This window comes from Rhizobium sp. P2_G2 (assembly GCF_056403555.1).
The window spans coordinates 57,672-113,837 of the sequence record NZ_JBFUFF010000005.1; the positions used below are offsets into that span (position 1 = coordinate 57,672).

The window sequence follows — 56,166 nt, forward strand, 5'->3', positions numbered from 1 at the left end:
CCCTTGTATTGAAGGTTCTGTATGCGGCTCGAATCCGGATTGATCAGCTTGCCGTCATGATCATATTTCGGCGGCTGCGACAGGTCGATCTGATAGGTGACACCGTCGATCACGTCATAATTATAGGACGGGAAATCGAGGTTGATCAGCGCTACATCCTTGGAGCCCGGCTTGACCTGGTTGAAGATGCCGGCCGACATTTCCAGCCAGTTCTTGACCTCGGCGCCGGTGATCAGCACGCCGCGCAGCGTATTGGGATAGAGATAGAGGTCGGAGGCATTCTTGATGGCGATATTACCGGCCGGCACGTTGGTATAGTATTCAGCGCCGCCGCGGCCACCGCATTTGAACGGCGCCGCTGCCGAGAGCATCGGCAGGTCCTTGTACTGCGACGACTTCAGGATGTCCTTGAGATACCAGAGCTGCGCCTCGCTGACGATCTGCACCGACGGGTCATCGGCGACCAGGGCGAAATAGGAATAAAGCGGTGCCGAGGTCTTGCCGACCGGCTTGCGGATATAGGCAAGCGTCGCCTCATGTTCGGTCTTGATCGCATCGATGATGCGCTTGTCGTCGCCGACATCGACGACCACCTTCTTGCCGTCGCGATGATAGATCGGCCGCGCTTCGGCGGTGAAATCGACAATCTTCCAGCTCTTGCCGTCCTTTTCGAGCAGCAGGTCGATCAGGCCCATATGCGAGCCCCAGAAGCCGGCCATGACCGCCGGCTTGCCCATCAGCATGCCTTTCTTCGGATCAGCGCCGGCAATGCCATCCCAAGTTTTGGGGCCGGGGAAGACCAGATGCTGGTGGCCGGTGAACACCGCATCGATGCCCTCGACACCAGCGAGGTAGAGCGAGGCATTTTCCATGCGTTCGTCCGGCTTGGCGCCATCGATGCCCGAATGGGAGAGCGCGACGATGAGATCGGCGCCGTCTTCCTTCATGACCGGGACCCAGGCTTTGGCAGCTTCGACGATGTCGCGCGTCTGGGCCTTGCCCTCAAGGTTCTTCGAATCCCAGATCATGATCTGCGGCGGCACGAAGCCGATAAAACCGATCCTGACCTTGCCTTCGACGCCGGCGCCATCCTTGATCGTCTTTTCGACGATCCGGTAGGGTTTCAGGTAGAGGTCATCCTTGCGCGGGTCGCTCGCCAGTTGACCCTTGGTGAGGTTGGCGCAGACGTAAGGGAAGTTGGCGCCCTGCATGACCTTGAACATGAAGTCGAGGCCATAGTTGAATTCGTGGTTGCCGAGCGTGCCGCATTCATAGCCGAGCACGTTCATCGCCTTGATGACGGGATGCAGGTCGCCATCCTTCATGCCGCGCTGATAGGCGATATAGTCCCCCAGCGGATTGCCCTGCAGGAAGTCGCCATTGTCGATCAGCATGGAATTACCGGCCTCGGCGCGGATCTTGTCGATGATCGTCGCCGTGCGGGCAAGGCCGGATTTGTCGTCCGGCGCGTCGGCGTAGTAATCATAGGGATAGACGGCGACGTGGATGTCGGTCGTTTCCATGATTCGAAGATGTGCTTGGTTGGCGGCGGCACGGGCGGCGAAGGGATGCAGCATGACGAGCGCCGAAGTGGCTGCGATGCCGGTGAGCAGGGAGCGGCGGGTAGAGGGAAGGTCCAGGATCGATTGCATTGTCATCTCCTCGTCTTGAATGCGGAAGGAAATCCTGACTACGCGCCGAAGATGACAGAAATGTTGTGGCTCGCAATGACTGGATGTGCATGCGTCAAGATGCGCCGGGGCGCAAGCGTGTGGTGTTCTTTCTCATAATATTTGGGGTAGGGCCTTTCGAGGTCCCATTCCGCTTCGCGTCATGAGGCGCCTCACGGTGAGGGGAGATTGGGCGCTCGCGGTGCCGCAAGCGCACTTGCAGCAAGGGGTAGATTGCGGCACCTGCGCTGCCACATATGGGCCCTCACCCTGGGGTGCTTTTTCGGCATAGCCGGAAAGCCTCGAAGGGGCCCGCCAAGACTGCTGACCATCACGCCCTTGATCCGCCACCCCTAAACATGCAAAAGGGCACCATCCTTTTCAGGGAGCTCCCATGCAGCCACGCCCGCTCGACCATCTCGTCCTGCCTGTCACCGATATCCGCACCGCTCGCGCGCGCCTGACGCGCCTCGGATTTACCGTCGCAGCGGACGCCCGCCATCCGTTCGGCACCGAAAATGCCTGCGTCTTCTTCAAGGACAAGTCCTATCTGGAGCCGCTCGGCGTCGCCAGCGAAGAGGAGTGCGCTGCCGCGATCAAGGCCGGCAACCAGTTCGTCGCCCGCAACGCGGCCTTCCGCTTCCGCAATGGTCCGGAAGGCCTGTCGGGAATCGTCATGGGATCCGACGATGGCGATGGTGACGACGCAGCCTTCCGCGCTGCCGGCATCTCGGCCGGTGAACAGTTGCAATTCTCGCGGCAGATGAAGTTTCCAGACGGCAATGAGATCACAGCGACTTTCAAGCTCTCCTTTGCCGCCGATCTCAGGGCGCCGGAATTCCATGCCTTCACCTGCCAGCGCATCAATGTGCCGCCGGCAGATCGCTCAGCGCTCGAAGCGCATGCCAATGGCGTGACTGGCATCAAGTCGGTGATCCTGACGGAACATGAGCCCGTCGAGTTCGCGCCGTTCCTCGAAGAGGTGATCGGCCAGCCGGCGATGGAGCGTAGCCGGGGCGGTATCGATATTGCTTCGCGCAATGCCGAAATCCAGGTGCTGGACAGGGCTGGCGCACGCGACTATCTGCGCATCGACATGCTGGCGGAGCGCGGCCTTCGCGGCCGGGCGATCGTCTTCTCCGTCGAGAGCCTGGCACAGACGGAGGCGCTGCTGATTGCCAATGGTGTCACCACGATGAGACATAACGGCATGCTGCTCGTGCCCGCCGAACCGGGGCAGGGCATTCTGATGGGTTTCTGGGAGTAAGATGATGACAAATACCAATGCAACCGTCGTGGTCGGCGAAGGCCGGCACAAGGTGACCTTTACCAATACCGGTAGCCTGTCGCTGATTGCCGGCCCCTGCCAGATGGAAAGCCGCGAACACGCCTTCATGATCGCCGGCACGCTTTCCGAACTGTGCCACAAACTCGGCATCGGCCTGGTCTACAAATCCTCTTTCGACAAAGCCAATCGCACTTCGCTCTCCGGCAAGCGCGGCATCGGCCTCGAAAAATCGCTGGAAGTCTTCGCCGACCTGAAGAAGGAATTCGGCTTTCCGGTGCTGACCGACATTCATACCGAGGAGCAATGCGCCGAGGTGGCCCCGGTGATCGATATCCTGCAGATCCCCGCCTTCCTGTCGCGCCAGACCGATCTCCTGATCGCCGCCGCCAAGACCGGCCGCGTCGTCAACGTCAAGAAGGGGCAGTTCCTCGCACCTTGGGACATGAAGAACGTGCTCGCCAAGCTCAACGAGAGCGGCAATCCGAATGTGCTGCTCTGCGAGCGCGGCGCGTCCTTCGGCTACAACACGCTTGTCTCCGACATGCGCTCTCTACCGATCATGGCGGCTATGGGCGCGCCGGTGATTTTTGACGCGACACATTCGGTGCAGCAGCCGGGCGGGCAGGGCGCGTCTACCGGTGGTGACCGCGCGATGGTGCCGGTGCTGGCGCGTGCGGCGGTGGCCGTGGGCGTCGCCGGCGTATTCATGGAAACGCACGAGGATCCGGACAACGCGCCATCGGATGGTCCCAACATGGTCTATCTCAAGGATATGCCGATGCTGCTCGAGAAGCTGATCTCTTTCGACCGCATCGCCAAGGCGGCCTGAGCAGAGATTATTTCGCCGGCGAAGAATTATGCAAGGCCGCGGGACCGGGTCGCTGGTCACGCGGCCTTGTTCTGTCTCTGCCCGGTGACGTGATCGAGATGGAAACGGCCAATCACAGCCTCGAGCGCCTGCGTTTCACCGCCAAGCGCGCGGCAGGCGGTCGTCGTCTCGGCGGCCATGGCCGTATTCTGCTGCGTCGCTTGGTCGAGCGTATTGACCGATAGATTGATCTCGCCGATCGCGGAGGCCTGATCGCTGGATGCCGCGACGATCTCGCCGATCAGCCCCGTCACCTTGCCGACCTGTGCTTCGATGTCCGTGAGCGCGCTGCCGGTGCGGTTGACCAGCGACACGCCGTTGGCCACTTGCGCTGATGACGCCGAGATCAATGTCTTGATCTCCTTGGCAGCTTTGGCGGAGCGCGAGGCAAGTTCCCGGACTTCCTGCGCCACAACGGCAAAACCCTTGCCGGCTTCGCCGGCGCGCGCCGCCTCGACACCGGCGTTCAGCGCCAGGAGGTTGGTCTGGAAGGCGATCTCATCGATGACGTTGATGATCTGGCCGATCTCGCTCGACGAGCTTTCGATCTTCTCCATGGCGGAGATCGCCTCGCGTACGACGATGGCCGAATGCTCGGCACCGGCGCGTGCCTCGGCCATCATATCATTGGCCCGCCGGGCGCGGTCGGATGCGTTCTTCGCCGTGGTGTTCATCTGGTCGAGGGCGGCGGCTGTCTCTTCGATCGTCGCCGCCTGCTGCTCGGTCCGGCGGGCGAGGTTTTCATTGGCTTCGGTAATGCTGGCCGAGGCCAGTCGTACGCGGCCACTTGTCGCGGCGATCTCATCCAGCGAGTGCGACAGCGCTTCGAGGCTGGCGTTGAATTCGGCCCTGAGGGTTTCGTAATTGGCTGCGAACGCCTGTTCGATGCGGTAGCCGAGATTGCCGCGCGACAATTGGTCAAGCCCGCCGCGCAAAGCGTGGATCACCGCCTCGCGCATGCGCTCTTCCGCAGCCTTCTCGGCCGTAGTGCGGCGCTCGCGTTCGCTCTCGGCATCCTTGGCCGCCTCGTCGCGGTGGCGCGCCTCCTGCCGTTCACGCGCGGTATCGCGGAACACCGCGACCGCCTTGGACATCGCGCCGATTTCGTCGGAACGGTCCGCGTAGGGTACCTCGGCGGTGAAATCACCGGCGGCCAGTTCGCCCATATAGGCCGTCATCGCCGCGACCGGCACGATCACGCGGCGGCGCAACAGGTAGAGTCCCGCAAGCAGCAGCGCGAACGAGCCCAAGCCTGCCGCGCCGGCATAGATCGTCCAGGTGACGATTTCGGAGCCCGCGTTTTTCTCCTCGCCTTCGAGGAAAGCGTTGGAATTCTCGACCAGCTTTTCGACCGCATCCTGATGCGTATGGAAGGCGACGCGCAATTGCTCTATCGCATCGTGCGCCTTGTCCTCATCCTTGGCTTTCAGTGCAGGGATGATCTTGCTGTCCATCACTTTCCAGAAGACATCGCCCTTGGCGACCACATCATGTTCGAGCTCGTCCTTCAGCTATTGTGGCAGCCGTGTGCTTTGCCAGTAGGCGCGGCGATCGTCATATTGGCTCTTCAGATTGGCAATCTTGGCAAGATTGGCTTCGGTGAGTTCCGGGAATTTCGCGGCCTCGAAGGACAGCATGTAGGATTCGACCACAAACAGCGGCGGCGGCAGTATATCGGCAATCAAGTCCTTGCCGTAAACTACCTGCTCATAGACCGGCCCATTGACCTTCAGCCGTTCCAGCGCACTCTGCTGCAAGCCGATAGACACGAAAAGTCCGGCTGAAACGGCAATGCCAAACACGACAAGACTACGGGCGATGGTGAATGCCATGCTGACCTCCTCAGGGCAAACAAATCGATCTGAACCCTGGCGAACGTGGCCAGACCAAAATCAATTAAGTAATTGTGTGATAATTCACCACGATATAGTTAATACTTGCTTGCACGGTCTGTTTTCTCGCGCACAGCGACACTCAAATCGTTTTAAGTCGCGGCTGAACTTTTGAATCCGCGAAATTCCGCCCCACCATTGAAATTTCGCACAGACGGGCTAATGAGTGCGGGAACCGCCAGAATCCGCCAACAGCAAGGGATAGGATCATGACCGCAATCGTTGATATTTTGGGCCGGGAAATTCTCGACAGCCGTGGCAACCCGACCGTCGAGGTCGATGTGCTGCTCGAAGACGGCAGCCTCGGCCGCGCCGCAGTCCCGTCGGGCGCCTCGACCGGCGCGCATGAGGCGGTCGAACTGCGCGACGGCGGCAAGCGCTATCTCGGCAAGGGTGTCGAAAAGGCGGTCGATGCCGTCAATGGCGAGCTCTTCGACGCTATTACCGGCATGGATGCCGAGGACCAGATCGATATCGACCGCGCCATGATCGAGCTCGACGGCACGCCCAACAAAAGCCGCCTCGGCGCCAATGCCATTCTCGGCATTTCGCTGGCTGTCGCCAAGGCCGCCGCGATCTCCTCCGGCCTGCCGCTTTATCGCTATGTCGGCGGCGCCAGCGCCCGCACGCTGCCGGTGCCGATGATGAACATCATCAATGGCGGCGCGCATGCCGACAATCCGATCGACTTCCAGGAATTCATGATCCTGCCGGTTGGCGCCGAGACGCTACGCGACGCCGTGCGCATGGGTTCGGAAGTCTTCCACACGCTGAAGAAGGAGCTGCATGCCGGCGGCCACAATACCAATGTCGGCGACGAAGGCGGTTTTGCTCCCAACCTCAATTCCCCGCCGGAAGCGCTGGACTTCATCATGAAGTCGATCGAGAAGGCCGGCTATCGTCCGGGCGAAGACATCTATCTCGGCCTCGACTGCGCCTCCACTGAATATTTCAAGGACGGCAAATACAATATGGAAGGCGAGGGCAAGGTGCGCGATTCCGCCGAGATGGCGCAATATCTCGCTGACCTCGTCGGCCGCTACCCGATCATTTCTGTCGAAGACGGCATGGCCGAGGATGATTGGGAGGGCTGGAAGATGCTGACCGACCTCTGCGGCAAAAAGTGCCAGCTCGTCGGCGACGACCTGTTCGTCACCAATACCAAGCGCCTCAAGGACGGCATCAAGCAGGGTGTCGCCAATTCGATCCTCGTCAAGGTCAACCAGATCGGTTCGCTGACCGAGACGCTCGAAGCCGTCGAGATGGCACACAAGGCGGCCTATACCGCTGTCATGTCGCATCGTTCGGGCGAAACCGAGGACTCGACCATCGCCGACCTCGCCGTCGCCACCAACTGCGGCCAGATCAAGACCGGCTCGCTGTCGCGCTCCGACCGCACTGCCAAGTACAACCAGTTGATCCGAATCGAGCAGGAACTCGGCTCGGCCGCTTATTACGCCGGCCGTTCGATCATCAAGGGCTGATCATTTCGCATACGCGAAACGGCCTGCGGGTGGAACGCCACCCGCAGGCCGTTTGCTTGAGTCGGAGAAGGTCAACTCCCGTCGTCGGGGTATTTGCTGAGTCTCTGTAAAATATCGGATTCGCTGACGAATTTCGTGCCGATGCAAACAGAGTCAATGTTCGGTTAAACATTTCGATTCATATTGGTCATCAAGAACGTATTGCGTCTCTCCAAGGCCTGACATGTGGACCAAGCAACATAAAAAGCGTTATTTCGGCCGCCTTATCACCCCTCTTCTCGCCGTCTGCTTCTGCAGCTATTTCGGCTATCATTCCATTCATGGCGACCTCGGCCTGAACGCTACCAAGCAGTTCGAACAGCGCCGTATCGAGCGCGAAGCCGAGCTGACTGAGCTGGTCAAGACGCGCGAAGCGCTGGAACGCCAGGTCCATCTGATGAGCGACGGCTCGCTCGAAAAGGACATGCTGGACGAGAAGGCGCGCTATTACCTCAACGTTTCACGCAGCGACGAAATCGTCATTTTCAAATGAGGCGTGATCGGCGTTTTGCGTTGCAAAACGGTACATGTTGCGTCGCAAAATAGAATTAACCTGAATTTAGTTTATTACAGAATTATGTAGCGGAATCAATAGCATGGAATGAATAGTAGCTGTGCAATTATGGCATTGCTACCTCTCGCGGAATTGCCTATTCTCCCGTCAGATCGAGACCGCCGCTAGGGAGGATTTGAATGGCCACGCGCAAGACTGCGACGCTTCCTGCTCGTAAACCCGCCGTCAAGGCACAGAAGAGTGAGAGCAAGGCGCCCGCTATTGCCGAGTTCGACCGCGACGCCGAATTGAAGGCCTATCGCGAAATGCTGCTCATCCGCCGCTTCGAGGAAAAGGCCGGCCAGCTTTACGGCATGGGCTTTATCGGCGGCTTCTGTCACCTCTATATCGGTCAGGAGGCCGTGGTTGTCGGCATGCAGATGGCGCTCAAGGACGGCGACCAGATGATCACCGGCTATCGCGATCACGGCCACATGCTCTCCATGGGAATGAGCGCGCGCGGCGTCATGGCTGAGCTGACCGGACGCCGGGGCGGCCTGTCCAAGGGCAAGGGCGGCTCGATGCATATGTTCTCCAAGGAGAAGAATTTTTACGGCGGCCATGGCATCGTCGGCGCCCAGGTGTCGCTCGGCACGGGCATTGCCTTCGCCAACCGCTATCGTGACAATGGCAGTGTCTGCTGCGCCTTCTACGGTGACGGCGCCGCCAACCAGGGCCAGGTCTACGAGAGCTTCAACATGGCCGAGCTCTGGAAGCTGCCGGTCGTCTACGTGGTCGAGAACAATCGCTACGCCATGGGCACCGCGGTATCGCGCGCTTCGGCGCAGACCGATTTCTCCCAGCGTGGCGCCTCCTTCAACATCCCCGGTATCCAGGTGGATGGCATGGATGTCCGCGCCGTGCAGGCGGCGACCGCCGAGGCTGCGGATTATGCACGCTCCGGCAAGGGGCCGATGATCCTTGAAATGATGACCTACCGCTATCGCGGCCACTCCATGTCCGACCCGGCCAAGTACCGCTCGAAGGACGAAGTGCAGAAGATGCGCTCCGAGCACGACCCGATCGAACAGGTGCGTGCACGCCTCCTGGAAAAGAAGTGGGCCTCCGAGGACGACCTGAAGGCGATCGACAAGGATGTGCGCGACGTGGTCGCCGATGCAGCCGATTTCGCCCAGGCCGACAAGGAGCCGGATGTCTCCGAACTCTGGACGGATATTCTGCTCGAGGCATGATGACGGATATTCTGCTCGAGGCATGATGCATGACAGCCGCGGAGCCGGTGGGTTGGATCGTTTTTGCTGTCCTCCTGCTTGCGCTCTTCGGCTGGTTTTTCTGGCATACGGCAACATTGATGCTGCATTATGCCAGGAGGATAGTTGAGTATCTGGATACGCGTTCGGAGCGGCTGCGGCGTCAGCTGGAATTCGAATCGATCCACGGAAGACCGCCATTCTGGTACCGCCTCGCACAGAGGCTAGTTATTCTGATGGTCATCGCAGGTGCTGCCGCGCTGATCTGGACCAAATTCAGGGGCTGACGCTCCGAAGACACGGGTGAGGAAAAATGCCGATCGATATTCTCATGCCAGCGCTGTCGCCCACCATGGAAGAAGGCACGCTTTCGAAATGGGTGAAGAAAGAGGGCGACACGGTGAAATCCGGCGATGTCATTGCCGAGATTGAAACCGACAAGGCGACCATGGAGGTCGAGGCGGTCGACGAAGGTACGATCGGCAAGCTCCTGGTTGCCGCCGGCACTGAGAACGTCAAGGTCAATACGCCGATCGCCGTGCTCCTGCAGGAAGGCGAGAGCGCTTCGGATGCCAAGCCGCCCGCTGCTCCGGCGGTTGCCCCGGCCCCGAAGGTCGAGGAAGCCGAACAGCCGACCAAACCGGTTTCGGCCGCGCCGAAGGCTGAAGTTGCCGCCGATCCTGCGATCCCGGCAGGCACCGAAATGGTCCATATCACGGTCCGCGAAGCACTGCGCGACGCCATGGCCGAGGAAATGCGCCGCGACCCCAACGTCTTCGTCATGGGCGAGGAAGTCGCCGAATATCAGGGCGCCTATAAGATCACACAGGGCCTGCTGCAGGAATTCGGCGCCAAGCGTGTCGTCGATACCCCGATCACCGAGCATGGCTTTGCCGGCATAGGCGTTGGCGCTGCCATGGCCGGGCTTCGCCCGATCGTCGAATTCATGACCTTCAACTTCGCCATGCAGGCGATCGACCAGATCATCAATTCSGCTGCCAAGACGCTTTACATGTCCGGCGGCCAGATGGGCGCGCCGATGGTGTTCCGCGGCCCCAATGGTGCCGCCGCCCGCGTTGCCGCCCAGCACAGCCAGGATTACGGCGCCTGGTACAGTCAGATCCCAGGCCTCAAGGTCATCCAGCCCTATACGGCGGCCGACGCCAAGGGCCTGCTCAAGGCCGCGATCCGCGATCCCAATCCGGTGATCTTCCTTGAAAACGAAATCCTCTACGGCCAGTCCTTCGACGTGCCGAAGCTCGATGATTTCGTCCTGCCGATCGGCAAGGCGCGCATCCATCGTTCCGGCAAGGACGTAACCATGGTTTCCTGGGGTATCGGCATGACCTATGCGGTCAAGGCGATCGCCGAACTCGAAAAGCTGGGCATCGATGTCGAACTCATCGACCTGCGTACCCTCAGGCCCATGGACCTGCCAGCAGTGATCGAAAGCGTCAAGAAGACCGGCCGCCTGGTGACGGTGGAAGAGGGTTACCCGCAGAGCTCGGTGGGCGACTTCATCGCCAACCGCGTCAGCCGCGAGGCTTTCGATTATCTCGATGCGCCGGTCATCACAATTGCCGGCAAGGACGTGCCGATGCCCTATGCATCCAATCTCGAAAAGCTGGCTCTGCCGAATGTCGGCGAAGTCATCGATGCCGTCAAAGCCGTCTGCTACAAGTGAGGACGACGGCCCATGGCCACAATGGATGAAGTCAGGCGGATAACCTGGTCGATCTATTGGAAGCTGATGCTGATTTCGCTGATCGGCGGTTTCGCTGCCGGTGCTGTCGTCGGATTCATCATCGGCTTCACAGCTGCCATCGTCAGTGGCTCGACTGCGCTAGCGACTGCTCCGTGGCCGACCATCATTCGGGTTTCCTCGGGTTTGGTTGGCCTCGGTGTCAGCTTTCTCGCGTTGAATTATCTAATCGCCAATTCCATCGGAAAACAGATTGGCAGCAAGAAGCTGGTGCTCGTCGACGCTTTTGCTGCGGGGGAGAAGTAAGATGCCCATCAACATTACCATGCCCGCCCTTTCGCCGACCATGGAAGAGGGCAATCTCTCCAAATGGCTGGTCAAGGAAGGCGATACGATCAAGTCCGGCGACGTGATCGCCGAGATCGAGACCGACAAGGCGACGATGGAAGTCGAAGCCGTCGATGAGGGCACGGTCGCCAAGATCGTCATTCCTGCCGGCACGGAAAACGTCAAGGTCAACAGCGTGATCGCCATCCTGGCGGCCGAAGGCGAGGATGCCAAGGCTGCCGCGAGTGCGGCACCCTCTGCTGCTCCAGCGCCGAAGGCCGAAGCCGCACCTGCTCCTGCGGCGGCGCCGGCCCCGGCTCCCGCCGCTTCGGCGCCCGCGCCGCAGCCGGCCGCAGCATCCCACGGCGACCGCGCCTTCTCTTCGCCACTCGCCCGTCGTCTCGCCAAAGAGGCCGGCCTCGATATCTCGCTGGTGTCCGGTTCCGGTCCGCATGGCCGCGTGGTGAAATCCGATATCGAAAAGGCCGTCGCCTCAGGCACCGGCAAGGCTGCACCGGCCGGTACAGCCGCTGCGGCCCCGGCGCCTGCCGCCGCAGCGCCGGTGGCAGCCAAGGGACCTTCGGAGGATGCCGTGCTCAAACTTTTCGAGCCGGGTTCCTACGAGCTTGTGCCGCATGACGGCATGCGCAAGACCATTGCCCGGCGGCTCACCGAGTCCAAGCAGACGATTCCACATTTCTATGTTTCGGTGGATTGCGAACTCGATGCGCTCTTGGCGCTCCGTGCTGAGCTGAACCACGCCGCGCCGAAGAAGGACGACAGGCCGGCCTACAAGCTCTCGGTCAACGACATGGTGATCAAGGCCATGGCGCTTGCCCTGCGTGATGTACCGGAAGCCAATGTCTCCTGGACCGACAGCAACATGGTCAAGCACAAGCATTCCGACGTCGGTGTTGCCGTCTCCATCCCAGGTGGCCTGATCACCCCGATCATCCGCCATGCCGAGCTCAAGAGCCTGTCAGCCATCTCCAACGAGATGAAGGACCTCGGCAAGCGTGCCAAGGACCGCAAGCTGAAGCCCGAGGAGTATCAGGGTGGCACGACCTCGGTGTCGAATATGGGCATGATGGGCGTGTCGAACTTTGCCGCCGTCGTCAATCCGCCTCATGCGACCATTCTCGCGGTCGGTGCCGGCCAGGAGCGGGTGATCGTCAAGAACAAAGAGATGGTGATCGCCCAGGTAATGACCGTGACGCTCTCGACCGATCATCGCGCCGTCGATGGTGCGCTGGGGGCCGAATTGCTGCAGGCGTTCAAGCGCTACATCGAAAACCCGATGGGGATGCTGGTTTAAGTCTGGAGCCGCCCGCATGTCGGACTACTTCCAGTCCTATGTTTTCGGGGAGCTGGTTGYTGGACATAGTCACGGCGATTTCCAGCGCGTGCCGGCCTTTCTCCTCTCTGAGCAGATCATGGGAGAAAAGACAGCGAACAACACTCTGGAAGGTGATGGCCATGTTCCAGGATTGCGGGCGGCAACCATACTAACCGAAGACAATGGCTATTGGCGGCTCCTCGACGTCAAAGGCGTGCGGGTCGAACAAGGCAGAATCATCGAGTTCTCGTCAGAACTAGAACATGGCCGGTGCCCGCATTGCCATGTCGAGATCGAGGCAGGGACCGAAGCCTTCCAGCCGATCGACGATGCCCTGTCTGCATTTAACGACGGCCATGGCGACGATGTCGAATGCCCAAATTGCCGGGCACGTAGCAAGCTCTCGCAATGGGATTTCGGCAACGGTCTGGCTGTCGGATACGCGATGGTGAAGTTCTGGAATTGGCCAGACATCATTGAGGGCCTCAACGCCAGGTTTGAGGCATTGGCAGCGATGAAATGCAAGAAGATCTGGGGAAAGCTCTGATGAAAACCATTCTCTGTTACGGCGATAGCCTCACCTGGGGCGTGGATGCGGAAAATGAACAGCGCCATGCTTATGAGAACCGCTGGACCTCTACGCTGCAGAAAGGTCTCGGCCACGGCGTCCGCGTCATCCCCGAAGGCTTGAACGGTCGAACGACAGTCTATGACGACTACATGGCGGAATGCGATCGCAACGGCGCGCGTGTCCTGCCGACGCTCCTGCACACGCACGGTCCTCTCGATCTGATAATAATCCTGCTCGGCACCAACGATCTGAAACCTGTATATGCCAACAACGCCGTGATCGTCGGCGCCGGCATCAGGCGGCTGGTCGAGATCGTCCGCCATCACGCCTGGCCGATGGGATTGGAGACTGAGCCGGAAATCCTGCTCGTGTCGCCGCCGCCCTTCTGCGAAACCGATCACGCGCTGCTTGGCCCGATGTTTGCCAGTCGGATTGATGAGAGCCGCAATCTGGCGTCCGTCTATCGCGATGTCGCCGACGAACTGGGCTGTGGTTTCTTCGATGCTGGTTCGGTGGCGAGGACCACACCGATCGACGGCATTCATCTCGATGCCGAGAATACCGCGGCGATCGGGCGCGGCCTCGAGCCGATCGTCCGCATGATGCTGGGAATGTAAGGCCTTTCGGCCGGTCGGCGCTCGTCGCCGATAGATTAGTCTAAGGAGTGGAAGCGCCCCATGTCTGATACGAAAGCTGCGAATGCATATGACGTCATCATCATCGGTTCGGGTCCGGGCGGCTATGTGGCCGCAATCCGCGCCGCTCAACTCGGCCTCAAGACGGCTGTGGTCGAGCGCGAGCACCTCGCCGGCATCTGCTCCAACTGGGGCTGCATCCCGACCAAGGCGCTGCTTCGCACGGCCGAAATCTATCACTATGCCGAACATCCCGGCGACTATGGCATCAAGATCGAAGGCAAGGTCACGCCTGACATCAAGGCGATCGTCGCCCGCTCGCGCGGCATTGCCCAGCGGATGAATTCCGGCGTCGGCTTCCTGATGAAGAAGAACAAGATCGACGTCATCTGGGGTGAAGCCAAGCTCACCAAGGCTTCGACAGGGGCTCAGCCCGGCGAGATCGTCGTCTCCAAGACCGCCAGGAAGCCGGTCGAGCCGATGGGGCCGATCCCGAAGAACACGCTGCCCGAAGGCACCTATACCGCCAAGCACATCATCGTTGCCACCGGTGCCCGGCCGCGCGCTCTGCCAGGCATCGAGCCGGACGGCAAGCTGATCTGGACCTATTTCGAGGCAATGAAGCCCGACGAGATCCCGAAGTCGCTGCTGGTCATGGGTTCGGGCGCCATCGGCATCGAGTTCGCCTCCTTCTATCGCACGCTCGGCGTCGACGTCACGGTCGTCGAGATCATGAGCCAGGTCATGCCGGTCGAAGATGCGGAAATCTCGGGCCTGGCGAAGAAGCAGTTCGACAAGCAGGGCATGAAGATCCTGCTCGAAGCCAAGGTCGCCAAGGTCGAGAAGGGGGCCAATTCGGTCACTGCCACGGTCGAGACGAAGGACGGCAAGACCCAGACCATCACCGCGGACCGGATGATCTCCGCCGTCGGCGTCCAGGCCAATGTCGAAAATATCGGCCTTGAAGCGCTGGGCGTGAAGACCGACCGCGGCTTCATCGCCATCGACGGCTACGGCAAGACCAATGTGCCGGGCATCTATGCCATTGGTGACGTCGCCGGCCCGCCGCTGCTCGCCCACAAGGCCGAGCACGAGGCGGTGATCTGCGTCGAAAAGATCGCCGGCCTGCCGAACGTGCATCCGATGGACCGCAACAAGATCCCGGGCTGCACCTATTGCCAGCCGCAGGTCGCCTCGGTCGGCCTCACCGAAGCCAGGGCCAAGGCCGAGGGCCGCGACATCCGCGTCGGCCGCTTCCCCTTCGTCGGCAACGGCAAGGCAATCGCGCTCGGCGAGGATCAGGGCCTGGTCAAGACCATCTTCGACAAGAAGACCGGCGAACTGATCGGCGCGCATCTGGTCGGTGCGGAAGTCACCGAACTGATCCAGGGTTTTGTCGTGGCGATGAACCTCGAAACCACCGAGGAAGAATTGATGCACACGATCTTCCCGCATCCGACGATTTCGGAGACGCTGAAGGAAAGCGTGCTCGATGCCTATGGCCGGGCGCTCAATATCTGAGCACCCGGAATACAGAAATTTCATGAGCGCCGCTGCTCCCTTTCATGCTATGGAAAAGCGGCGTCTGTCAGTGGAGGACTATGCGATGCATCCAAATGGAGTGGGCTTTATTGCGGCAATCATCATCGGCGGTTTTGCCGGCTGGTTCGCCGAAATGTTCATGAAGTCGAATACCGGCATCATCATGAACATCATTCTCGGCATCGTCGGTGCTGCGCTCCTGAACTTCATCCTCGCCAACCTCTTCCATGTTGACTACACCGGCTGGCTCGCCTATCTGGTCATCGGTTTCATTGGCGCCTGCATCCTCATCGCGCTTGGACGAATGATCCGGCGCTGACCCACCTTTCGCAGAGTCTTGAGCGTGTGTATTGCCGCCTTGAGCGGCAGTACCTCGCTATGCCTTGGCTGGAAAGCATGCTCGCGAATGATTAGATATCAAGCCTTGCAGGGTCTGCAATGCAGCGATGAGATGTGTTCGGGACTCTTGGCTTTGAACGCTCAAACTTCTGATTTATAAGCAGATACATCTGCAAACAGGCACGGTCTCGATGGTCACCATTCTCGATACGGTCAATTCCGAAAAGCGCCTCCGGCATCCGGAAAAGGCGCATCGGCCGGATACGGAAGTGCTGCGCAAGCCGGATTGGATCCGCGTCAAGGCGCCGGTGTCGAAGGGCTACCAGGAAACCCGCGCGCTGGTCCGCGATCATAATCTCGTCACCGTCTGCGAAGAGGCTGGCTGCCCCAATATCGGCGAATGCTGGGAGAAGAAGCACGCCACTTTCATGATCATGGGCGAGATCTGCACCCGCGCCTGTGCCTTCTGCAATGTCGCCACCGGCCGGCCGGTAGCGCTCGATCAGGAAGAGCCTTCCAACGTCGGCAAAGCGGTGAAGAAGATGGGGCTCAGCCACGTCGTCATCACCTCCGTCGACCGCGACGATCTCGAGGACGGCGGCGCCGAGCATTTCGAAAAGGTGATCTTCGCCATCCGCGAAACTTCACCTGAAACGACGATCGAGATTCTGACGCCGGATTTCCTGCGCAAGCCCGGTGCGCTCGAACGTGTTGTCGCCGCCAAGCCTGATGTCTTCAACCACAATCTCGAAACCGTGCCGTCGAACTATCTGACTGTCCGGCCCGGCGCCCGCTATTTCCACTCGATCCGCCTTTTGCAGCGGGTCAAGGAACTCGATCCGTCGATGTTCACCAAGTCCGGCATCATGGTCGGCCTGGGCGAGGAACGCAACGAAGTGCTGCAATTGATGGACGACCTGCGCGTCGCCGATGTCGATTTTCTCACCATCGGCCAATACTTGCAGCCGACCCGCAAGCACCATCAGGTGATGAGCTTCGTCACCCCCGACGAGTTCAAGTCCTACGAGACTGTCGCCTATACCAAGGGTTTCCTGATGGTGTCGTCGAGCCCACTCACCCGCTCTTCCCACCACGCCGGCGACGATTTCGCCCGGTTGAGGGCGGCGCGGGCGAAGGTGCTGGCTGGCCGCCACGGGGTCTGATCTGGCTTTTCCGGAATCGGGTTGCCTTTTTCCTGTTTTCCTCGAAACTGCGTACCAGGGATAGGGGGAGGTTGGGATGGATGTCCGGTCATTGTTCCTGAAGGCTGCGGAGCAGGCGGCGGCTTTCCGGGAGCGCGCTTCTACTGACAGACGGCATGGCCCGTCGCAGACATATTCCGAAGCGCTGGCAAGCTTTTCCGAACCATTGCCGCAAGGATCGACCGACGCGGATTCGGTGATTGACGATCTTGTTGTCCGGGCTGATCCCGGCCTTCATCTGATGGCTGGGCCAAGGTTCCTCGGTTGGGTCATCGGCGGATCGCATCCTGTCGGCGTTGCAGCCGACATGCTCGTCTCCGCCTGGGGACAGAATGCCGGCAACCATGTTGCCACGCCCGCTGCTGCTGCGGCGGAAACCGCGGCGTCCGCATGGCTGCTTGAACTGCTCGCATTGCCACGGCAAAGTTCTGTCGGTTTTGTCACCGGCGCCACGCTTGCCAACTTCAGCTGCTTGGCGGCCGCGCGCAGCGCGGTGCTGCGCGCGGTCGGTTGGGACCCGGATGTACAGGGCCTGTTCGGTGCGCCGCCGATTTCAGTTCTGATTGGCGACGATGCGCATACGACTGTGTTCTCCGGACTGCAATTTCTCGGGCTGGGCCACGATCGTGTTGTCAGGATTGCGACGGACGAGCAGGGACGGATGATCAATAGCGCCTTCGAAGAGGCGATAGCGCGGGTCGACGGTCCGGTGATCGTGATTCTCCAAGCAGGGCAAATAAATACCGGTGCGTTCGACGACTTCGCGACGGTTATTCCGGCCGCCAAGGCCAAGGGCGCCTGGGTGCATGTCGATGGTGCCTTCGGACTTTGGGCTCAGGTGTCGCCAGTGCTGCGTCACTTGACCGATGGAGTCGAGAACGCCGACAGTTGGGCGACGGATGGTCACAAATGGCTGCAGACGCCTTATGACTGCGGCTATGCGATCGTTCGCGATGAGCTATCGCATCGCCGCGCCATGACGATCGCGGCGAGCTATTTGCCGAGCGCCGTCGACGGGGAGCGAGATCCATCCCACTATGTCCCGGAGCTCTCGCGTCGTGCACGCGGATTTGCGACCTGGGCCGTTATCAAACATCTTGGTCGACAGGGCATCGTCGATATCATCGAACGCGACTGCAATTCGGCAGCGTTGATCGCAGAGGCGCTGGCCCACGAATCTGGCGTCACCATCCTCAACAAAGTTGTGCTCAATCAGGTGATCGCCCGCTTCGGCGCCCATCTTCCTGCGGAGGAAGCGGACTTACTGACCGCGCGCGTCATCGCCGGCATCCAGGAAGACGGTGAGATCTTCGTCGGAGGTGCGAAATGGCGCGGTCAGCAGGTCATGCGCATATCGGTGACCAACTATCAGACCGATGAAGACCAAGCCCGCAGGGTGGTCTCAGCCATCCTGCGTGCCTATCACCAGGCCCGCGGCGACAACCTGGGAGAGGAGCGCTGAAATAATGCCCGGTCACGTCGGATGCGGGGGCTTGTATCAACGCGGTGAGTTCAATATTTCAACGCCATGCCACAGTTCGAAACCACCCGCATCGCCCGCCATTCCGCAGATCAGATGTTTGCGCTTGTCGCCGACGTCGAAAAATATCCGCAATTCCTGCCGCTCTGCGAGGCTCTTAATGTGCAAAGCCGCAAAGAGCGAGAGGGCAAGACGCTGCTGATCGCTGACATGAGCATCGGCTACAAGGCGATCAAGGAGACCTTCACCACCCAGGTTCTGCTCAAACCGGATGAGAAGGTCATCGAGGTCAAATATATCGACGGGCCGTTCAAATTTCTCAACAATACCTGGCGTTTCGTCGACCACGGCGATGGCCGTGCGGAAGTCCATTTCTTTATCGAGTATGAATTCAAGAGCCGTATTCTCGGTGCGATGATGGGCGCGATGTTCGACCGCGCCTTCCGCATGTTCACCGATGCCTTCGAGAAACGCGCCGATCAGATATACGGCCCGAACGCTGCACCGGTCGCGCCGTAGATCACTCCGAACGTCGGCGGGGCATGGGATAAACGTTTCCATGTCCAGCGCTGGTCGGCTCGTCGAAGCGGAGCGACATCACGTCGACCGCTTCGCCCACGCCCTTCAGGCTGAATCGCCCGAGACTCTCGACCTCGTTCGCGCAGTCGGCCTTCTCGACAAACGCCTTTGACAGCAGCACTGGACGATTGACATCCTTGGTCAGGCTCTCGAGCCTGGACGCAATATTGACGGCCGGGCCGATGACGGTGAAATCGAGCCGTGCCTTGGAGCCGATATTGCCGTACATCACATCGCCGAAATGCACGCCGACACCGTAGCCGAGCTGCGGACGGCCTTCCCCGGCACTTTTTTCATTCAGCGCCGCCATCGCCGCCCGGCCTTCGCGGATGGCGGCGAGCAAATCGCTGAAAGCGCTCGGCTTGGAAAGCGGGAAGATGGCCAAAAGGCCGTCGCCCATGAATTTCAGGATTTCGCCGCCATGTTCCTCGATCGGTCCTGAAAGGGCATCGAAATAAGCGTTCAGGAGATCGATGACGAAGTCACGCGGCCAGAGCGAGGAAAGCGTCGTGAAGTCGCGAAGATCACAGATCATGATCGCTGCACTGATCGTGGCGCCGCTGCCGCGGGTCGTGGCGCCGGCGAGGATCTCTTCGCTGGCATGCGGCCCGACATAAGTCCGGAGCAATGTCCGGGCCATGATGTTCTTGACGCGGATCTCGGTGACCAGCGCGATCACCGGAAGAAGGTCTTTCAGAAAGGTAACATGCTCATCCGAGAATCCGCCCGGGYGCGCCGTCGAAAAGGTGACAACATGGCGCTTGCCGAGCGTGTGCTCGAGGGGCAGAGCCATGTATTCGGTCAGTCCATCCTGCCTTAGGTCGGCATACAGCGTCGGCTCGGATGAGGGATCGGCCGGCACTTGCGTCAGGTCGGTGCGCAGTTCCGGCGCGCCTTCAAAAATCACTTTGATCGGGCTTTTCTGGAAAAGCTGCGAAACCTCGACCTCATAGCCGTAGAATTCGAATTCGGCCTCGGTCAGACCGGTGCGCCAGAGCAGGCGCGCGCCACGCCATTGGGGATGGTTGGTCTGGAAATGAAACGAGACGCGTACAACGGGTACGCCGGCTGCCACCAGCCGCTCGCTCATTTCGACCAGGATGTTGTCGACGAACCGCTGATTGCGCGTCTCGTTGACCAGCCAATCGAGGATTTTCCGTCGCCGCGCCGGCCAGACGCCGTCTTCGATATCGCGTTCGGTTTCGGAAGCTTGTGCCGTCATCGCCATACACTACCCCTCAATCAGTCCGATGAGTCACCGACGGGTGATCACGCCATGGGCCGATCAACTTTCCACATGGACAACACATAGGATTTCAATTGCCGGTGAGACAGGTGTGCCCGCAAAAAATAAAACCCTGAAGCCCACACGCGGTGATCGCCGGCCAAGCTCGCAGATGTCCGTCAGCCTTCCCTGGCGAGCTCGATGATCATTTCAAGCGCGATCTCCACCGAAGCCATCCGCACCTCGTGGCGGCCGATATCGCCGAAATTCATCTCGCGATGGATCATCTTGCCCTTATAGTGGCGCCCGCCGAAATGCACGAGGCCGACCGGCTTGCCGGTCGTGCCGCCCAACGGACCGGCTATGCCGGTCGTCGAGACAGAAATGCCGGCTTCCGAGCGGGCGAGCGCGCCATGCGCCATCTCAAGCGATACATCCTTCGAGACGGCGCCATATTGCCTGAGCGTGATCGGCATCACGCCGAGCATTTCGATCTTTGCCTGGTCGGAATAGGTGACGAAACCACGCTCCAGCACCTGCGAGGCGCCGGATATCGCCGTGATCGCGCCGGCCACCAGTCCGCCGGTGCAGGATTCCGCCGTCGCGACCATGACATTCTTGTCCGTGCACATCGTCACGACCTGCTGGGCGAGTTCAAGGATGATCTTGTCATTCATGGCTTTCTCCCGAATACCACTGTGGCGGTCGCAATGGCCGCGATACCTTCACCGCGACCGACGAAGCCGATCTTCTCATTTGTCGTCGCTTTGACGGAGCAGCGATCCAGATCGATTCCGAGGATGTCGGCGAGGGCTTGTCGCATGGCTTGCCTGTGCGGGCCTATCCTCGGGGCCTCGGCGATGATGGAAATATCCGCGTTCATGATGACGCCGCCGTGATCCCGGACGATCGCTGCCGCATGTTCGAGGAAAATGCGCGACGGAGCGCCCTTCCATTGCGGATCGGACGGCGGAAAATGGTCGCCGATATCGCCGGCGCCGCACGTGGCCAGCAATGCGTCGGTCAGGGCATGCAACGCGCAATCGGCGTCCGAATGGCCCCTGAGCCTTTGGTTATGAGCGATGAACACGCCGCTCAACGTGACGCCGTCGCCCGGTTCGAGTTGATGGACATCATAGCCGTTGCCGGTCCGCACATCGGGAAGGTTCGTCTGCATCAGTCTCTGGTCCGCCAGTTCGATATCGCTGGCAAGTGTCAGCTTGACATTTTCACGGTCGCCCTCGGCGAGTTTTACCGCAAGCCCCGCCCATTCGGCGATAGCCGCGTCGTCGGTGAAATCGCTTATCCCCGACCGGGCGGCTGCGCGATGTGCTTCGAGAATCGGCTCGAACAGGAAACTCTGCGGCGTCTGCGCCGCATAGAGCCGAGCCCGCGAGACGGTTTCCGCGACGTGACCGTCCGGCGAGCCACGCTTCAATGTATCGGCAACGGCCGTGGCGGGCAGCACCGCGCGTTCGCCGGCATCGAGCGCAGCGGCGATGCGATCGAGCAGGTCGGAGCCGACGAATGGGCGTACAGCATCCTGGATCATGACGTGCGAAACAGACAGCTCGGCCATCGCTTCGAGGCCCGCCAGCACGGAACCTTGTCGTGTCGGGGCGCCATGGACCGTGCGGATCGTGTGAGAGACGTCAAGCATCGCGATCGCCTTGGCGAACAAGGCCTCGTCATCTGGATGGATTACCACGACGATCGCCCCGGAGCGCGGCCATGCGAGGAAACGCTCCAGCGTATGGGCGATCACCGGCTTGCCGCCGATCGAGCGGTATTGCTTGGGTCCTTCCGCGCTCGCGCCGGCACGCTCGCCGCGGCCCGCGGCGACGATGAGAATGCCTATCTTATTTGTATTGTCGTGGTTCATGCTGTCCGAAATTTGCCTGCTGGAATTTGCCGCAATCGGTTTATAGAGAGCGCTTCGACTTTGCCAGTCTGCTCATTTGTCAAGACAGCTAGTTTTTTAGGCTTGCACGCGAATCCGCTTGGCAAGTGAAATGGAAATGTCTAAAAATAATGCATTGGAAAATGGTGCCCGAAAGATAAGCATTTGAGTTTGGACGTTTTGACATCACCGCTCAGCGTCGGACCGGTAGAGTTCCGCAACCGGGTGGCGCTCGCGCCGATGTCCGGCGTCACCGACCTGCCGTTCCGCCAGCTCGCCTTTGAATTCGGCGCGGGCTTCGTGGTGACGGAAATGGTCGCCAGCCGCGAACTGGTCGGCAATTCAGCCGAATCGTGGTCGCGACTGCAAAATTCCGGCATCCACCCGCACATCGTCCAGCTTGCTGGCCGCGACCCCTACTACATGGCCGAAGGGGCGCGAATCGCGGAAGCCAACGGCGCCGATGTCATCGATATCAACATGGGGTGCCCGGCCAAGAAAGTGATCGGTGGATTGTCTGGTTCGGCGCTGATGCGTGAGCCGCAGCTGGCGCTGTCGCTGATCGAGGCGACCGTGAAGGCGGTGAAAGTACCGGTCACTGTCAAGATGCGGCTCGGTTGGGACGAACAGTCGATCAACGCGCCGGAGCTGGCCCATGCCGCTGAAGAGCTCGGCGCGCAGATGATCACCGTCCACGGCCGCACCCGCATGCAATTCTACGAGGGCAGGGCGGATTGGGACCGGATAGCGGAAGTCTGCGCTCGGATAAAGCTGCCGCTGATCGCCAATGGCGATGTCGAAACTGCTGATGATATCGCCACGATCCTCCGGAAATCCGGTGCCGATGGGGTGATGATCGGCCGCGGCTCGCAGGGTCGTCCATGGCATGCAGGCGTCTTGGCAGGCATGCGCACAGCGCCCGGCCGTGCTGAGATCGCGAACATTTTCGAACGGCATTATCGTATGACTCTGGACTTTTATGGCGCACCGCCCGGCCTTCGCCACGCGCGAAAACACGTCAACTGGACGCTGGAGCGCTTCGCACCTGCGCTATCAGCAGAACGGCGCAGTGCCGTGCTGACGTCGCATGATCCGGAAATGGTCATCGGCGCGATGCGCGACATCCTGCTCGATCCGGCCTCCGAAATATCAGTCAGAGAGGCCGCATGAACGGCGATCCTTCCAAGCGCAAGACCAAGAAGACCAGCGGCAGCGATCTTGCCCTCGGCGTTCTGAATGCCATCCAGAATGCTGTGATCATGGTCGACGAGGACGGCTACATTGCCTTTGCCAATTGGGAAGCGGAAGCCTTCTTCGGCGCCTCCGAAGCCTATCTGTCGCGCCACACGATCTATGCCTATATCCCGTTCGGCAGCCCGTTGTTGACGCTGATCGACCAGGTGCGCGAACGCAAGGCGCCGGTCAACGAATACCGGGTCGACCTGAGTTCTCCCCGGCTTGGAGCCGATAAACTGGTCGACATCTATGTCGCCCCGGTGTTGACCGATCCCGGCGCGGTGGTGATCGTCTTCCAGGAACGGTCGATGGCGGACAAGATCGACCGGCAGCTGACGCACCGCGCTGCGGCCCGCTCGGTGACGGGGTTGGCCTCGATGCTGGCGCATGAGATCAAAAATCCGCTTTCCGGCATCCGAGGTGCCGCGCAACTGCTCGAAACCTCTGTCAACGACGAGGACCGGGCGCTGACGCAGCTGATCTGCGAGGAGACCGACCGGATCGTGTCGCTTGTCGATCGCATGGAAGTCTTCTCCGACGAACGGCCGGTGGACCGCGCGCCCTGCAACATCCATTCGATTCTCGACCACGTGAAAGCGATCGCCAAAGCCGGCTTTGCCCGCAATATCAAGATCACCGAGAATTATGACCCGTCGCTGCCGGCCGTGCATGCCAATCGCGACCAGTTGATCCAGGTCTTCCTCAACCTCGTCAAGAATGCCGCCGAGGCGGTGGCCGACCGGGCTGATGCCGAGATCATGCTGACCACCGCCTATCGCCCCGGCATCCGCATCTCCGTCGCCGGCACGCGGGAAAAAATCTCACTGCCGCTGGAGTTCTGCGTCATCGACAACGGCCCCGGCGTGCCGGAGGACCTGAAACCGCACCTCTTCGACCCGTTCATCACCACCAAGACCAACGGCTCGGGCCTCGGCCTGGCACTGGTCGCCAAGATCATCGGCGGCCATGGCGGCATCGTCGAATGCGACCGGCAGAACAACAAGACCATTTTCAGGGTGCTCATGCCTGCCTCCAAGAACGTGCAGGCAGATGACATCTACGACGAACCAGGGAAATCAGCCAAATGAGTTCTGCCACAATTCTGGTCGCCGACGACGATGCCGCGATCCGCACAGTGCTCAACCAGGCGCTGAGCCGCGCCGGCTACGATGTCCGCATCACCTCCAATGCCGCCACGCTCTGGCGCTGGATCTCGGCCGGCGACGGCGACCTCGTGATCACCGACGTGGTGATGCCCGACGAGAACGCTTTCGACTTGCTGCCGCGTATCAAGCGGGTGCGGCCAGACCTGCCGGTCCTGGTCATGAGCGCCCAGAATACCTTCATGACGGCGATCCGCGCCTCGGAGAAGGGCGCTTATGACTATCTGCCCAAGCCCTTCGACCTCACCGAACTGATCGCCATCGTCGGCCGGGCACTCGCCGAGCCGAAGAAGAAGCCGCCGCGTCACGAGGACGACCAGCAGGACGCCATGCCGCTCGTTGGCCGCTCGGCGGCAATGCAGGAAATCTACCGGGTGCTGGCGCGCCTGATGCAGACCGACCTGACGCTGATGATCACCGGCGAATCCGGTACCGGCAAGGAACTGGTCGCGCGGGCGCTGCACGATTACGGCAAACGCCGCAATGGCCCTTTCGTCGCGATCAACATGGCCGCCATCCCGCGCGATCTCATTGAATCGGAACTGTTYGGCCATGAGAAGGGCGCCTTTACCGGCGCCCAGGCGCGCTCGACCGGTCGCTTCGAACAGGCGGAAGGCGGCACGCTCTTCCTCGATGAGATCGGCGATATGCCGATGGACGCCCAGACCCGGTTGTTGCGCGTGCTGCAGCAGGGAGAATATACCACTGTTGGCGGCCGCACCCCGATCCGCACCGATGTCCGCATCGTCGCCGCCACCAACAAGGATCTGAAACAGGCGATCAACCAGGGACTGTTCCGCGAAGACCTCTATTATCGCCTGAACGTCGTGCCGCTCCGCCTGCCGCCGTTGCGTGAGCGCGCCGAGGATATTCCGGATCTTGTCCGCCATTTCGTCGCCATGACCGAGAAGGAAGGCATGGCGCCAAAACGCTTCGACAACGAAGCGCTCGACGTGATGAAATCCTATCCTTGGCCCGGCAATGTCCGAGAGCTGGAAAATTTCGTCCGGCGGCTTACAGCACTCTATCCGCAGGACGTGATCACCCGCGAGATCGCCGATTCTGAACTGAAGCCGGATATCGCTGCCGGCCCCGCGGTAAAGCCCGGTGCGGCGCCCGGCTCGGTTTCGATTTCACAGGCCGTCGAAGAAAATATGCGCATCTATTTCGCCGAATTCGGCGACAACCTGCCGCCGCCTGGCCTCTACGACCGGGTGCTGGCCGAGATGGAATATCCGCTCATCCTGGCAGCTCTGACCGCCACGCGCGGCAATCAGATCAAGGCTGCCGATCTGCTCGGTCTCAATCGCAACACGCTGCGTAAAAAGATCCGCGAACTCGGCGTCACCGTCTATCGCAGTGCTAGAATGGTGTGATCAACCCTTGACCTGAGGGCACTCACGTTGCATTTTCGCCACAATGCGTTGCTCTATAGCAACGCATTGTTTGTGTCGGGACGTGGCGATTCCACGCTTCCCCCGCGACATCTCCTGGCCGTGCGTCCGCCTTCGGTGCCTTGTCGCCGGCCGTCATGAACAGAATTGCACCGGTCGCCAGACCGGAAAGGGGAACCACCGCATGGCGGAAGCGGTAGCAGAACAGGCAATGACGACTGGGGAGCGGCGCGGCATTTCCACGTCGGCCGGCATTGCGGTCGCCGGCGGCGCCCTGGTCGTGGCGCTTGCGACGTTGGCGGTGTTGCTCGGCTATACCCCGATCGAACCTGTTGACAGTGTCGTCTTCGCCTCTGCCATCATCAATGCGGTCTTCGTCTCGGGACTTATGGTCCTGGTCGGCTATGAGCTCTACCGATTGATCAAGGCGCGCGCCCGCGGCCGGGCGGCGGCGCGGCTGCATATTCGCATTGTTTCGCTGTTCTCGATCGTGGCGATCGCGCCTGCGATTCTTGTCGCTGTGATCGCATCGCTGACTCTCAGCGCCGGCCTCGACCGTTGGTTCAGCACCCAGACGCAGGAAATCGTCAATTCCTCCATCAATGTCGGCGAAGCCTATGTGAAGGAGAATGCCAGCTATCTGCAAGGCCAGACGATTTCCATGGCCAACGACCTCGACAGCTATCGCCAGCTCTTCGCCCTGGACAAGGGTGGTTTCGAGGAACTGCTGACCCGCCAGACCAAGGGACGCGGCCTGATCAGCGCCCAGCTTCTCAATGCCGATGGCACGGTCATCGTCGGCTCCGAAATGGACGATATCCGGCCTGTACCGCCGGCGCCCCAGGATGCGTTGAGGGCAGCCGTGGCCGGCCGGCCGGCGCTCATTCCGCAGAATTCCACCAATATCGTCGGCGCCATTATCGCACTCAACCAGATCGACGCCTATCTCTACACGATCCGCGCCGTCGACCCCAAAGTCGTGAATGCGCTGCATCTGATGCAGGACAACGCCGCCTACTATAAATCGATGAAGGAAGGTCAGGTCACCACCCAGATCGCCTTCGGCATTATCTACCTGGGCTTCGCACTGATCGTGCTCTTGGCTGCCATCTGGGCGGCGATCGCGGTGGCCGACCGAATCGTTCGGCCGATCCGGCTGCTGATCAGTGCAGCCGACAATGTCGCGAGTGGCAATCTCAACGTCATCGTGCCGGTCCGGGCGATCGACGGCGACGTCGGTTCGCTGTCGCGCACCTTCAACAAGATGATTTCGGAAATCCGTACGCAGCGCGACGAGATCGTCACCCAGCGCGACGAAATCCTGATCGCCAAGGACGAGGTCGACGACCGCCGGCGCTTCATCGAGGCGGTGCTTTCCGGCGTCACGGCAGCCGTCATCGGCGTCGAAGGCGACCGGACGATCACCATCGCCAATCCCTCGACCGAATTCCTCCTAGGCCTGAAGCCGGCCGATATTACYGGCCGCAAGCTCGCCGACGTGGCACCGGAAATCGATGCTTTTCTGACCGAGGCGGCATCTCGCGCGCGCAAGGAATTTCGCCGTGAACTGGCGATGATCCAGGGCGGCAAGGAGCGCAATGTCAATGTCCAGGTGACGCGCGAGGAATCGCATGCCGGACAGGAATCCTATGTCATCACCATGGACGACATCACCGACCTGATGATTGCCCAGCGTTCGACCGCCTGGTCCGATGTCGCCCGCCGCATCGCCCACGAGATCAAGAACCCGCTGACGCCGATCACACTCTCGGCCGAGCGGCTTAAACGCCGCTACGGCCGGCAGATCAACGAGGACGACCGTGCCGTCTTCGACCAATGCACGGACACGATCGTCCGCCAGGTCGAGGATATCGGCCGGATGGTCGACGAGTTCTCGGCCTTTGCCCGCATGCCGAAGCCGTCCAAGGCGCCGAGCGACCTGCGCGACATCCTCAAGGACACCGTCTTCCTGCGCGAGATGGGCAGCCAGAACATCCGCTTCATCCGCGAATGGGGCGACGAGCCGCTGTTTGGCGCCTTCGACGCCCGCATGCTCGGCCAGGCCTTCACCAATCTGGTGAAGAACGCGGTCGAGGCGATCGAAGCCATCCCCGAAGGCGAGACGCGCGACGAATACAAGATTCTCGTCCGGGCAGGCGTCGACGAGCGCAGCGACCGGATCATCGTCGATATCATCGACAATGGCAAAGGCCTGCCGCAGGAAAATAGGCATCGCATTCTCGAGCCCTATATGACCATGCGCGACAAGGGCACCGGGCTCGGCCTGCCGATCGTCAAGAAGATCATCGAGGAACATGGCGGCCATCTGGAGCTTCACGATGCGCCGGCGGATTTTGACCATGGCTATGGCGCCATGATGCGAGTTTTGCTGCCGCGCACAGACGCGGCGGCCGAGGCAGTTGACGGGAAGGTAAGTGCTCATGGCGTCTGATATTTTGGTTGTCGACGACGAACAGGATATCCGCGAAATCGTCTCGGGGATCTTGTCGGATGAGGGTCACGAGACCCGGACCGCGCACGATAGCGACAGTGCGCTGGCTGCGATCTCCGACCGCGTGCCGCGGCTGGTGTTTCTCGATGTCTGGATGCAGGGCAGCCGGCTCGATGGGCTCGGCCTGCTCGACGAGATCAAGAACCGCTATCCGGAACTGCCTGTCGTGATGATCTCCGGCCACGGCAATATCGAGATGGCCGTCAACGCCATCCGTCGCGGCGCCTATGATTTCATCGAAAAGCCGTTCAAGGCCGATCGGTTGATCCTGATTGCCGAGCGGGCGCTCGAAACCTCCAAGCTCAAGCGCGAGGTGCGGGATCTGAAGAAGCGCTCCGGCGACACCGCTGAACTGATCGGCACCTCCGTCGCGGTTTCGCAGCTCCGCCAGACGATCGATAAGGTGGCGCCGACCAATAGTCGCGTGATGATTCTCGGACCGTCCGGCTCCGGCAAGGAACTGGTGGCGCGCATCCTGCATCGCAAATCCTCGCGCGCCGAAGGCCCGTTCGTAGCGCTCAATGCCGCGACGATCACGCCGGAGCGCATGGAGATTGCGCTGTTCGGCACCGAAGGCACGCCCGGCCAGCCGCGCCGGACCGGTGCCCTGGAAGAGGCGCATCGCGGCATCCTCTATCTCGACGAGATCGGCGAGATGCCGCGCGAGACGCAGAACAAGATTCTCCGGGTTCTGGTCGAGCAGCAGTTCGAACGCGTCGGCGGCTCCAAGCGCGTCAAGGTCGACGTCCGCATCATTTCCTCGACCGCCTATGACCTTGAGCATATGATCGGCGAGGGCAAGTTCCGCGAGGACCTTTATCATCGCTTGTCGGTCGTGCCCGTGCGCGTGCCGCCGCTTTCCGACCGGCGGGAGGACATTCCCTTCCTCGTCGACCTGTTCATGCGGCAGATCTGCGACCATGCCGGCATCAGGGCGCGCAAGATCGGCGACGACGCGCTGGCGATTCTTCAGGCCCATGATTGGCCGGGCAATCTTCGTCAGCTGCGCAACAATATCGAGCGGCTGCTGATCCTGGCCCAGTCGGACGGTCCGGATACGCCGATCACCGCCGACATGCTGCCGGCCGATGTGTTGGACGCGATGCCGAGAGTGTCATCGACCGGTGACCAGCACATCATGACGCTGCCGCTGCGCGAGGCGCGCGAGCTTTTTGAACGTGATTATCTGATCGCCCAGATCAACCGCTTTGGCGGCAATATCTCGCGCACCGCCGAATTTGTCGGCATGGAGCGCTCGGCGCTGCATCGCAAACTGAAGACGCTCGGCGTCTGACAGCTACATTTTAATAAGGATTTAAGCATGTCGAGAATTGCCTATGTCAACGGCGCCTATGTCCCGCTTCGCGACGCAGCCGTTCATATCGAGGATCGCGGCTTCCAGTTCGCCGATGGCGTCTACGAAGTCTGCGAGGTCAGGCATGGCGTTATCGTCGACCTGACGCGGCATCTCGACCGGCTGGGGAGGTCGCTTTCGGAACTTAGGATCGCCTGGCCGATGGAGCGCAGGGCGCTGATCCACGTGATCAAGCAGGTGATCAAGAAGAACCTGGTGAAGAACGGCCTGTTCTACATCCAGGTGACCCGCGGTGCAGCCAGGCGCGATTTTGTTTTCCCCGCCGCCGGGACCCAGCCGTCGGTCGTGGTGATCGCCCGGAGCGCCAACCCAGCTATCATCACTGCCAAGAACGAGAATGGAATCAGGGCGATAACGGTCACTGAGAACCGCTGGGACCGCGTCGACATCAAATCCACCGGCCTGTTGCCAAACGCACTGGCGCGCCAGTCCGCCAAGGAACATGGCGCCGCCGAGGCGATTTTCGTCGATCGTGACGGCACAGTGAACGAGGGCGCCGCCAGCAATGTCTGGATGGTCGATGAAGACGGGACGCTTCTAACGCGTCCCGCCGAGCACGGCATCCTGCGTGGAATCACCCGGACCACGCTCTTGGATGTCGCAAAKAAGCTCGGCCTCACGATCCGCGAAGAGGGCTTTTCTGTTGAAAAAATGAAAGCTGCGCGTGAAGTTTTCATCACGGCAGCGACCAGCATCTGCTTTCCGGTGGTGCAAATCGACGATCAGGTCATCGCCAACGGACATCCTGGGAGTGTTTCGCAAAAAATCCGAGAAGCCTTTTTCGACATTGCGGAAAAGACACCGATTTGATAGCAGTCTATGAAGGTGGCCGCCGGAGGCAGAGGCCGCCCGGAAGCATGTGACAAAAATCCGGCAATAAAGGGCCGGCAACAAGAAGCGGCGGGCGCAATGGCTGAACGTTCTCAAAATCTACAAGATYTTTTTCTCAATACTGTTCGTAAACAGAAAATCTCCCTGACAATATTTCTCATCAACGGTGTCAAGCTGACGGGCGTGGTGACGTCGTTCGACAATTTCTGCGTGTTGCTGCGCCGTGACGGACATTCCCAGCTTGTCTACAAGCACGCGATCTCGACCATCATGCCCGGCTCACCGGTGCAGATGTTTGAAGGCGAAGAGAATATCGGCTAAGACATCCGCTTCCGAGCCTTCCGGCTCGATCATCTGCCGTTCCCGGCGGATGGAACGGATTGGCGTATCTGTCGTTGGCCCTTGGGCGCGCAGATCGGGCGCCACAGTGGAGTAATGGATATTTCAGAACGCGATACGAGCCAGGAATCTCTCATTCCCGAGACGTCTCGGCTCAGGAACGATCATCGAGCGGTCATCGTCGTGCCGGTGTTGAAAAACGGCCACGACACGCATTCGATCCGCAGCAGCGACAGCCGGCTGGACGAGGCGACCGGGCTGGCGCGCGCGATCGACCTCGACATAGCCGGCGGCGAGATCGTCCAGGTGGCGCAGCCGCGGCCGGCGACGCTGATCGGCTCCGGCAAGATCGAGGAAATCCGCCAACTGCTCGATCACGGCGATGCCGGCCTCGTCATTGTCGACCACCCGTTGACGCCGATCCAGCAGCGCAATCTCGAAAAGGCATGGAACGCCAAGGTCATCGACCGCACCGGTTTGATTCTGGAAATTTTCGGCCGCCGTGCTTCCACCAAGGAAGGCTCGCTGCAGGTCGAGCTGGCGCATCTCAACTATCAGAAGGGCCGGCTGGTCCGCAGCTGGACCCACCTTGAGCGTCAGCGCGGTGGCGCGGGCTTCCTTGGCGGTCCCGGTGAAACCCAGATCGAAGCCGACCGTCGCCTTTTGCAGGAAAAGATTCTCAGGCTGGAGCGCGAACTGGAACAGGTGCGCCGGACCCGGCAATTGCACAGGGCCAAGCGCAAGAAGGTGCCGCATCCGATCGTGGCGCTGGCGGGCTATACCAATGCCGGCAAGTCGACGCTGTTCAACCGTCTGACCGGTGCTGGCGTGCTGGCGGAGGACATGCTGTTTGCGACGCTCGACCCGACGCTGCGCCGCATCCGCCTGCCGCAGGGGCGCACGGTGATCATGTCCGATACGGTCGGCTTCATCTCCGATCTGCCGACGCATCTCGTCGCCGCTTTCCGCGCGACGCTGGAAGAGGTGCTCGAAGCCGATCTGATCCTGCATGTTCGCGACATCTCCGATCCGGACAATGCCGCCCAGGCCTCGGACGTCCTGCGTATCCTGACCGATCTCGGCATCGAAGAGGGCGAGCGCGAGACCCGGATGCTTGACGTCTGGAACAAAATCGACCGGCTCGAGCCGGAAGCCCATGCGGCGCTCGTCGCCAAGGCTGAAGGAACCGAAAACGTCATGGCGGTGTCGGCGATCAGCGGGGAGGGCGTCGACGCTCTCCTGGCCGAGATCAGCAAGCGCCTTTCCGGGGTGATGACCGAGGTGACCGTGGTACTTTCGGTCGACAAGCTGTCGCTGCTGCCATGGTTCTACCAGAATGCCATCGTCGACGCCCGCGAGGACCGCGAGGACGGCTCAGTCAGCCTCGATGTGCGGCTCGCCGAAGCCGAAGCGGTGGAAATGGAACGCCGACTCGGTATCGGCCAGCCGGCTACGAAGGAGCCTTGGGAAGACTGATAGGGTAGAGCAGACCGGTTTTGGGTGAGGCGATCACCCCGCTATGCCGGAACGCTGTCGCGCGTTCTATGTATTCCGCCACCGGTGTGCACCCGTTAGAGGCGATACCAGACCTTCGGATCGTCCGCTGCCTGGATCATTTCCCAGCGCAGGCCCGTCTTGCGCCAGCTGCGGACGGCGCCGGTGAGGTTGTCGAGCACGAGATCGCCCTTGCTGGTGCGAACGACGAGGACCAGGTGGCCTTCGCCCCAGGAGGTATAGGCGACGGCCAGCCGCAACGCTGACTCAGGCCAGCCGCGCGCGATCAGCGCGTGGCGCTTGGTGATCGCATAGTCATCGCAATCGCCCGAAATGGGCGCGAGTGTCCACTGGTCATTGCCGGCATCGTTGACAGGCGTGATTTCACGGTTGATCTCCGCGTTGACGGCGATCAGCTCATGCTTTTTGGCTGGCGTCAGATCGACGATCCTCGGGCCGCTGGAAGCGGTGCAGTCCGCGGGCTGCTGGACGCAGAACATCACATGCGCGAAAGGCGCGACAGCCCGGCTCTTTTCCTGCAGGAACGGCACGCGGTTCTGTTCGGGCGCGCGGGTCAGTCCGCCGAGGCCGAACGGAAAAGCGGCTGTGCTGGACAGCGCTACCGAAAGCACGGTTGCCACGAAAATCGTGATCAGTTTCTGCATCGAAAATCCCCAATCATACACCAAAATTGTCCCGCCGCGATGTCGCACCCTGCGACCGAGCGGCTCTTGGTTCGACTTTTTTTGAGTCTTTTTGAATGTAGCGGGCGTTTGTTGGCTTATTTTCAAACTTTTCGATTCAATTTTATGGAACATGCCATTTCGGGACAGCATTGCCGATTATTTGCCATCTCGACGCGGTGATGAACCGACAGGCTCAGCGCTTTTTTCTGGGTTGTCGAACGTGCTCGCGGATCACCCGCGGGTCCGATATGCTTGACGTCCGGGATCTGGATATGACGACCGTCCCGACAAAGTGGAATTGTTGCCGTTGCTATGCGTAAACTGATTAGCAAATTCTTTGAGCCAGAGCCCGAAGCACCGCGGCGCAGCCGGATCACCATACCGTCCGAGCGCGTCGCGAATATCTTTGCGATCGGTGACATTCACGGGCGGCTCGACCTGCTTCTCAATCTCGAACGACGGATTTTGGAGCGGGCGCGGGAGATTGGCCAGCCGGCGCTCGTCGTCTGCCTCGGTGACTTCATCGATCGTGGATCGAATTCACGTGGCGTCATCGAGCATCTCATGCGGAAAATGCCGGCGCCGCTCTTCCGCGTGAACATTTGCGGCAACCACGACGATGCTTTTCTACGGTTCATAAGGGATGGGCATTTCGATCCAGGTTGGCTTGGATTGGGCGGTGAGCAGACGCTGCAATCCTATGGCATCGATGTGTTCGGCTTGCTGGCTGCCGACTCCAGCGGGCACAAGCTCAAGCGTTTGGCACGCGACGCCATCCCGCCGGCGCATGTCGATTTTCTGCAGAACCTGCCGGTCACGATTTCGATCGGCAAGCTGCTTTTCGTGCATGCGGGTGTCGTGCCTGGTATTCCTCTGGCACAGCAGTCAGACTCGAATCTGATGTGGATCCGCGAACCGTTCCTGACGGAAGGGCCGCGGCTCGACCTCACTGTCATCCACGGCCATACTCCGTCGAGCACGGTCCAGTTCGGCACCAATCGCGTCGGCGTCGACACCGGTGCCTACGCCACCGGCAAGCTGAGCGCTGTGCATATCGGTCCGCACGGCATCACCGAAGTGTGAGGCCGCATTCTGTCGTCTCAGGGCTGCTAAGCCGTTGACGATTCCTGGTTGAGCAGGCAGAACGGCTTCCTGTCGTGGACGACTCGCCGGGCTACTTTCGATGGAAATCTATAATTTCGCACTCATGGCCTTCGAAGCCGTGATCTATTTCGTTGTCCTCATCGTCCTCCTGCATTTTCGCGCGCGCATCGGCATCGGGATCTTCATGACCGTGCTCGGGACGATGCATTTCCTTGAAACCTATCTTGCTGCAAAATTCTATGTGCAGTTGCCGTTCGGCGCAGTGTCGCCCGGATCGGCGACGATGTTTGCCGGCAAGCTGCTGATGATCCTGCTGCTCTACATCAAGGAGGACGCGACAACCGTCCGGCAGCTGATCTACGGTCTGCTGATCGGCAATTTCGTCTGCCTGCTGTTCGGCTTCGTGCTGGCGCTGCATGGCGGTGGCGGTCCAAATGGCGGTGTGCTTGCCGATAGCGATTTCCTGCGGGAAATGGGCGTGCTGATGGTCTGGGGAACGACCCTTCTCTACATAGACTCTCTCGCCATCATCATCATCTACGTGCGGCTCGGCAATCTCATCGGCCGAAGCCTGGTGCCGCGTTTCTTCGTCGCCGGCGTGCTCACGCTGACATTCGATCAGGTGGGCTTCTTCGGCGCGCTGCACTATCTCGTCGGTGCCCCCGCTTCGGTGTTCTGGGCCGGCCTGTTCGGCAAGATCAGCATGGCGGCGGTCTATGCCGCCGTCACTGCGGCCTATCTCGCGCTGACCTATGAGAACCGCGCGGCCGTGCCGTCACGCTCCGTCGCCGACTTGTTCAACGACCTGACCTATCGCGAGAAATATACCGATCTTCTGTCGCGCAGCGGATTGGACGCCCTGACCGGGCTGCTCGATCGCGGCCGGCTCGACCGCGACGGCGGCGACATGGTTCGCGCCGCCATGCGTCGTGGCCACGATTTCAGCGTCATGGTGGTGGATGCCGATCATTTCAAGGAAATCAATGACCAGTTCGGCCACCTCGAAGGCGATGCGGTGCTGAAGACGATCGCCGACACGGTTCGGCGCAGCGTGCGCGGCAATGATCACGTCTATCGCTTCGGTGGCGAAGAATTCATTGTGCTGGCCGACGCCACCGGCCATGAGGAGGCGATAGCCATGGCCGAGCGTATGTGCCGCAACATCAGCGATAGCGTTCGTGCGGCCGGCGACGCGAAAGTGTCGGTCAGCATCGGTGTCGCCACGGGGCCAAAGCAGGGCCAGAGCCTGGTCGAACTGATTTCCGCCGCCGACAAGAGCCTCTATCAGGCCAAGGCAGATGGTCGCAATCGAGTGCAGGGCGCATTCACGAGCGGTTAGACGGCTCACTTTTCTTCGCGTCCTGCCAGAGCTCCTCCATCCGTTCGAGACTGGCGTCTTCCAGATTTTCACCAGCCGCCGAGAGGCTCTTCTCGATGTGACCAAAGCGGCGCCGGAACTTGGTGTTTGTGCCCCGCAGCGCCATTTCCGGATCGGCGCCGACATGCCGGCCGATATTGACGGCGGCGAAGATCAGGTCGCCGAGTTCATCGGCGATCTTCGCCTTGTCGTCTGTCGAGATGGCCGCACGGAATTCGGCAATCTCTTCTTCTATCTTGTCGAGGATCGGTTCGGGCTCCGACCAGTCGAAGCCGACTTTCGCCGCATGCTGCTGCAGCTTCAGCGCCTCGGTCAATCCCGGCTGGGCTCGATCGACACTGCCCAGGTGACCCGCCTTGAAATCCTCGGTGATGCCGCGGCTGGCCCGTCGCTCGGCGCGAGCGCGCTTTTCCTCTGTCTTGATCTCATCCCATTGTTTCCTGACCTTGGTCGGATCGTCGGCATCGGAGGTAGCGAAGACATGCGGATGGCGGCGGATCATCTTGGCCGTGATCGCCTCGACCACGTCGCCGAACGAGAATTCGCCCAGTTCCTCGGCCATGCGCGCATGGAAGACGACCTGCAGCAGCAGATCGCCCAACTCGTCGCGCAGGTCGTCGAGGTCTTTGCGCTCGATCGCGTCGGCGACCTCATAGGCTTCCTCGATCGTGTAGGGTTTGATGGTCTCGAAATTCTGTTCAAGATCCCACGGGCATCCGGTGACGGGCGTGCGGAGCGCCGCCATGATCTCGATCAGGCGGCTGATATCCTTTGAAGGCTGCATGGCGGTCTCAGTTCAGCGGAATGGCGTTGTCGTCCTTGGAGGACTGATAGGCATCGGACATCTCGGCATAGGCTGCCTTTATGGCGTCGATGCGGGTGGCGAATTCGCTTTTGTGGCCGGGAGCAGCGATCTCAGCGAGCTCGGCAATGGCAAAGCTTCTCCAGAAAGCGTTGCTCCGCCGATAGCCGCCGGGCTCCAGCCCAAACACCTCTTTGAGGATTTTCAGGTCATGCGGGATGGCGAAGGCGTCGCGGCTATCCTCATGGCTGAAGAAATAGAAGAAATTGTCGAAACCGGCCCAGGTGATCGCCGACATGCACATCGTGCAGGGTTCGTGGGTGGAGAGGAAGATCAGATCGCGTGTATCCGGCCGGTCCGGCATTTCGTAAAAGCGTTTCAGCGTGTGAACTTCACCGTGCCAGAGCGGATTCTCCGTCTCGTTATTGGTTTCGGCGAGCACCAGCGACAGGTCAGATTTGCGCAAAAGTGCTGCGCCAAACACCTTGTTGCCCGCCTCCACGCCCCGCCGCGTCAACGGAATGATGTCGTTTTCCATCACGGACAGGAGGCGCGAGACGAGGGCATCATTGACGGCGTAGGACATTTGGGGGCTCCGATGGCTGTCGCGACCTTAGCTGGTCAGCCGCCGGATTGGAAAGGCTTCGGCGGTGCAAGCAACAGATTATTCGGGCGGCCATTTCTGCGCCCAATGATTTGCGTCACTCGTCGCAATCTCAGGTAACCCTCACGAGAATCGCAGCGCGACGGTTCTCGCAACGCTTCAGCGCTTCATCATGAGAAAACCATTTGGCAGCCGGATCGCTTGCGCGATCCAGTCCTTCCTGCACTTTGCGCAAGAACCACTGGTCGTAGGTTTCTTCTTGACTGTGTTTTGGCGACGGCGCGTCTCGGACATCGGAAATCTCATTTCTATCGTCGAGAAGAGGACGGTGCAAAAATAGCGATTTTCGATTGCTACCGAAGTTGGTTCGAAGCGCAAGTGTCACTTCAGCGGCCGCCTCTGCGACGAATGCAGGATGCGGAGGACGACGATCTCCTCTTCACGGACCGAGTAAACGGCAATGTAGGATGTACCCGCGAGCACCATCTCTCGTGTGCCTGCAATCCGACCGGCTTTCCAACCTGTCGGAAATGTCTTCAGCAATTTGACTCGTGTTTCAATCTCATCGCGGACCTCCAAGGCCGCGACCGGATTTCTTTCAGCGATGTATTCGGTAATATTTTCGATATCTGCTTCGGCGTCAGAAGACCAGCGAAGCTCTGTCACTCAGGCTTCCGGGCAGCGGCCAGCAACGCGGCTCGTTTTTCCCGCCAGCGAGCATCGTGCTCTTCCTCGCTGATCAGAACTGCGGACCCGTCCTTCAATCTGGCAATCGTTTTCTCGACTTCCGCGCGGAACCATTCATCGTGGCCGCTCGGAGCATCATCCGATGAAAGCGCAGTGGATATCTTTGAATGTGCGGCCATGATGATCACATACCTTTACTTGCGTGATCATAGGCCATTTTACCGAAATCCTCAACTCGACTGCTCGGCAGATATTGCTCTTAAACCCCGAAAACCGAGGATAAGAATATACTTATTCCGCCCTTGTCGGATTTCTGTTCCTTCACTTTTGCCACGCTATGAAAGATAGTGCAGCCTCTCGAAAGGGTGTGTGTATGTCAAATCGCGACGATCAGCTGTCTGTCTTTCCGGCCTTTTTCCGCGTCGAAGGGAGAAATGTCGCCGTGATCGGCAATGGCGATGAGGCGCTGGCCAAGGTGCGGCTGTTGATGAACACGCGCGCCAAGATCACGCTGATTGCCGATCGGCCAGAAGCCGCGTTGATGATGTTGGTGATCCAGCAGGATATCCGCCATGTCGCGCGCGCTTTCGAGGCCAGCCTGATCGAAGACACGCAATTGGTCTTTGCCGCCACCGGCGACCACGAAGCGGACCGTGATATCGCTGAAGTGGCGCGGGGACTAAAAATCCCGGTCAATGCCGTCGATCAGCCCGAACAATGTGATTTCCTTACGCCTGCCATCGTCAACCGTGCGCCCGTCGCCGTGGCAATCGGCACGGAAGGGGCAGGGCCGGTGCTGGCGCAGATGATTCGCGCCCAGATCGACCAGATTCTCTCGCCGTCGCTCGGTCCGCTGGCGCGGCTGGCAGTGCTCTACCGCGACGCCGTCGACCATGTCTTGCCAAAGGGCGTCACCCGCCGCGTTTTCTGGCGGCGGTTCTTTTCCGGTGAGGTCGCGGATGCTGTCAGCCTCGGTCGCATGGCCGAAGCCGAGCGTGAGGCGACGCGGCTTCTCAACACCATGGACGCGGTCAAGGGCCATGTCTGGCTGGTTGGTGCAGGCCCTGGCGCCGAGGACCTGCTTACCCTGCGCGCCCAGCGGGCGATGATGGAGGCTGATGCCATCGTCTACGACGCGCTCGTGCCGCAGTCGATCGTCGAAATGGGCCGCCGTGACGCAGATCGCATTCCTGTCGGCAAGCGCAAGGGCTGCCATTCCAAATCACAGGAAGAAATCAACGATCTGCTGGTCACGCTCGGCAGTGCCGGAAAGCGCGTCGTCCGGCTGAAATCCGGCGATCCGCTGATTTTCGGCCGCGCCGCCGAGGAAATGACTGCGCTCCGTGGAGCCGGCGTCAGCTATGAGATCGTGCCGGGCATCACCTCCGCCTTCGCCGCCGCCGCCGATTTCGAACTGCCGCTGACGTTGCGTGGCGTCGCCTCGTCGCTGATCTTTACCACCGGCCATGACCTGACCGGAGACGTGCTGCCGGATTGGGCCAGCCTTGCCATTTCCGGTGCTACGATTGCCGTCTATATGGGACGCACGGTCGCGGCCTCCGTGGCAGGCCGTCTGATCGGCGCCGGTCTGCCGGGCGACACCACCGTTGCCGTCATCGAAAATGCCAGCCGCCGCGACCGGCGCATGCTGCACGGTGTGCTCGCCGACTTGCCGGGTCTCGATGGTCGCGATGATCTGACCGGGCCGGTCATGGTGATTATTGGTGATGCCGTGGCGGGCGCCAACCTTGACAATTCGGAGCCTTTGCTTTCAAGGCAATCCGTGCCCGCCGAGACTTCCGGAGTTTGATATGGCCCTGCAGATTTTGACCGCCAACCGGCTGACGGATGGCATTGCCGTCTGGTACGATGTCGACGGTCGATGGAACGAAAGCATAGCCCGTGCCCAGATCGCCCATACCAAGGAGGATGTGGAGCGGCTTGAGGCAATCGGCAAGAAAGCTTTCGCCGACAATGTCGTGCTCGACGTCAATCTGATCGACGTCGAGGTGAACAATGGCTTCATTCGGCCGCTTCGGCTACGCGAACGCATCCGCGCCGAGGGGCCGACGATCGATTACGTGATCTGACGGCGTCCGCGCCGGCAAACGAATGCACTGAGGACAGAGTGTAATGTACCGCTACGATGAATTCGATCATGCCTTTGTCGCCGGTCGTGTCGCGCAATTCCGCGACCAGGTGGAGCGACGCCTCGCCGGCGAAATCGCCGAGGATGCCTTCCGGCCGCTCCGCCTGATGAACGGCGTCTACCTGCAGCTCCATGCCTATATGCTGCGCATCGCCATCCCTTATGGCACGCTGAATTCGAAGCAGATGCACATGCTGGCGCATATCGCGCGCAAATATGACCGCAGCTATGGCCACTTCACCACACGCCAGAACATCCAGTTCAACTGGCCGCGGCTGGAAGATACACCTGATATCCTTGCCGATCTGGCATCGGTCGAAATGCACGCCATCCAGACCTCAGGCAACTGCATCCGCAATGTCACGGCCGATCACTTCGCCGGCGCTGCTGCCGACGAGGCTGCCGACCCGCGCCCCTATGCCGAAATCCTGCGTCAGTGGTCGTCCGTGCATCCGGAATTCACTTTCCTGCCGCGCAAGTTCAAGATCGCCGTCACCGGCGCCGATTATGATCGCGCCGCGATCCAGGTGCACGACATCGGCCTGCACCTGAAGAAGAACGACAAGGGCGAGATCGGGTTCGACGTCTATGTCGGTGGCGGCCAGGGCCGTACGCCGATGGTGGCGAAGAAAATCCGCGAATTCCTGCCGGAAGAGGATCTGCTGTCCTACATCACCGCGATCATGCGGGTATATAACCTCTACGGCCGCCGCGACAACAAGTACAAAGCGCGCATCAAGATTCTCGTCCATGAGACCGGCGTCGAAAAGCTCTCGGCCGAGATCGAGGAAGAATTCAAGACGCTCAAGAATGGCGAACTGACGCTGCCGGAAGCCGATGTCGAGAAGATTTGCAGCTATTTCGCTCTACCGAACCTGCCCGAACGCGCGGAAGGCTGGGCAAACCTGGCGGCCTGGAAGAAGGCTGACCCGGATTTCGCCCGCTGGGTGGATTTGAACGTCAAGCCGCACAAGAACCCGGATTACGGCATGGTGACGATCTCGCTGAAGCCGATCGGCGGCATTCCCGGTGATGCCAGCGATCGGCAGATGGACCTGATCGCTGATCTCGCCGCAGAATATGCCTTCGACGAAATCCGCATCAGCCACGAGCAGAATGTCATCTTCCCGCATGTGGCGCTGGCCGATCTCGAACCGCTCTACCGCGCTCTGCAGCCTGCCAATCTGGCGACTGCCAACAACAACCTGATCACGGACATCATTGCCTGTCCTGGCTTGGACTATTGCGCCTTGGCGAATGCCCGCGCGATCCCGGTGGCGCAGGAAATTTCCGAACGCTTCGGCTCGCCCGAGCGGCAGGCCGAGATCGGTGAGCTGAAGATCAAGATTTCCGGCTGCATCAATGCCTGCGGCCATCACCATGTCGGCCATATCGGGCTTTTGGGCGTTGAGAAGAAGGGCACCGAACTCTACCAGATCACGCTGGGCGGTTCGGCCGACAACGAGACATCGATCGGCGAAATCATCGGCCGCGGTTTCGAGCCGGAAAAGGTGACGGATGCGGTCGAGGTGGTGGTCGATACCTATCTCGGCCTGCGCTTGTCGTCCGAGGAGACTTTCCTTCAGGCCTATCGCCGTGTCGGCCCCCAGCCGTTCAAGGTCGCCCTCTATGGCGGCAATGCCGCCGAAGCCGCTTGAGACCGGAGCACAGAATGACCAGAATTTGGAATGAATCCGGCTTCGTCAGTGACGACCCATGGGTGATCGAGACCGAGGAAAACAAGGCCGGCGTCAACGAGAAGCCTATCCTGTCGCTGAGTGCCTTCATTGAAAAGGCCAAGGCCGGGGAAACCGCTCTCGGCGTGCTGATCAAGCCGGCCGACAATGTCAGGGACCTTGCGCCTTACCTCGATAACATCGCCATCGTTGCCGCCTCCTTTCCGGCCTTCAACGATGGCCGCGCCTTCAGCCATGCCTCGATCCTTCGCGAGCAGCTTGGCTACAAGGGCGAATTGCGCGCGGTGGGCGACGTGCTGATCGACCCGATTCCGCTGATGCTGCGCGTCGGCATCACCAGCTTCGCCGTCACCAATCCGGTGGCGCTCAAGCGGTTGGAAGAGGGTAAGCTGCCGGGCATCACCAACCATTACCAGCCGACCGCACGGCCGTCGCAGAACCCGCATTCCTACAGCTGGCGGCGGGTTTCGTAAAATCCGTCTGGCACCGTCAGACCATCTGACCGACGCCATCCCGGCTTGTTCTGAAGATGCACAATAGTCGCGCGACAAGTCGTTGCGCGATTTCCCCTATTTGGTAGCTTTCTTCTTTGAATTCTTCTTTTTCATGAATTCATCCACCGCGAACGTGTCGACGAACTGCAGATATTCAATGATGAGGTCATCCTTGAATGTCAGTTTATCGACCACCTGGGTGTCTGCTATCTTGGAACCATCAGGAATATAGATGACGTCACCGCGGCGGTGCACGTAGATCGTATCTTTACTCTGGTGTTGGGTGACGATCTTGAGCTGGCTGAGATCCCAGGCCGCAAACAGCATTGTTGCCGCTTGTTCAATTTCCTCTTTTCCTACCCATCGTTTGGTGAGCGCATCGAGCTTGTCTGTGCCGACGATCTGGAATGTACAGTCCGGATGAATGTAACTGAGGTGCTTTTCTTGCTCGGATTTGGCCCGCGCATCATAGAATTTCCTCAGCACTTTCTTATTGCCCATTGGAAGTCTCCCCGTTTGGTAACGAGAAATGTGCGCGCAATTTTCGCGGGTCGCAACCATGAACATTGTGCGACCTGATGAAATCGGCACGCATTTGCGAAGTGATCCACACAGGTCAGGGGGCAAAACTCTCTTCAGGGGCAAATTCATTCGTACACAAACAATTTTCTGGAAATCCTCGTCATTTCGGCCTATGGTCGAATGCGTGAATTCATGGATATTCAAAAGCCTATTCCGCCTGGCTTCATGGCATTGGAAACCGATGCCTTCAATATCCATCGCCGATGTAATATCTGCCTAGTTCGAAATTGCACATGCTGAGGAATCAGGACTTCATGAACGCGCCCGCACTGAACAAGGAAATCATCTCCGCCGCCATCCCGGCCGGTGTCTATGCCGAAACGGTCACGGCCGTGCAGCATTATACCGACCGTTTGTTCCGTTTCCGGATGACCCGGCCGGCCGATTTCCGTTTCCGTTCGGGCGAGTTCGCGATGATCGGCCTGATGGTCGAGGGCAAGCCGATCTACCGCGCCTATTCGGTCGCCAGCCCCGCCTGGGACGAGGAACTGGAATTCTTCTCGATCAAGGTTCCGGATGGCCCGCTCACCAGCCACCTACAGAGCATCCAGGTCGGCGACACTGTGCTGATGCGCAAGAAGCCGACAGGCACACTGGTCAATGACGCGCTGCTGCCGGGCAAGCGGGTCTATATGTTCTCTACCGGCACCGGCATTGCGCCCTTCGCCAGCCTGATCCGCGACCCGGAGACCTACGAAAAGTTCGACGAGGTCATTCTTTGCCATACCTGCCGCGACGTCGCGGAGCTGCAATATGGCTTCGATCTGGTCGAGGAAATCCGCAATCACGAATTCCTGTCTGAAATCGTCGGCGACAAGCTGAAGCATTATGCGACCGTGACCCGGGACCCGAGCTATCCGCACCAGGGCCGCATCACCGACAATATCCGCTCCGGCAAGCTGTTCACCGATCTCGGTGTGCCGCCGCTCGATCCGGAAACCGACCGCGGCATGATCTGCGGCTCGGCGGCGATGCTGAAGGAAACCAAGCAACTGATGATCGACGCCGGCCTGGAAGAGGGTGCCAACAGCAGGCCCGGCCAGTTCGTCATCGAACGCGCCTTCGTCGACTGAAAGCCCCTGTCACCGATCGGTGACGGCGCCTGTCGCGGCCATGCCGCAGACCAGCGCCGTCATTTCTTTTTCGGCCGCTTCGGCATCGCCGGAGAGCAGGGCGCGGATCTCCCGCACATGCAATTCGACCGCTTGCTCCAGCGTCTGCTGTGTGGCGCCGGCGAACCAGTAGCGCCGTGAATGTGTCTGCAGCGACGCCAGGGCTTGCGCGATAAATGGATTGGGACAATTCTCTTCGAGGATTTCGTCGAAAATCTTATCGGCGCTCAGAAATCCTTCGTGGTCGCCAGTGATCGAGCACTCCGTCATCTGCTTGGCACAGTCGATCAGTTTTTCGCGCGCTTCCGGCAAGATGTGGCCGGCCATCAGCCGCGCCGCGAGCGGTTCGAGCTGCCGGCGTGTCTCCATGATCATCGCTGGTGCCGCCGGATCGAGCGCTGTGATCATTAGCCCCGCACGTGGACGCACGGCTATCAGGCCCTGCCATTCGAGCTTCTGGATCGCCTCCCGCACGGGCGTGCGGCCAAGTGCGGCAAGTGCGATCAACTGCTTCTCCGTCACCAGCGAGCCGGGCGCCAGCTTCAGCGTCACAATCAGGCTTTCGAGCCTGCGATAGGCGAGGCGGCTATGAGATTCCACGGCTTCAGGCATGATTTTTACCAAATTGATATATCAGAGGATCGCGTGTCGCAAACAGGCCAGATGTATAGTTGATATATCAGTGGGCATTGCAAATGGATAGAGACGTCGCCGACGACGCTATCAAATGTCACAGGTTTGAGTGTTCAGCTTGATTTAGACGTCAGTCGAGAACTGTTCGGCGAGAATGCGGTCGGACCATGAATGGTCGGGATCGGAAAGCAGCTTGGCGGCCCGTCCCAAGGATTGGGTGATCGTCACCTCGATCACTGACTTGATTTCTGTATTGTCGGCGACCGCATTGACCGGCCGCTTGACCGGTTCGAGCACGAAAATCTCCACTTTGACCTTGTCGGGCAACAATGCCCCGCGCCAGCGCCGCGGCCGGAAGGCGCTGATCGGCGTCAGCGCCAGAAGCGGCGCTTCGAGCGGCAGGATCGGTCCATGCGCGGAAAAATTATAGGCGGTCGATCCGGCTGGCGTCGACAGCAGCAGCCCGTCGCAGATCAGTTCCGGCAGGCGCTCATGGCCGTCGATGATGACGCGCAGCTTGGCCGCCTGGTAGGACTGACGGAACAGCGACACTTCATTGATCGCATAGGCGATGGCGCTATTGCCGTCGGCGTCGAGCGTCTGCATCTTCAACGGCCTGATGGAGTTCTCGACGGCGACGGCGATGCGGTCGAGCAGCTTCGCGCTCGAATATTTATTCATCAGGAAGCCGACCGAGCCGCGGTTCATGCCATAGACGAGCTTGCCCGTGTTCATCGACGAATGCAGCGTCTGCAGCACGAAGCCGTCGCCGCCGAGCGCCACGATCACCTCGGCATCCTCCGGCGCGACATTGTCATAGAGCCCCATCAGTTCCTCGCGCGCCGCCTGGGCTTCATCGGCGGTGGAGGCAACAAAGGCAACGGAATTGAAGGTTCGGGGCATGGATCTTCGCTTGCTGCACTCTGGGACGCCTAAATGAGCTTGGTTTCCAGATATTTGCAAGCTCGCCTGGCAAAATGATGCTGGTTTTTGACAGGCGTTTGACGCCGGACGACGTTTGCAGCAAAAGACCGCGTGGCCATGCATGCCAGAATGGGCTGAGCAGGTTCCGGAAAAGTGTCCAACGGTTTTCCGGCAAGAACCTGCGACAAAGCAAAAGACCAGGCGGATGAATCCTCGGCTTGCCGACGAAAGTCTGCTTAGGAAATATGAGGTTATCAAATGCGGCATATCCTGATCGTGGGAATCGGTTCCGGCAATCCGGAGCACATGACCGTGCAGGCGATCAACGCGCTCAATCGCGCCGACGTGCTGTTCATCCCGACCAAGGGCTCGAAAAAGGCCGAGCTTGCCGACGTCCGCCGCGATATCGTTGCCCGCTATGTCTCTAGCCCGAAGACCCGGGTCGTGGATTATGCCGTGCCCGTGCGCCAGACAGCCGGCCGCAGCTATGGCGAAAGCGTCGATGACTGGCACGCGGCGATCACCGACATCTATTCAGGCCTGTTCCGCGACGAATTGGATGAAAACGGCACCGGCGCCTTTCTGGTCTGGGGCGATCCGATGCTCTATGATTCGACGATCCGCATCATGGATCGGGTAAAGGCTGCGGCGAGAGTGCCGTTCGACTATTCCGTCATTCCCGGCATTACCAGCCTGCAGGCGCTCTGCGCCTCGCACAAGATTCCGCTCAATCTCGTCGGCAAGCCCGTGGAAATCACCACCGGACGCCGGCTCAAGTGCACTTTCCCGGAGCATTGTGAGAGCGTTGCCGTCATGCTCGACGGCCAGCAGGCCTTTCTAGAGATAGACGACCCCGAGGCTTCGATTTACTGGGGCGCCTATCTCGGCACCGAGGACGAGATCGTCATCGCCGGCAAGCTCCCGGAGAAGAAACAGGAAATTCTCGACACCCGCGCCCGCGCCCGCGAGCAGCACGGCTGGATCATGGATATCTACCTGCTGCGCAAGGGTGAGGATTTTGACGATTGATCCGGCGCAAGGCTTCGCTTGCGCATTGAGTTGAAAAGCAGTCTAACCAATCGCCGAGCAGGAATGATAGCGATGCCCAGGCTCGCCCCACAGCCGCCCACCCCTATTCCGGCGCCCGCAGAGCGCCGCGGCGCCTGCCCGACGCTGGCCAAACCTATGCAGACCGGCGACGGCCTGTTGGCGCGCCTCAGGCCTGTCAACAACCGACTAACGCTGGAGCAATTGCGGCTGCTGGCGGAGGCCGCCTCACAATATGGCAATGGTATTGTTGAGATCACCGCGCGCGGCAGTTTGCAGGTGAGGGGGCTTCGCGCGGAGACCGTCGCGCCGTTCGAGGCGGCTGTTCGGGCTTCGGGCATCGATATTTCTACCGGACTTGTCGAAACGCCGCCGCTTGCGGGGATGGACTCGGACGAGTTGGTCGACATGCGGCCGGTTGCCGAGGCGCTGCGCCGGAGCGTCGAGGAGCACGTTCCGCCTCTGGCGCTGGCGCCGAAGCTGGCGATTACCCTGGATGGCGGCGGGATGTTTCACCTCGGCGGTGTCTCGGCGGACGTGAAGGCTGAGGCGTTCTTGCACAGGGATGGGGATAAGATCGAATTTCTGCTCTTCGTCGGTGGACGTGTGTTCGGTGTCGTCACGCAGGATGGGCTTGTTGGGACGATTGTCGACATTCTCAATAGGATCGCGGCGATCGGGCCAGCGGCGCGTGGGAAAGACGTGCGGTTTTCGGAGATCGAGAGACCTGCCCTTAAGTCAACGGAAGCCCCATTGGTCGGTATTTTCCCGCTTATGGTAGATGTAAGCGCTTGTGGCTCACCCCCCTCTGTCCTGCCGGACATCTCCCCCTCAAGGAGGGAGATCGGGTGGGGCGCGGACATCGCGTCATTGAAACGTCCCGGAGAAACAGGAGCGACACCTGAGGATCAGAAGACTTCCATTAGGCAACTGATTGGCAAGACAAGTGTTCTCGACCAGCAAGAGTTTGCCCCAACTGCTTCGGCAGCCGTAGTTGTTGAGGGCGCCGCTAGCCAATCTCCCCCCTTGAGGGGGAGATGTCCGGCAGGACAGAGGGGGGTATCACTCGACAACACCGAAGCGGAACTCTCCGAGCAAAGCCCTGAAGCCAATTTCGCCCTCGGCCTAGCCTTCCCCTACAGCCAGGCAACCACAGACACGCTCATCGCCCTGACGGATGCAGCACAGGCCCACAGCGCCGCGGAAATCCGCCTCTCCCCCAACCACGGCCTCTTCCTCACAGGCCTCACGCAACGTGAAGCATCCCAACTCCAACAACATGCCGTAGCGTCAGGCTTCGTCACCAGCCCGCACGACCCGCGCCGCGCCATCGCCCTCTGCGCCGGTGCACTCGGCTGCGCCTCGGCCTTCTACGACACACACACGCTCGCCGCAAAAATCCTCTCCCACGCCCCGGACCTGCTCGACGGCTCCATCGCCCTCCATCTCTCCGGCTGTGCCAAGGGCTGTGCCCATCCGGCCGCCGCCCCGCTCGCTTTTGTTGGTGCGCGGGAAGGCTATAGCCTTGTCGTAAATGGCGCGGCTTCCGGTCAACCCGCAACCTATATTGCGGAAAACGACATCGATGCCGCACTTCAGCGCTTGCAAGCGCTCGTGCGGCAAAGCAAAGAGAGCGGCGAAACGGCGCATGCCTGCCTTGATCGGCTAGGCGAGCGTGCCATTGCCGCTGCTCTGCAACTGGACAGGACATGATCGAATACGACTATATCCGCGATGGAAATGCGATCTACGAGCAATCCTTCGCCATCATCCGTAGCGAAGCCGACCTTTCGCGTTTCAACGAGGCTGAAGCCGATGTGGCGGTCCGCATGATCCATGCAGCCGGATCGGTCGAGGCGGTGGGTCATTTCGAGTTTTCGCCCGATTTCGTCGCGTCGGCCAGCACCGCCTTGAAAAATGGCGCCCCGATCTTCTGCGATGCACAGATGGTCGTCCATGGCGTCACCGCCGCCCGCCTGCCGGCAAATAACGAGGTGATCTGCACGCTGCGCGACCCGAAGACATCGGAGATTGCCAAGGAGATTGGCAATACCCGCTCCGCCGCCGCGATCCGGCTCTGGGGTGAGCGGATGGCCGGCTCGGTCGTGGCGATCGGCAACGCACCAACCGCGCTCTTCTACCTGCTCGAACTCCTGCGTGACGGCGCGCCGAAACCGGCAGCGATCCTTGGCATGCCCGTGGGTTTCGTCGGCGCCGCCGAATCCAAGGCGGCGCTTGCCGAACAATCCTACGGCGTACCCTATGCCATCGTCCGCGGCAGGCTGGGCGGCAGCGCCATGACGGCCGCGGCCCTCAATTCACTTGCGAGGCCCGGCCTGTGAGCGACACGAAGATTGGAAAACTGATCGGCGTCGGCACCGGTCCCGGCGATCCGGACCTGCTCACCGTCAAGGCGGTGAAGGCCATCCAGAGCGCCGATGTGCTCGGCTGGTTTGCCAAGGAAGGCAAGCGTGGCAATGGCCGCGGCATTGTCGACGGCCTCGTGCCGGAGACGACGATCGAACTGCCGCTCTACTATCCGGTGACGACCGAGATCCACCGCGCCAAGCCGGAATATGTCCATCAGGTCACTGCCTTTTACGAGGAGTCGAGCGCTGCGATTGCGGCGCATATCGAAGCAGGCCGCACCGTTGCCGTGCTCTCGGAAGGCGATCCGCTCTTCTACGGCTCCTACATRCATCTGCATGTGCGGCTCTCCCAGCGCTATCCGACCGAGGTCATTCCAGGCGTCACGGCCATGTCCGGCTGCTGGTCGCAAGCGCAATTGCCGATCGTCCAGGGCGACGATGTCCTCTCCGTCCTGCCCGGCACGATGGACGAGCACGAACTCGTCCGCCGCCTGCGTGACACGGAAGCCGCGGTGATCATGAAGGTTGGCCGCAACCTGCCGAAGATCCGCCGGGCGCTGGCCGAAGCCGGCCGCATCAATGATGCCCACTATGTCGAACGCGGCACCATGGCCAACACCTGGATGACGCCGCTCGCCAGCAAGTCCAATGACGAGGCGCCGTATTTCTCGATCGTGCTCGTGCCGGGCTGGAAGACCAAGCCATGACCGGCACGCTTTACGTGATCGGCACCGGCCCCGGCAATCCCGAGCAGATGACGCCGGAAGCGTCGCATACGGTCGAGAAAGCCACCGAGTTCTTCGGCTATTTCCCCTATCTCGATCGCCTGTCACTGCGAGGTGACCAGATAAAAGTCGCCTCCGACAATCGCGAGGAACTGGATCGTGCCAATGCCGCGCTGACGCGCGCTGCCGCTGGCGTGTCCGTCGCCGTCGTTTCCGGCGGCGATCCCGGGGTCTTCGCCATGGCGGCGGCCGTCTGCGAGGCGATCGAAAAGGGGCCGGCAGAATGGCGAGACATCGATATCGTGGTGACGCCGGGCGTGACGGCCATGCTCGCGGTTGCGGCCCGCGCCGGCGCGCCGCTCGGCCATGATTTCTGCGCCATGTCGCTCTCCGACAACCTGAAGCCCTGGGAGATCATCACCAAAAGGCTGAGGCTTGCCGCAGAGGCCGGGCTGGTGATCGCGCTCTATAATCCGATCAGCAAGGCGCGGCCCTGGCAATTGGGCAAAGCCTTCGACGTGCTGCGTGAAACCCTGCCGTCGACCGTGCCGGTGATCTTCGGCCGCGCCGCCGGCCGTCCGGACGAACGGATCGTCGTCAAGCCGCTGGGCGAAGCCGATGCCGGACTTGCGGATATGGCGACCTGTGTCATCATCGGCTCGCCGGAAACGCGCATCATCGACCGCGGCGAAAGACCCGGCCTTGTCTACACGCCGCGTTCCCTTTCGGGCGACAGCAAGTGAACGATCGTTTCGAGCGCAGTCCTGGCATCATGCACGGTCTGGAGACCGGCTGCTGGTTGCCGCTCGACGATAATTACGGCAATGCCGAGCGCCCGGGCCGCCTCGATCTTGGCATAGGTCGCGGAGCCGCCGCTGTTCTTGGTGACCAGCGTGTCTATCCGGTTCTGCCGGAAGAGCTCGGTTTCGTCCTCCACCGTGAACGGGCCGCTCGCCAGGATATAGTCAGCCTGCGGCACCGAAAGCGCCGGCTCGACCGGATCGACGCTGCGCACCAGGTAATCGTGCTGCGGCGCCGCCGAAAAATGATGCGCCTCCTGCCGGCCGATCGACAGGAAGACGCGGCGCGGTGTCTCGCCCAGGGCCACGACTGCGGCTTCGATCGAGCCGACCGAGATCCAGCGGTCATCCGCCTGCCGCACCCAGCCGGGGCGGCAGAGCGCGAAAATCGGCACATCGGCAGTACGGGCGGCTTGCGCCGCATTGGCCGAAATCCGGTTGGCGAACGGATGGGTCGCGTCGACGATAAGGTCGATCTTTTCGTTTCGCATGTAGTCCGCCAGCCCCACAGCGCCGCCGAAACCGCCGATGCGGGTCGGCACGGGCAGGGGCTTCGGCGCTTCCGTGCGGCCAGCAAGCGAAACCACCGTATCCAATTCCGGCCGTCCGGCCAGCAATTCACACAGGCCGCGTGCTTCCGTCGTGCCACCCAGGATGAGGATTCGCTTTCTCGCCATGCCTGATCTGTCGAACCCTTCTCATGCAAAACACCGCTGGCTGACGATCATCGGCCTCGGCGAGGACGGTATAGCGGGCCTCGGCGACGAGGCCAAGCGGCACATTGCCGAGGCCGAATTCGTCTTCGGCGGCAAACGGCATCTGGAACTGGCGGGATCGCTGATCAGGGGGCAAGCCGAGAGCTGGCTTTCACCGATCGAAGGCTCGGTCGCGCGCATCAAGGCGCTGAGCGGGCGAGGGGTTGTGGTGCTGGCATCCGGCGATCCGTTCTTTTTCGGCATGGGCGCCACGCTGTCGCGCAGCGTCGATCCCTTGGAAATGCTGACGCTTCCCGCACCGTCCGCCTTCAGCCTGGCGGCCTCGCGACTGGGCTGGCCGCTGCAGGATGTAACGACGGTATCGCTGCATGGCCGACCGCTTGATCTCATCCGTCCATACCTGCAGCCATGTGCGCGCATCCTTGCTTTGACCTCGGACGAGAAGGGACCGGCCCAACTTGCCGAACTGCTGACGAAGAGCGGTTTCGGCCCGTCGTTGCTCGTGGTGCTGGAGGCCTTGGGCGGTGCTTCGGAGCGCGTCGCGCGCCACGTCGCATCCGAATTCGCGCTCGCGTCTGTAAACCCGCTCAATGTCTGTGCCATCGAGGTCGAAGCCGTCCCAGATGCGCGCATCCTGCCACTGGCTCCCGGGCTAGATGATGGCCTTTTCGAACACGACGGCCAGATCACCAAGCGTGAGGTCCGGGCGCTGACGCTCTCGGCGCTCGCACCACGCAAGGGCGAACTGCTCTGGGATATCGGCGCCGGCTCCGGTTCGATCGCCATCGAATGGATGCTCCGCCACCCGGCCATGCGCGCCGTCGCCATCGAGGGCCATGCCGAGCGCGCTGCCCGCATCCGTCGCAATGCCGACAATTTCGGCGTGCCGGGCCTCGTCGTGATCGACGGTACAGCGCCCGACGCGCTGGCTGGATTGCCGACGCCTGACGCAATCTTCATCGGCGGCGGCGGCAGTGAAGCCGGCGTCATGGAGGCCGCCATAGCCGCGCTCCGGTCGGGCGGCCGGCTGGTCGCCAATGCCGTGACGACCGAAATGGAAGCCGTGCTGCTCAAGCAACATGCTGCGCGCGGCGGCAGCCTCATCCGCATCGATATCGCCCGCGCCAGCCCCGTCGGCACCATGACCGGCTGGCGACCGGCCATGCCGGTGACGCAATGGTCCTGGGTAAAGCCCGAATAGGAAACGACAATGACCGTTCATTTCATTGGCGCCGGTCCCGGCGCCGCCGACCTGATCACCGTGCGCGGTGCCAAGCTGATTTCAGAATGCCCGGTCTGCCTCTATGCCGGCTCGATCGTCTCGCCGGAATTGCTTGGCTACTGCCCCGAAGGCGCCCGGATCGTTGACACCGCACCAATGTCGCTCGACGAGATCGAAGCGGAATATCTTCGCGCCGCCGCCGACGGTCGTGATATTGCACGCCTGCATTCCGGAGACCTTTCCGTTTGGAGTGCTGTCGCCGAACAGATCCGCCGGCTCGAAAAGCATGGCATTGCCTATACGATGACGCCGGGCGTGCCATCCTTTGCCGCCGCCGCGGCGGCACTCCGCCGCGAGCTGACCATTCCCTCGGTCGCCCAGAGCCTGGTTTTGACGCGTGTCTCCGGCCGCGCTTCGCCGATGCCGGAGAAGGAGACGCTTGCCAATTTCGGCCAGAGCGGTGCGACGCTCGCCATCCATCTCGCCATCCACGCTCTGCCGCAGGTGGTCGCCGAACTGACGCCGCTCTACGGCGCCGATTGCCCCGTCGCCATCGTCGTCAAGGCAAGCTGGCCGGACGAGCGCATTGTCCGCGGCACGCTTTCCACCATCGAGGCAAAAGTCGCCGAAGAACCGATCGAGCGCACCGCGCTGATCTTCGTCGGCCCCGGCCTGGCGGCCGAGGATTTTCGCGAGAGCTCGCTCTACGACCCTGGCTACCAGCGGCGGTTCCGAGGCCGAACCACGTTCTGACGGATCAATCCGCTTCGACCATGCGCGTCAAATGCCCGTCTGATCCGAAGCCGACAAAGCCGCCGTCCTTGAGCTGGTAGATGCGGCTGCAGGTCTTGAGGAAGCAGATCCTATCGCCGTCATCGCGCATCTCTTCGTGAAAGGTGCTGTCGTCGGCCGTCACGGTGGCCATCGACAATGAATATTGTTCGACTGTCACCTGGCCATAGGCGCCGGTGACGATGAAGGTCCTGTTGTTGAGCTCAGAGAGCGAGACCAGCCGTGCGCCGCCGTCCAGCGCATCCTGTTCGGTTGCCACCGACCGGCTGTCGGTCTTTGAGGCCGGGATCGACGTGTCGCATTGCATCGTCCTCGGCTGTTCCAGAAACGTATCGAGGCAGCCACCATAGATATAGTCGAACTGCGGCATCCAGCCACCGCCATGGCCGAGGAAGCCGGGAGGCTGGTCGATCACCATCGCGGCGACATGATTGGCGGCAAATGTATCGCGCGTCACTGGCCCGCGGCCGCCGGGGTCGAAGCCGTCGTCCTTGAAGAAGATCGCTGCCGTCGGCACGCGGATTGTCTTGATATTGGCTTCATACTCGGTCTTGTTGAGGATGAAATAGCTGTTCGGCTTGCCCTGCCAGACGCTGGTGCCGTAATTTGCCGGCGCGGTGAGCAGCAGCGCATCGATATGCTTCTCGGCACCATTCTGCTTTGCAGCCACAACGGTGATCCAGGCACCCCAGGACTGACCGGCGACGATGACCTTCTTGTAGCCCTGGGCGTGCAGCTCATCGACGCGCTGCATCAGGTACATGGCTGAGCCGGGGATGGCATTGAGCGAATAGGGCTCGGCATTGGGGAATTTCGCCGCGATCACATCCCAGCCCGAATGGGTGTTGAGGCCATAGACATAAGGGTAGGTCGCGAGATAGTCGTCGCGGGTGCGATTGTAGCTGTCGAGCCCGTTGATGAAATAGATCACCCCCTTGGCCTCGGCCGGCCCCTTGTTCTTGACCTTGAGCGGTACATATTCGGTCAGCTTGATCGGTGTCACCGGCGGCTGGCGAACGGCCGTCGCCCCCGATTCTCCCTTTTTGCTGCTGGTGGCGACCGGGTGCACCTTGATCGCCTCGCCCGATCCGGTTTCGGCAAAGGCCTGCCCGAAGGCGGACAGCGTGGCCAGCAACAATACAAGACCAAATTTCGGCAGTCGCATCGCGAACCCTCCAAATTTCATCCATTGCTGAAATTACGTTTCTGCCCGCGGATTCCAAGGTCCCCGTTTTGAAATTCCTCTGACGCCAGCCGTTGGGAAAAGGCGCTGAGCAAGTCGCCGCCGACAACGGCCTCAAGCCGCATTGCCCATCGGGTGCCGTAGCGATGCGTTTTTTTGCTTTACACAACATCGAAATGTGCTAACTCGGTCGCCGCTGCCCTTATAGCTCAGTTGGTAGAGCATCTGATTTGTAATCAGAGGGTCGGGAGTTCGAGTCTCTCTGGGGGCACCAAAATCTCTTTAAAATCAATAGCTTAGCCAGGACTTTATCGCCTGCGGACACGGCCCGTTTCCTGTGTCCGTCCTATGTCCGAAATGTGCGGCCAATCCGACGAATCAGCGCCGCCAAGTTGCAGGCGAAGGAACACCTCGGATTGGTCAGCGTTTGCTTCTTATGGACAACGACCAACATGAGTCTTTCCGCACCTTCGCCGCGTTAGCTGCAATCCCTTTGATTATCGTCGTGGTCTTCATTGCACTCGGCATCGCGATACATTTTCAAGGCAAGCCGTTCTTCATGGTGCCTGGATAAAAAGCCCCGCCACCGAAGCAGCGGGGCCGAATTGTACCTCGGCAAATTTGCCTACCTTCCGCCCGAATAATCAAACTCTCCCGCATAGCCGGAATAGTCCTTCTCGTCGCCATTGAGATCGAGTTCGTCGCCGTTGGGCTCGGTATCGCCACCGTCCTCGTCGTCGCAGTCGTCGGCTTCCAGGTCATATTCAAGCTGCCCGTCGATCGACTTCGGCACGCTGCCAAGGGACGGCTCCAGGTCGCCGCCTTCCTCAATATCGGGATCACCATCGATGACGTCCAAGAGCGCTATCATCTCCTCGATCATGCGTTCGAGTTCGGCCCGGCGCTGGCCGTAGACGTGGATATTCATTACCGTCTCCTATCGGGTGAAGATAAGGGCGGTGCAGTGCCCGGTTTCATGGAAAAGAAGTCTCGATTGGATGTCAAAACCCGGGTTGGCGCGGGCCATCGCTGTCTTCGTGGCTTCGACCTGCTGACGTAGGCCGTATTGAGGATCGTTCTCCAGCCGCGTCACTCGGAAGCAAATCGGCCAATCGGCTTGTTCCGATGGATAGATGACCGCATGAAACTGACCGTACGAGTATTCGTTCAGCGCGTGCGCAAGTTCCTCGGCAAGACGGTTGACCTTGTCGACGGGCAGCTCCGGCGCCGGCTCGGCGGCAATGGCCGGGGTGTGGCTGGTGAGCGCCAGTACGATCCCGGCCCTCAGGGCGGTACGGCGGCTGATTGACGGCACGGCTTCGCCGCCGGCCGGAACGGTGTCGTTCGGCATGTTGGCATTCCTCTAGCAATGTGTTACAACATCATGCAAATTACATGAGAATCGTCTAAAGTCAATACAATTTGCATGAGGTTCGGGTGAATGGCTATTTCAGTGGGTCAGTTGAGGGCAGCGCGCGGCTTGATCGGCTGGTCGCAACAAGAACTTGCTGAGAAGGCTGGCGTTGGCAGGGCAACGATTGCTGACTTTGAATCGGGCAAGAGAGAGCCTTACTCCACGACGGTGACGAAGCTCATGGAAACCCTTGAAGCCGCTGGGCTTGAGTTCATCCCCGAGAACGGCGGCGGCGCCGGGGTGAGGCTGAAGAAATGAAGTATCTGATTAGGTGGGCAATTTGTTGTGCCGTAGGTCTGTGGTTTTACCACATGGCGGAAAGTTCCGCGTCAGTGGCGATTGGACTGCTTGCATTCCTTGTCTTTTTCAATGGTTGGGAAATGGAGATAAAACTTAAGGAAGTCCGAAAAGCCCTGGGGATGCATACCAAGCGCTTTCTCCGCGATCTGTTGGACTGACGCTCGACTCCCGATTGCCTCTGTGCTTTGATGCAAAGGGAATGGGAGAGGGCCGCTCACCGTGAGCCGGGAGCGGTGATTGCCGTCCTGATCAATGGTAGCGTCCCGCCTGGGATCTGCCGGAGAGCGGCGTTGATCGCAGCCTTCTCTTGAGACGGTGTGATGTCGGGCGTTGCCTCGTCCACCTTCGAAAGCTGATGGCGCGTCATCGCCGCGATGATGGTTGCCAAGTCGCTGAACAAGCCAGCCGTGGGACCGGCAACGGCGCCGATCGGATCGCGGCTCGCGAAGCGCGTCGGGGAGCCGGAATGATCCTTGTCATGGGCGATGCGGGAAAACATGCTCGATATCGAGACGTTGGGTCCGCCAAGCGAGGCCGACACCTTATCGGCCGTGTTGCT

57 protein-coding genes, 1 tRNA gene and 1 pseudogene (2 of these 59 running past the window's edge) are annotated in these 56,166 nt (G+C 60.6%); 40 read left to right on the forward strand and 19 right to left on the reverse strand.

The features are described 5' to 3' along the window. On the reverse strand, positions 1-1,652 hold the 5' portion of the coding sequence (locus AC1D06_RS06165; RefSeq protein ID WP_477985575.1) for a bifunctional 2',3'-cyclic-nucleotide 2'-phosphodiesterase/3'-nucleotidase. 331 nt of this gene lie to the left of the window's left edge; 1,652 of the gene's 1,983 nt are visible here — the first part of the coding sequence; its start codon is at positions 1,650-1,652; its stop codon lies beyond the left edge, outside the window. A 412-nt stretch (positions 1,653-2,064) separates the two neighbouring features. On the opposite strand from AC1D06_RS06165, the gene AC1D06_RS06170 reads away from it, so the two are divergent. Both AC1D06_RS06170 and kdsA read left to right on the forward strand, forming a co-directional pair. After that, entirely contained in the window at positions 2,065-2,937 is an 873-nt protein-coding gene (locus AC1D06_RS06170; protein WP_477985576.1) for a VOC family protein, read from the forward strand. Position 2,938: 1 nt separating this feature from the next. After that, positions 2,939-3,787, forward strand: coding sequence for a 3-deoxy-8-phosphooctulonate synthase (gene kdsA, locus AC1D06_RS06175; RefSeq protein ID WP_477985577.1), 849 nt, complete (start codon positions 2,939-2,941; stop codon positions 3,785-3,787). A 56-nt stretch (positions 3,788-3,843) separates the two neighbouring features. On the opposite strand, the pseudogene AC1D06_RS06180 reads toward kdsA, so the two are convergent. Beyond that, a pseudogene (locus tag AC1D06_RS06180) lies at positions 3,844-5,658 on the reverse strand (methyl-accepting chemotaxis protein). A gap of 269 nt (positions 5,659-5,927) precedes the next feature. On the opposite strand from AC1D06_RS06180, the gene eno reads away from it, so the two are divergent. The 14 genes from eno (at position 5,928) to AC1D06_RS06250 (ending at position 18,658) form a co-directional block, all read left to right on the forward strand. Continuing rightward, positions 5,928-7,202 carry a phosphopyruvate hydratase gene (gene eno, locus AC1D06_RS06185; RefSeq protein WP_477879001.1) on the forward strand — a complete coding sequence of 425 codons (1,275 nt, stop codon included), beginning with the start codon at positions 5,928-5,930 and terminating at the stop codon, positions 7,200-7,202. 223 nt (positions 7,203-7,425) lie between these two features. Beyond that, positions 7,426-7,734 (forward strand): FtsB family cell division protein, encoded by a 309-nt coding sequence (locus AC1D06_RS06190; protein WP_477879002.1) that lies wholly within the window; start codon positions 7,426-7,428, stop codon positions 7,732-7,734. 200 nt (positions 7,735-7,934) lie between these two features. Continuing rightward, positions 7,935-8,987 carry a pyruvate dehydrogenase (acetyl-transferring) E1 component subunit alpha gene (gene pdhA, locus AC1D06_RS06195; RefSeq protein WP_477879003.1) on the forward strand — a complete coding sequence of 351 codons (1,053 nt, stop codon included), beginning with the start codon at positions 7,935-7,937 and terminating at the stop codon, positions 8,985-8,987. A 29-nt stretch (positions 8,988-9,016) separates the two neighbouring features. After that, complete coding sequence (locus AC1D06_RS06200; protein ID WP_477985578.1) at positions 9,017-9,292, forward strand: hypothetical protein; 276 nt, start codon at positions 9,017-9,019, stop codon at positions 9,290-9,292. A 26-nt stretch (positions 9,293-9,318) separates the two neighbouring features. Beyond that, complete coding sequence (locus AC1D06_RS06205; RefSeq protein ID WP_477985579.1) at positions 9,319-10,689, forward strand: pyruvate dehydrogenase complex E1 component subunit beta; 1,371 nt, start codon at positions 9,319-9,321, stop codon at positions 10,687-10,689. 12 nt (positions 10,690-10,701) lie between these two features. Continuing rightward, on the forward strand, positions 10,702-11,013 hold the full coding sequence (locus AC1D06_RS06210) for a hypothetical protein (protein WP_477879006.1): 312 nt from the start codon (positions 10,702-10,704) through the stop codon (positions 11,011-11,013). Between the two features lies 1 nt (position 11,014). Next, complete coding sequence (locus tag AC1D06_RS06215) at positions 11,015-12,349, forward strand: pyruvate dehydrogenase complex dihydrolipoamide acetyltransferase (RefSeq protein WP_477985580.1); 1,335 nt, start codon at positions 11,015-11,017, stop codon at positions 12,347-12,349. Positions 12,350-12,365: 16 nt separating this feature from the next. Continuing rightward, on the forward strand, positions 12,366-12,917 hold the full coding sequence (locus AC1D06_RS06220; RefSeq protein WP_477985581.1) for a hypothetical protein: 552 nt from the start codon (positions 12,366-12,368) through the stop codon (positions 12,915-12,917). After that, positions 12,917-13,558 (forward strand): SGNH/GDSL hydrolase family protein, encoded by a 642-nt coding sequence (locus AC1D06_RS06225; protein WP_477879009.1) that lies wholly within the window; start codon positions 12,917-12,919, stop codon positions 13,556-13,558. Before AC1D06_RS06220 ends, AC1D06_RS06225 begins: the two co-directional genes overlap by 1 nt. Before the next feature lie 60 nt (positions 13,559-13,618). Beyond that, positions 13,619-15,097, forward strand: coding sequence for a dihydrolipoyl dehydrogenase (gene lpdA / locus AC1D06_RS06230; protein WP_477985582.1), 1,479 nt, complete (start codon positions 13,619-13,621; stop codon positions 15,095-15,097). A gap of 85 nt (positions 15,098-15,182) precedes the next feature. Further along, entirely contained in the window at positions 15,183-15,437 is a 255-nt protein-coding gene (locus AC1D06_RS06235) for a GlsB/YeaQ/YmgE family stress response membrane protein (RefSeq protein ID WP_477985694.1), read from the forward strand. A 211-nt stretch (positions 15,438-15,648) separates the two neighbouring features. Beyond that, a complete protein-coding gene (gene lipA, locus AC1D06_RS06240; RefSeq protein ID WP_477985583.1) occupies positions 15,649-16,620 on the forward strand; it encodes a lipoyl synthase in 972 nt (323 codons plus the stop codon). Between the two features lie 76 nt (positions 16,621-16,696). After that, the gene (locus tag AC1D06_RS06245; RefSeq protein WP_477985584.1) at positions 16,697-18,121 is read left to right on the forward strand and encodes a pyridoxal phosphate-dependent decarboxylase family protein; all 1,425 of its coding nucleotides are present in this window, start codon (positions 16,697-16,699) and stop codon (positions 18,119-18,121) included. 66 nt (positions 18,122-18,187) lie between these two features. Further along, entirely contained in the window at positions 18,188-18,658 is a 471-nt protein-coding gene (locus AC1D06_RS06250) for a type II toxin-antitoxin system RatA family toxin (RefSeq protein WP_477879013.1), read from the forward strand. Between the two features lies 1 nt (position 18,659). Here the strand turns inward: AC1D06_RS06250 and AC1D06_RS06255 are convergent, their stop codons facing one another. From AC1D06_RS06255 to AC1D06_RS06265, 3 genes are all read right to left on the reverse strand, one after another. Further along, the gene (locus AC1D06_RS06255; protein WP_477985585.1) at positions 18,660-19,946 is read right to left on the reverse strand and encodes an adenylate/guanylate cyclase domain-containing protein; all 1,287 of its coding nucleotides are present in this window, start codon (positions 19,944-19,946) and stop codon (positions 18,660-18,662) included. Positions 19,947-20,122: 176 nt separating this feature from the next. Next, positions 20,123-20,620: a CinA family protein gene (locus tag AC1D06_RS06260; RefSeq protein ID WP_477879015.1), complete on the reverse strand. Its 498-nt coding sequence runs from the start codon at positions 20,618-20,620 to the stop codon at positions 20,123-20,125. Then, entirely contained in the window at positions 20,617-21,825 is a 1,209-nt protein-coding gene (locus tag AC1D06_RS06265) for a bifunctional 2-C-methyl-D-erythritol 4-phosphate cytidylyltransferase/2-C-methyl-D-erythritol 2,4-cyclodiphosphate synthase (RefSeq protein WP_477985586.1), read from the reverse strand. Before AC1D06_RS06265 ends, AC1D06_RS06260 begins: the two co-directional genes overlap by 4 nt. Before the next feature lie 183 nt (positions 21,826-22,008). Between AC1D06_RS06265 and dusB the strand changes: the two genes are divergently transcribed. From dusB to hflX, 8 genes are all read left to right on the forward strand, one after another. Continuing rightward, the gene (gene dusB, locus AC1D06_RS06270) at positions 22,009-23,013 is read left to right on the forward strand and encodes a tRNA dihydrouridine synthase DusB (protein WP_477985587.1); all 1,005 of its coding nucleotides are present in this window, start codon (positions 22,009-22,011) and stop codon (positions 23,011-23,013) included. After that, entirely contained in the window at positions 23,010-24,167 is a 1,158-nt protein-coding gene (locus AC1D06_RS06275) for a two-component system sensor histidine kinase NtrB (RefSeq protein WP_477985588.1), read from the forward strand. Before dusB ends, AC1D06_RS06275 begins: the two co-directional genes overlap by 4 nt. Continuing rightward, positions 24,164-25,618 (forward strand): nitrogen regulation protein NR(I), encoded by a 1,455-nt coding sequence (gene ntrC / locus AC1D06_RS06280; RefSeq protein WP_477985589.1) that lies wholly within the window; start codon positions 24,164-24,166, stop codon positions 25,616-25,618. Before AC1D06_RS06275 ends, ntrC begins: the two co-directional genes overlap by 4 nt. A gap of 202 nt (positions 25,619-25,820) precedes the next feature. Continuing rightward, entirely contained in the window at positions 25,821-28,088 is a 2,268-nt protein-coding gene (locus tag AC1D06_RS06285; RefSeq protein WP_477985590.1) for a sensor histidine kinase NtrY-like, read from the forward strand. Then, positions 28,078-29,442, forward strand: coding sequence for a nitrogen assimilation response regulator NtrX (gene ntrX / locus AC1D06_RS06290; RefSeq protein ID WP_477985591.1), 1,365 nt, complete (start codon positions 28,078-28,080; stop codon positions 29,440-29,442). The genes AC1D06_RS06285 and ntrX overlap by 11 nt, the downstream gene beginning before the upstream one ends. Positions 29,443-29,469: 27 nt before the next feature. Beyond that, positions 29,470-30,333, forward strand: a complete 864-nt coding sequence (locus tag AC1D06_RS06295; protein ID WP_477985592.1) for a D-amino-acid transaminase — start codon at positions 29,470-29,472, stop codon at positions 30,331-30,333. Positions 30,334-30,432: 99 nt separating this feature from the next. After that, the gene (gene hfq, locus AC1D06_RS06300) at positions 30,433-30,675 is read left to right on the forward strand and encodes an RNA chaperone Hfq (RefSeq protein WP_477985695.1); all 243 of its coding nucleotides are present in this window, start codon (positions 30,433-30,435) and stop codon (positions 30,673-30,675) included. 114 nt (positions 30,676-30,789) lie between these two features. Continuing rightward, entirely contained in the window at positions 30,790-32,169 is a 1,380-nt protein-coding gene (gene hflX / locus AC1D06_RS06305; protein WP_477985593.1) for a GTPase HflX, read from the forward strand. Between the two features lie 95 nt (positions 32,170-32,264). Here hflX and AC1D06_RS06310 read toward each other — a convergent pair whose 3' ends face one another. Beyond that, on the reverse strand, positions 32,265-32,852 hold the full coding sequence (locus AC1D06_RS06310; RefSeq protein ID WP_477985594.1) for a transglutaminase-like cysteine peptidase: 588 nt from the start codon (positions 32,850-32,852) through the stop codon (positions 32,265-32,267). A 333-nt stretch (positions 32,853-33,185) separates the two neighbouring features. Here AC1D06_RS06310 and AC1D06_RS06315 point away from each other — a divergent pair, with 333 nt between their 5' ends. Both AC1D06_RS06315 and AC1D06_RS06320 read left to right on the forward strand, forming a co-directional pair. Then, positions 33,186-33,956, forward strand: coding sequence for a metallophosphoesterase (locus AC1D06_RS06315; RefSeq protein ID WP_477879025.1), 771 nt, complete (start codon positions 33,186-33,188; stop codon positions 33,954-33,956). A 100-nt stretch (positions 33,957-34,056) separates the two neighbouring features. Then, the gene (locus AC1D06_RS06320; protein ID WP_477985595.1) at positions 34,057-35,316 is read left to right on the forward strand and encodes a GGDEF domain-containing protein; all 1,260 of its coding nucleotides are present in this window, start codon (positions 34,057-34,059) and stop codon (positions 35,314-35,316) included. Here AC1D06_RS06320 and mazG read toward each other — a convergent pair. The 5 genes from mazG to AC1D06_RS06345 form a co-directional block, all read right to left on the reverse strand. Continuing rightward, the gene (gene mazG, locus AC1D06_RS06325; protein WP_477879027.1) at positions 35,303-36,139 is read right to left on the reverse strand and encodes a nucleoside triphosphate pyrophosphohydrolase; all 837 of its coding nucleotides are present in this window, start codon (positions 36,137-36,139) and stop codon (positions 35,303-35,305) included. The genes AC1D06_RS06320 and mazG overlap by 14 nt on opposite strands. 7 nt (positions 36,140-36,146) lie before the next feature. Beyond that, the gene (locus AC1D06_RS06330; protein WP_477985596.1) at positions 36,147-36,743 is read right to left on the reverse strand and encodes a nucleoside deaminase; all 597 of its coding nucleotides are present in this window, start codon (positions 36,741-36,743) and stop codon (positions 36,147-36,149) included. Between the two features lie 130 nt (positions 36,744-36,873). Beyond that, positions 36,874-37,146: a hypothetical protein gene (locus AC1D06_RS06335; RefSeq protein ID WP_477985597.1), complete on the reverse strand. Its 273-nt coding sequence runs from the start codon at positions 37,144-37,146 to the stop codon at positions 36,874-36,876. Further along, positions 37,143-37,427 carry a type II toxin-antitoxin system RelE/ParE family toxin gene (locus AC1D06_RS06340; protein WP_477879030.1) on the reverse strand — a complete coding sequence of 95 codons (285 nt, stop codon included), beginning with the start codon at positions 37,425-37,427 and terminating at the stop codon, positions 37,143-37,145. The genes AC1D06_RS06335 and AC1D06_RS06340 overlap by 4 nt, the downstream gene beginning before the upstream one ends. Next, positions 37,424-37,636: a hypothetical protein gene (locus AC1D06_RS06345; protein WP_477985598.1), complete on the reverse strand. Its 213-nt coding sequence runs from the start codon at positions 37,634-37,636 to the stop codon at positions 37,424-37,426. The genes AC1D06_RS06340 and AC1D06_RS06345 overlap by 4 nt, the downstream gene beginning before the upstream one ends. 185 nt (positions 37,637-37,821) lie before the next feature. On the opposite strand from AC1D06_RS06345, the gene cysG reads away from it, so the two are divergent. The 4 genes from cysG to AC1D06_RS06365 are packed head-to-tail and all read left to right on the forward strand — an operon-like array spanning position 37,822 to position 41,767. Continuing rightward, positions 37,822-39,258: a siroheme synthase CysG gene (gene cysG / locus AC1D06_RS06350; RefSeq protein WP_477985599.1), complete on the forward strand. Its 1,437-nt coding sequence runs from the start codon at positions 37,822-37,824 to the stop codon at positions 39,256-39,258. 1 nt (position 39,259) lies between these two features. Then, a complete protein-coding gene (locus AC1D06_RS06355; RefSeq protein ID WP_477680024.1) occupies positions 39,260-39,538 on the forward strand; it encodes a DUF2849 domain-containing protein in 279 nt (92 codons plus the stop codon). A 43-nt stretch (positions 39,539-39,581) separates the two neighbouring features. After that, positions 39,582-41,255, forward strand: coding sequence for a nitrite/sulfite reductase (locus AC1D06_RS06360; RefSeq protein ID WP_477985600.1), 1,674 nt, complete (start codon positions 39,582-39,584; stop codon positions 41,253-41,255). Positions 41,256-41,269: 14 nt separating this feature from the next. Continuing rightward, entirely contained in the window at positions 41,270-41,767 is a 498-nt protein-coding gene (locus AC1D06_RS06365) for a DUF934 domain-containing protein (RefSeq protein ID WP_477985601.1), read from the forward strand. Between the two features lie 96 nt (positions 41,768-41,863). On the opposite strand, the gene AC1D06_RS06370 is transcribed toward AC1D06_RS06365, so the two are convergent. Continuing rightward, positions 41,864-42,289 carry a nuclear transport factor 2 family protein gene (locus AC1D06_RS06370; RefSeq protein ID WP_477985602.1) on the reverse strand — a complete coding sequence of 142 codons (426 nt, stop codon included), beginning with the start codon at positions 42,287-42,289 and terminating at the stop codon, positions 41,864-41,866. A 335-nt stretch (positions 42,290-42,624) separates the two neighbouring features. On the opposite strand from AC1D06_RS06370, the gene AC1D06_RS06375 reads away from it, so the two are divergent. After that, positions 42,625-43,443: a ferredoxin--NADP reductase gene (locus AC1D06_RS06375; protein ID WP_477985603.1), complete on the forward strand. Its 819-nt coding sequence runs from the start codon at positions 42,625-42,627 to the stop codon at positions 43,441-43,443. Between the two features lie 9 nt (positions 43,444-43,452). On the opposite strand, the gene AC1D06_RS06380 is transcribed toward AC1D06_RS06375, so the two are convergent. Beyond that, a complete protein-coding gene (locus AC1D06_RS06380) occupies positions 43,453-44,094 on the reverse strand; it encodes a GntR family transcriptional regulator (RefSeq protein WP_477985604.1) in 642 nt (213 codons plus the stop codon). Positions 44,095-44,238: 144 nt separating this feature from the next. Next, entirely contained in the window at positions 44,239-45,018 is a 780-nt protein-coding gene (locus AC1D06_RS06385; RefSeq protein ID WP_477985605.1) for an NAD kinase, read from the reverse strand. Between the two features lie 279 nt (positions 45,019-45,297). Here AC1D06_RS06385 and cobF point away from each other — a divergent pair, with 279 nt between their 5' ends. From cobF to AC1D06_RS06410, 5 genes are all read left to right on the forward strand, one after another. Further along, positions 45,298-46,068, forward strand: coding sequence for a precorrin-6A synthase (deacetylating) (cobF, locus tag AC1D06_RS06390; protein WP_477985606.1), 771 nt, complete (start codon positions 45,298-45,300; stop codon positions 46,066-46,068). 156 nt (positions 46,069-46,224) lie between these two features. After that, positions 46,225-47,799: a hypothetical protein gene (locus AC1D06_RS06395; protein WP_477879040.1), complete on the forward strand. Its 1,575-nt coding sequence runs from the start codon at positions 46,225-46,227 to the stop codon at positions 47,797-47,799. Beyond that, a complete protein-coding gene (locus AC1D06_RS06400) occupies positions 47,796-48,428 on the forward strand; it encodes a precorrin-8X methylmutase (protein WP_477985607.1) in 633 nt (210 codons plus the stop codon). Before AC1D06_RS06395 ends, AC1D06_RS06400 begins: the two co-directional genes overlap by 4 nt. After that, positions 48,425-49,162, forward strand: a complete 738-nt coding sequence (locus AC1D06_RS06405; protein ID WP_477985608.1) for a precorrin-2 C(20)-methyltransferase — start codon at positions 48,425-48,427, stop codon at positions 49,160-49,162. The genes AC1D06_RS06400 and AC1D06_RS06405 overlap by 4 nt, the downstream gene beginning before the upstream one ends. Then, positions 49,159-49,923 carry a precorrin-3B C(17)-methyltransferase gene (locus AC1D06_RS06410; protein WP_477879043.1) on the forward strand — a complete coding sequence of 255 codons (765 nt, stop codon included), beginning with the start codon at positions 49,159-49,161 and terminating at the stop codon, positions 49,921-49,923. Before AC1D06_RS06405 ends, AC1D06_RS06410 begins: the two co-directional genes overlap by 4 nt. Here AC1D06_RS06410 and AC1D06_RS06415 read toward each other — a convergent pair. Further along, a complete protein-coding gene (locus tag AC1D06_RS06415; protein ID WP_477879044.1) occupies positions 49,887-50,657 on the reverse strand; it encodes a cobalt-precorrin-6A reductase in 771 nt (256 codons plus the stop codon). The two genes, AC1D06_RS06410 and AC1D06_RS06415, sit on opposite strands and share 37 nt — an antisense overlap. On the opposite strand from AC1D06_RS06415, the gene cbiE reads away from it, so the two are divergent. After that, the gene (gene cbiE / locus AC1D06_RS06420) at positions 50,656-51,897 is read left to right on the forward strand and encodes a precorrin-6y C5,15-methyltransferase (decarboxylating) subunit CbiE (RefSeq protein WP_477879045.1); all 1,242 of its coding nucleotides are present in this window, start codon (positions 50,656-50,658) and stop codon (positions 51,895-51,897) included. The two genes, AC1D06_RS06415 and cbiE, sit on opposite strands and share 2 nt — an antisense overlap. A gap of 9 nt (positions 51,898-51,906) precedes the next feature. Continuing rightward, positions 51,907-52,671, forward strand: coding sequence for a precorrin-4 C(11)-methyltransferase (gene cobM / locus AC1D06_RS06425; protein ID WP_477879046.1), 765 nt, complete (start codon positions 51,907-51,909; stop codon positions 52,669-52,671). A 4-nt stretch (positions 52,672-52,675) separates the two neighbouring features. Here cobM and AC1D06_RS06430 read toward each other — a convergent pair whose 3' ends face one another. Then, entirely contained in the window at positions 52,676-53,875 is a 1,200-nt protein-coding gene (locus AC1D06_RS06430) for a hypothetical protein (protein ID WP_477985609.1), read from the reverse strand. Between the two features lie 216 nt (positions 53,876-54,091). On the opposite strand from AC1D06_RS06430, the gene AC1D06_RS06435 reads away from it, so the two are divergent. Beyond that, a tRNA-Thr gene (locus AC1D06_RS06435) sits at positions 54,092-54,167 on the forward strand. A 351-nt stretch (positions 54,168-54,518) separates the two neighbouring features. Here the strand turns inward: AC1D06_RS06435 and AC1D06_RS06440 are convergent. Beyond that, entirely contained in the window at positions 54,519-54,821 is a 303-nt protein-coding gene (locus AC1D06_RS06440) for a hypothetical protein (RefSeq protein WP_477985610.1), read from the reverse strand. 9 nt (positions 54,822-54,830) lie between these two features. Continuing rightward, positions 54,831-55,244, reverse strand: a complete 414-nt coding sequence (locus AC1D06_RS06445) for a hypothetical protein (protein ID WP_477985611.1) — start codon at positions 55,242-55,244, stop codon at positions 54,831-54,833. A 90-nt stretch (positions 55,245-55,334) separates the two neighbouring features. Here AC1D06_RS06445 and AC1D06_RS06450 point away from each other — a divergent pair, with 90 nt between their 5' ends. Beyond that, positions 55,335-55,565 (forward strand): helix-turn-helix domain-containing protein, encoded by a 231-nt coding sequence (locus AC1D06_RS06450; RefSeq protein ID WP_477985612.1) that lies wholly within the window; start codon positions 55,335-55,337, stop codon positions 55,563-55,565. 256 nt (positions 55,566-55,821) lie between these two features. Here AC1D06_RS06450 and AC1D06_RS06455 read toward each other — a convergent pair whose 3' ends face one another. Beyond that, a protein-coding gene (locus tag AC1D06_RS06455; RefSeq protein ID WP_477985613.1) for a hypothetical protein crosses the window boundary here: on the reverse strand, positions 55,822-56,166 show its end. It continues 816 nt past the right edge of the window; 345 of the gene's 1,161 nt are visible here — the last part of the coding sequence; the start codon falls outside the window, past its right edge; it ends in the stop codon at positions 55,822-55,824.

Bases quoted from the DNA above. Each gene is read 5' to 3' on its own strand.
- AC1D06_RS06170 (WP_477985576.1), top strand. From the start codon at position 2,065: ATGCAGCCACGCCCGCTCGACCATCTCGTCCTGCCTGTCACCGATATC.
- kdsA (WP_477985577.1), top strand. From the start codon at position 2,939: ATGATGACAAATACCAATGCAACCGTCGTGGTCGGCGAAGGCCGGCAC.
- eno (WP_477879001.1), top strand. From the start codon at position 5,928: ATGACCGCAATCGTTGATATTTTGGGCCGGGAAATTCTCGACAGCCGT.
- AC1D06_RS06190 (WP_477879002.1), top strand. From the start codon at position 7,426: ATGTGGACCAAGCAACATAAAAAGCGTTATTTCGGCCGCCTTATCACC.
- pdhA (WP_477879003.1), top strand. From the start codon at position 7,935: ATGGCCACGCGCAAGACTGCGACGCTTCCTGCTCGTAAACCCGCCGTC.
- AC1D06_RS06200 (WP_477985578.1), top strand. From the start codon at position 9,017: ATGACAGCCGCGGAGCCGGTGGGTTGGATCGTTTTTGCTGTCCTCCTG.
- AC1D06_RS06210 (WP_477879006.1), top strand. From the start codon at position 10,702: ATGGCCACAATGGATGAAGTCAGGCGGATAACCTGGTCGATCTATTGG.
- AC1D06_RS06215 (WP_477985580.1), top strand. From the start codon at position 11,015: ATGCCCATCAACATTACCATGCCCGCCCTTTCGCCGACCATGGAAGAG.
- AC1D06_RS06225 (WP_477879009.1), top strand. From the start codon at position 12,917: ATGAAAACCATTCTCTGTTACGGCGATAGCCTCACCTGGGGCGTGGAT.
- lpdA (WP_477985582.1), top strand. From the start codon at position 13,619: ATGTCTGATACGAAAGCTGCGAATGCATATGACGTCATCATCATCGGT.
- AC1D06_RS06235 (WP_477985694.1), top strand. From the start codon at position 15,183: ATGCATCCAAATGGAGTGGGCTTTATTGCGGCAATCATCATCGGCGGT.
- lipA (WP_477985583.1), top strand. From the start codon at position 15,649: ATGGTCACCATTCTCGATACGGTCAATTCCGAAAAGCGCCTCCGGCAT.
- AC1D06_RS06245 (WP_477985584.1), top strand. From the start codon at position 16,697: ATGGATGTCCGGTCATTGTTCCTGAAGGCTGCGGAGCAGGCGGCGGCT.
- AC1D06_RS06250 (WP_477879013.1), top strand. From the start codon at position 18,188: ATGCCACAGTTCGAAACCACCCGCATCGCCCGCCATTCCGCAGATCAG.
- AC1D06_RS06260 (WP_477879015.1), bottom strand. From the start codon at position 20,620: ATGAATGACAAGATCATCCTTGAACTCGCCCAGCAGGTCGTGACGATG.
- AC1D06_RS06265 (WP_477985586.1), bottom strand. From the start codon at position 21,825: ATGAACCACGACAATACAAATAAGATAGGCATTCTCATCGTCGCCGCG.
- AC1D06_RS06275 (WP_477985588.1), top strand. From the start codon at position 23,010: ATGAACGGCGATCCTTCCAAGCGCAAGACCAAGAAGACCAGCGGCAGC.
- ntrX (WP_477985591.1), top strand. From the start codon at position 28,078: ATGGCGTCTGATATTTTGGTTGTCGACGACGAACAGGATATCCGCGAA.
- hflX (WP_477985593.1), top strand. From the start codon at position 30,790: ATGGATATTTCAGAACGCGATACGAGCCAGGAATCTCTCATTCCCGAG.
- AC1D06_RS06310 (WP_477985594.1), bottom strand. From the start codon at position 32,852: ATGCAGAAACTGATCACGATTTTCGTGGCAACCGTGCTTTCGGTAGCG.
- AC1D06_RS06315 (WP_477879025.1), top strand. From the start codon at position 33,186: ATGCGTAAACTGATTAGCAAATTCTTTGAGCCAGAGCCCGAAGCACCG.
- AC1D06_RS06320 (WP_477985595.1), top strand. From the start codon at position 34,057: ATGGAAATCTATAATTTCGCACTCATGGCCTTCGAAGCCGTGATCTAT.
- mazG (WP_477879027.1), bottom strand. From the start codon at position 36,139: ATGCAGCCTTCAAAGGATATCAGCCGCCTGATCGAGATCATGGCGGCG.
- AC1D06_RS06330 (WP_477985596.1), bottom strand. From the start codon at position 36,743: ATGTCCTACGCCGTCAATGATGCCCTCGTCTCGCGCCTCCTGTCCGTG.
- cysG (WP_477985599.1), top strand. From the start codon at position 37,822: ATGTCAAATCGCGACGATCAGCTGTCTGTCTTTCCGGCCTTTTTCCGC.
- AC1D06_RS06355 (WP_477680024.1), top strand. From the start codon at position 39,260: ATGGCCCTGCAGATTTTGACCGCCAACCGGCTGACGGATGGCATTGCC.
- AC1D06_RS06360 (WP_477985600.1), top strand. From the start codon at position 39,582: ATGTACCGCTACGATGAATTCGATCATGCCTTTGTCGCCGGTCGTGTC.
- AC1D06_RS06365 (WP_477985601.1), top strand. From the start codon at position 41,270: ATGACCAGAATTTGGAATGAATCCGGCTTCGTCAGTGACGACCCATGG.
- AC1D06_RS06370 (WP_477985602.1), bottom strand. From the start codon at position 42,289: ATGGGCAATAAGAAAGTGCTGAGGAAATTCTATGATGCGCGGGCCAAA.
- AC1D06_RS06375 (WP_477985603.1), top strand. From the start codon at position 42,625: ATGAACGCGCCCGCACTGAACAAGGAAATCATCTCCGCCGCCATCCCG.
- AC1D06_RS06380 (WP_477985604.1), bottom strand. From the start codon at position 44,094: ATGCCTGAAGCCGTGGAATCTCATAGCCGCCTCGCCTATCGCAGGCTC.
- AC1D06_RS06385 (WP_477985605.1), bottom strand. From the start codon at position 45,018: ATGCCCCGAACCTTCAATTCCGTTGCCTTTGTTGCCTCCACCGCCGAT.
- cobF (WP_477985606.1), top strand. From the start codon at position 45,298: ATGCGGCATATCCTGATCGTGGGAATCGGTTCCGGCAATCCGGAGCAC.
- AC1D06_RS06395 (WP_477879040.1), top strand. From the start codon at position 46,225: ATGCAGACCGGCGACGGCCTGTTGGCGCGCCTCAGGCCTGTCAACAAC.
- AC1D06_RS06400 (WP_477985607.1), top strand. From the start codon at position 47,796: ATGATCGAATACGACTATATCCGCGATGGAAATGCGATCTACGAGCAA.
- AC1D06_RS06410 (WP_477879043.1), top strand. From the start codon at position 49,159: ATGACCGGCACGCTTTACGTGATCGGCACCGGCCCCGGCAATCCCGAG.
- cbiE (WP_477879045.1), top strand. From the start codon at position 50,656: ATGCCTGATCTGTCGAACCCTTCTCATGCAAAACACCGCTGGCTGACG.
- AC1D06_RS06415 (WP_477879044.1), bottom strand. From the start codon at position 50,657: ATGGCGAGAAAGCGAATCCTCATCCTGGGTGGCACGACGGAAGCACGC.
- cobM (WP_477879046.1), top strand. From the start codon at position 51,907: ATGACCGTTCATTTCATTGGCGCCGGTCCCGGCGCCGCCGACCTGATC.
- AC1D06_RS06430 (WP_477985609.1), bottom strand. From the start codon at position 53,875: ATGCGACTGCCGAAATTTGGTCTTGTATTGTTGCTGGCCACGCTGTCC.
- AC1D06_RS06440 (WP_477985610.1), bottom strand. From the start codon at position 54,821: ATGAATATCCACGTCTACGGCCAGCGCCGGGCCGAACTCGAACGCATG.
- AC1D06_RS06445 (WP_477985611.1), bottom strand. From the start codon at position 55,244: ATGCCGAACGACACCGTTCCGGCCGGCGGCGAAGCCGTGCCGTCAATC.
- AC1D06_RS06450 (WP_477985612.1), top strand. From the start codon at position 55,335: ATGGCTATTTCAGTGGGTCAGTTGAGGGCAGCGCGCGGCTTGATCGGC.